Source organism: Oceanisphaera submarina, assembly GCF_046521305.1.
GTDB classification, from domain to species: domain Bacteria; phylum Pseudomonadota; class Gammaproteobacteria; order Enterobacterales; family Aeromonadaceae; genus Oceanimonas; species Oceanimonas submarina.
The window spans coordinates 115,343-161,369 of the sequence record NZ_JBKGFN010000010.1 but is presented as its reverse complement, the minus strand read 5'-3'; the positions used below and the strand labels follow the sequence as shown (position 1 = coordinate 161,369).

Genomic DNA, 46,027 nt, shown 5'->3' with positions numbered 1-46,027 from the left:
AGTTCAGGCCGAGAATCGGTCTAATTTATTGTCCGGGATTAGTTGACCACTACAATATATCAAAAGCACATAACAAGCCGCTGCACGCTGACACATACTGCTACGCCTTTTTTTGTGTCTTTCGCTACGTTCCATTTTTAAACGAAAACGCTCTCCATAGCATATGCAGGTGAGCGGGGTGTTAGATAAGCGGTCGCCGAGTCGTTCGTGGTTTGTTTTCTTACGAGTCGCGCTGGGGCGGATCAGACATGGTCTTCGGCACTCATACACGGCATAGTGTTGCACATCTCCGAATCGCGTTCTCGCATCGTTTGTTGGCCGCTGTTATGGATCGCACAGAAGCATGGAGCAGTTATGGAACACCGTGAATGAGCAGCTTTCAATGTTGCCCTGATGTCGGTTTGAGATATGGCCTGTTCCAGGCGCAAGCGAGAAACACGTGCGGAGGGTTGTTCATCATCGCCCCATCTAATAAAAATAATGAAATGGACGCCCTCCTATACTGCTAGTTGGTTGTCATCAGGTGGAGGATGAATCATGGAACGGGTATCAATGATCGGTTTGGACCTTGCCAAAAACATCTTTCAGGTGCATGCCGTCGATAAACGTGGGCATTGTATCTTAAGAAAGTCATTACGCAGGGCGCAAGTTTCAGCCTTCTTCGCACAGTTACCAGCTTGTATTGTGGGCATGGAAGCATGTAGCAGCTCACATTACTGGGGGCGCGTGATAGCTTCTTACGGACATGAAGTGAAGCTCATTCCTCCCCAATACGTAAAGCCTTATGTGAAAACCAACAAGAATGATGCGGCAGATGCAGAAGCTATTTGTGAGGCAACATCTCGGCCGCATATGCGCTTCGTGGAGCTGAAGAGCCCTGAACAACAGAGCATCCTGCTGATCCATCGAGAACGCGATGGCTTAATGAAAGACCGTACGGCATTGATTAACCGTTTGCGTGCAACCTTAGGTGAATTCGGAATAGCCGTACCTTCCGGCCCCGCACGGCTTAAACAATGGTTTTGTGATAGCTATGGCATTGATGAGGTACTGTTGCCGGTGCTGATGCAGCGCCACATACAGCGAATGAGAGCTCGATGGGCTGAACTGGAATCTTGTATCGCGGAACTAGACAACGAAATCGATGAGCACGTAAAGCAGAATGAAGCCTGCAAGCGTTTGCTGGAAGTGCCTGGTATAGGGCGTTTAACGGCTTCAGCACTGGTTGCTTCCGTAGGTAATGCACTCGCATTCAAAAATGGCCGTCAGCTCTCAGTCTGGTTAGGCTTGGTGCCAAAACAGCATTCCAGTGGCGGGAAGACGGTACTGAGAGGTATCAGTAAGCGTGGTGATGGGTATTTACGCAGGATGTTGATTCATGGTGCACGAGCAGTATTGAGACATATAGGTACGAAGAGAAATGCTGTCAGCAACTGGTTACATGAGTTATCGACACGTGCGAACAGGAATGTCGTCATTGTAGCCATGGCGAATAAATTAGCACGGATTGCATGGGCGTTGTTGAATAAAGGGCAGCGTTATATGGAACCAGCTATTGGATAAAATGATAGAAACGCTCTGTCGTTTGCGTAGGCAAGACTCAATGATGACAAACAGGTAGAACCGTGATCGGAGCACGCTGTTCCTAACATCGTTCGTGTAGAGAACGCTAAAATGATTAGCATCCGATCAGCGGAATTCATCAGGGATAGAGGTAGATACCTCGTAAAAATCCGGATAGATGGCTGCAATACCTTTATGTCACTCAGATTTTTGCTTGCACAAAGCGGGGCGTCCATAGATGTTAGGTGTCATAGGAAAGGATTAGTGCATGGAACACGTTGATTTATTCCCGCTCTTACACAATAGGATGAATAAAGAAGATCAATCAGTTCCCGAATATATCGGTGAATTCGATGGAGTAGCTTCGTTGCCCAAAGGAGATTATCCAGCCATTTACTTTTGGGTTGATCGTGAAAATTCAAATAGTGTCAGGCTCTCCTTTAATACGCCAAAGCTTGAACACTGGTGTATGGAAGAGGCTGTAGCCAACGGCTTTAACGCAGACACGATCGAACCAAATGTAAAGCGAGCTCTGGTTACGTTGCAACAAGTTAGTACACCAGCTTTTGAAGCTATGATTGCAGAAATGCTAAATTCTGAACCTGGCTCGCCAAAACTCGAAACTTCACAAGCAGCAGGACCATTTGAACCTAAAAAATGGTGGCAGTTTTGGTGAAAAAAACACCTAACAAAGCGTTCAAGAGGGACAGTCAACGCGTGGCGACTTTGGCTCAAATTTTGGCAGTTGTGTTTACGGTGGTAAATTGAAGTTTGGTGGTGGCGCGTTGCTGCCCCTTAACGCGGCGCTGGAGGATCCCCTCATAATTAGCTGATCCCCGCGTGATGAGCCAGGCGCATTAACTCCAGTCTGGCCCAGTACAGCATCTGCTCGGTGATACGATAGTTTGGCCGCCTTCGGATTTCTTTACCGAGCCGGACCGATGACAGCACGGCCCTGTGACGAATGGTGTTGGCTTGAAAGTGACGCTGCCAACCCGCCTGCTGAGCGGCAAGACCGAACCACCACAGGATGATTTCAGCCAGCAAGGCGATGAGCAGCAGGATATCGTAGCGCCGTGGACAGCGGGTTCGGCTGTGCCGAAGACCAAATCCGTACTGAGGACTTTTCAGATCCCGGAATGATTCTTCTATCTGCATCCGCCGGGCGTAAAACCTCACCACCTGTGCCGCACTGAACAGCGCTGACGGAAGGTTGGTCGCCAGCAGCCAGGGCTCTTTGCTGCCTTTGAGATATTCTCTTTGTGCCGTGTGCTTGTTGCCCGAGCGAGCAGTGCGCCGATCTTTACGCCCCTTGGCATCGCTTTTATACAAGTACAGGTCGCAGCGAATGGGAGATTTTCTGGCCAGCTTTGCTGGCCCGATATAACGGGGTGTTTGGTTGGCATCTGAATACAGGGTTTTGTTTGAGCGCCACTGCTCCTGATCGGCTGGAGTAAAAGCCACATCACCGCGCACTCGTCCCAGCCAGTACCAGCCGTAGGAAGCCACTTCGCGAAACCAGGTATTGCGATAGCCTGCGTCGGTGACCAGTAAAGGTGTGGCCCCCGAGGGCAGGATGCTGGCCAGCTCACGCAAAAAACGGTTGTGACTGCGCGGCGAGTTGTCATCTTCCCAGGCAAATGCGCGCTCATAGAGCGTGATGGAACGGCCTTTGAGTACGATGGCTGCCCTGAGCGTCATATGCCGGAGTTGCTCACGAACATCAGACCAATCGATAAGGATGACCGGCATGGGGTTGAGCCCGCACAGGTTTCTTGCATGCCAGCGATACAGCGCCAACCGTTCGCGGTGCAGATGAGGGTTTCCCAGCAGGCGGTCGATCCGCTTGATGGAATGTTTAGCTGATACGGCACCATTAATGCTGCGACCCAGTGCGGTCAGCGACAGTGTGTCTCCCTCCAGCAAGGCTGAGGTGGCCACCATGAGTGAGGTCAGTCGCTTTTTATGAATTTCAGGGCACTGTTGTGCCAGCAATTCTTGTAGGATATGAACATCGCGCATCCTGCACTCTCCTCATCGGGACGTTGAGAACTAATGTGTTTTTGGCGAAATTCATTAGATCAAACGGCAGGATGCGCGTCTACCTCTCTGATTCAGAAGAGAATTATGAGGGGATTCGCTAGTTGGCGGCGTTATGTGAAAAGAGCAACACTTGTAGCAATTAAGACATAAGTAATTTGGAGTAGTGTGTGAAATTTATTATCGAAGAAATCCAGCAAACAGATGATCAAGCTATTTGCCAAATAATAAAAGATGTCGGCGTCGAGTACGGTGCAATTGGTGAAGGTTTTGGTCCTTCAGACGATGAAGTTTTGACAATGAGTAAATTTTATAACAAACGCTCAAAAAGCATGTACTTTGTCGCGAAAATCGATGATGTCGTTGTAGGTGGCTGTGGTATTGCACCTTTCAACGATAGCTATGAAGTCTGTGAATTGAAAAAGTTATTTTTACTACCAGATAGCAGAGGCTTAGGTATTGGCCGAAAGTTAACAGAGAAATGCCTTGATTTTGCACAAAGTCAAGACTTTAAAAGTTGTTATCTTGATACACTTCAGGTTATGAATTCAGCTATTTTGTTGTACGAGTCTATTGGTTTTCAACATTTAGACAAGCCTCTTGCTGGAAGTGAACATGGTGGTTGTGATGTTTGGATGTTGAAGCATCTGTAAGTCTTTTCACATAACAAATTGTTCAAGAGGGATTTGGATCTCACCCGCTTTAACGGACACACCTCGATAACGTAGAAAGGTGAGCCATGCCAGCTTACAAAACAGGAAAGCGAACCCAGCAGTACAGCAACGACTTCAAGATAAAAGCCGTCCTCTGGAGCCATGAAGAACACCGGAGTGTGAAGGAAGTTGCCGAAGCACTGGACATCCATCCCTTCATGTTGTCTCGTTGGCGCAAGGAGTATCGAGAAGGAAAATTCGGCATGACCATACATCGTAAAACCCCGGTGCCCGAAGGGAAGCTGCAAGAGCAGGATGAGCTGAAGCGCCTGAAACGGCGGGTCGCCGAGCTTGAGATGGAGAACGATATTCTAAAAAAGTGGCAACGTTTCCAGGCGGAGGAACGGCGCAAAAGTACCGATTCATAAAGCATCATCAGGCATCATTGCCGGTCAGGCAGCTTTGCACCAGGCTCAAGGTGTCGCGCAGTGGGTACTATGACTGGCTCAAGCGACAGCCAAGCCAGCGGCAGCAACAGGATGATGCGCTATTGCTTGATATCCATCGTATTCACGCGGCCTCAAAGTCACGTTATGGCAGCCCCAAAGTTCACAGAGCCCTCCGCCAGGAAGGCATTCGTGTTGGGGGTAAGCGCGTGGCACGACTGATGCGGGAAGCCGGACTCAAGGCCAGAGTGGAATGTGTTTATCGACGCATGCACAAACGTCGGGCAGAGCTGAAGGTGCTGCCCAACTACCGATTGGAGGAAAGCAAACCGACGGGGCCCAATCAGCAATGGTCAAGTGACGTCACCTACATCCGTCTGGGCCGCCGCCATGTCTTTCTGGCGGTGATAGTTGATTTGTGGTCACGTAAAATCGTGGGCTGGGCACTGAGTGACAGACTTAACGCTCGATTGTCGACTACGGCGTTATATCGGGCGCTGAAACAGAGAAAACCACGACCTGGGTTACTGCTGCATACCGACCGGGGCATAGAGTTCCGCGCCTTGGTGATGCAGCGCTGGTTGACCAGATATGGCATTCGCCACAGTATGAACCGGCCAGGTAGATGTACCGATAATGCGGAAGTGGAATCGTTCTTCAAGACATTAAAAGCCGAGCTTATCCATGGCAGCTACTTCGGTTCACTCGAATCGTTGAGAAAGCAGGTGGATTATTACATCCGGCATTATTACAACAGGGTGCGGCTGCACAGTAGTCTCGATTATGTATCTCCGATACAGTACGAAAAAGCTGCTTAACAATAACGTGTCCGTTTTATCGGGTGAACATCAATTGTAGTTCCCCCGTTTTAGTAGACCCCTCGAACTAACAAAGTCGAGGGGTCATATGCCCTTTACTATTACGCTAGTCGTACAGCGAGCAGGGCATTTTTGTTGTGTGGAGTGGATCGCTGTTCTCGTCAATGCTTGCGCATTACCGAGAGGGGATGCTATTCAATTATTGAATTTCCAAAAGCTCTACTTCAAAAATCAGCAAGGAACCCGGTTTTATGGCCCCGGCCGGGCTGTTGCCGTAGGCCAGTTTGGAGGGGATGAAAAATTTGAACTTGTCACCCACTACCATCAGTTGTACTCCTTCGGTCCATCCTCTTATCACTCGGTTCAGAGGGAAGCTGATCGGCTCGCCACGATCCACAGAACTGTCGAATACGGTGCCGTCCAGTAAGGTGCCGTGATAATGTACTGTGACCGTGGAGCTGGCGCCGGGGTGAACCGTGCCTTCGCCTTTGGTTAATATCTGATACTGCAGGCCGGAGGCGGTTTCCTGTACATCATCGTTGGTTTTGTTTTGGGCTAAAAACTCGTTTGCTGCCGCGATGTTTTCAACCGCCGCCTTTTTATGATTTGAATTTCTGATGATGTAAAAGCCCACGACCAGAATGACGACCGCCAAAATGAAAAATTTCATTACTTATCCTGCTGATGTTGAGATGTTTGCATTCTATCACTCGATGCTTTTCGAGGTAACACCAATTCCATTAAGCATTTGATCATATTGACGATTCTTCTTGAACACCGACTCTCCCGCAGACGGCGCCAACAGGTCACGCCGGAACCTCAAGGAGGACAAAGGGATTGATATGGTAATCACAAAAAACGAATGTTCATGGGGCAGTATCAACTGCCCGGAAAACGGCATTCGATGCGGGCGCCGCGCCGGTCCGACTCGACGGTGATGCGGGCGCGGTGGTTGTCGAGTATCGCCTTGACCAGTGTCAACCCCAAACCATGGCCGGGGCTCTGCCGGCTGTTGTCGGCCCGGTACAGCCGTTCGAACACATGGGGCAGATCGGCCGGGTCGATGCCGATGCCCGAGTCGATAATCCGGACCCGAATATCGGCCCCTTGCCGCCGTGCCTGCAGCCGGATATTGCCCCCCGCCGGCGTGTATTTGAGTGCATTGTCGAGCAGGTTGGCGAAGGCCTGGCGCAGGGCCTGGGCATCGCCCCGCAGCCGAAGATCGCGGTCGATGTCGGTGGTCAGTTGTACGTTCTTGTCTTCGGCGGCCATGTCGTAGAGATCGACCGTATCCCGCAGAATGTCATCCAGTTCGCAGTCGCTTTCGTGGGCGGGATCCAGCCCCTGCTCGGCGGCGGTAATGGCCAGCAGATAGCCGAGCAGGGCCTCCATGCGCTGGTTTTCTTCGGCGCAGTCGAGCAGGCTTTCCCGCCACTGAGCGGTATCGTCGGTCGACAGCGCCTGCTCCAGGCTGAGCCGTTGGCGGGTGAGGGGAGTACGCAGGTCGTGGGCGGCACTGTCCAGCGCGTGGCGCAGGCCGCAAACCAGCCGATGAATCCGGCTCATCTGCTGGTTGAACAACAGGGTCAGCCGACCCAGCTCGCTGCGGGGAGAGGCGGTAAGCGGCACAGGCTGTTCCAGCCCGTCGCGCTGCAGGCCGGCCACGCGCAGGATCAGGCCCTGAATAGGCCGCAGTGTGCTGTGGGTCAGCCAGGCCACCAGCAGCAGGCTGAACAGCAGCATGGGCAGTATCAGTTGCAGCATGGTCAGCCGGTAGCGGGCCAGATCCTGCTGCCGTGGCCCGGCATCAAGTGCAATGTGCAGCCGGTGGTCGCCGATAACCATCTGTTGGCTCCAGCTGCCATCGTCCAGCAGCCCAACACGCTGTTCGGGCAGCGGCGAGCCCGCCACAAACAATCGGCGGCCGTCGGGGGCGTCGAAGCGCAGCCGATAGTGACTGAGCTGCAGAAACTCCCGATCCCGGTGCAATACATGCAGCAATTTGTCGGGGCCGGCGTCCTGTCCGACTCTGTGATAATTGTCCATCAGGGTGCTCACCAGCTGTTGGTCTTTCTCCAGCAGGCGCTTGCCCAGCAGCTGATCTCCGGCCAGCAGCAGGCCACCGGTAACCAGGGTCATCAGCAGCAGATACCAGAGGGTGAGGATCCAGCCGGTGGCGAAACGGGGTTCAGTCGATACGCAGGACATAGCCGACTCCTCGCAGGGTATGCAGCAGTTTTTGTGAGTGACCCTTGTCGATCTTGTTGCGCAAGCGGCAGATCAGCACATCGACAACGTTGGTCTGGGGATCGAAACGGTAGTCCCATACCTGCTCCAGGATCTGGCTGCGAGACAGCACCCGGCCCTGATGACGCAGCAACAATTCCAGCAACACATATTCCCGTGGTTGCAGCTGAAGCCGTTGGCCGGCACGGCTGGCCTGCTTGCCCAGCGGGTCCAGGGTCAGGTCGGCCAGTTGCAGGGGGTGTTCCGGTGGATGCGGGGGCGTGCTGCTGCGGCGCAGCAGCACCTCGACCCGGGCCAGCAGCTCGCTGAAGGCAAAGGGTTTGGTCAGGTAGTCGTCTCCCCCCAGGCGCAGTCCCTGTACCCGGTCATCTACCGAGCGGCGGGCACTCAGCATCAGGATGGGAAAGCTCATGCCCTGGCCGCGCCATTGCTGCACCAGGCTGAGGCCGTCCTGGCCGGGCAGCATGATATCGACGATGGCGAGGGCGGGGGCCTGCTCCCGAGCCGCCAGCGCCGCTTCTTCCGCCCGAATACAATGCCGTATCCGGTAGCCCTGCTCAGCCAGCCCGCGATGGATAAAATCGGCAATTTTGGCGTCGTCTTCCACCAGCAACAGTTCCATTGGTGCTTCTCGTCATTCATTGATAAGCCGATATTGTAACAGTGACGCGGGGGCCTGCCTGCCCCGCTTTCATTCTGTAATGAAACGGCAATGCAGCGGCACAGGGGAATGGCTATAGTGACCGGGACATTTACCACGGAGAGAAAAATGATGAAAAAATATCTGGCGTTACTGGCCCTGGCCAGCCTGGGGATTCAGGCGCAGACCGTCAACACCACTGTGCTCAGTACCGACACCGCCCAGCAGCTGGTGACCGAAGGCCTCAAGCAATGTGCCAAAGACGGTTACCACGTAACGGTGGCGGTGGTAGACCGTTCCGGCGTGCTCAAGGCGCTGGCTCGTGATGAGCTGGCGGGGCCGCACACCATAGAAAGTGCGCGCAAGAAAGCCTATACCGCTGCTTCTCTGGGCAAGTCTACCGCCGAATATGCTAACCTCATCGCCGAAAAACCGAACCTGGCCGGATTGCGGGATATGCATCCGGATATTTTGATGCTGGGCGGCGGGCTGCCGGTGCGTATCGGCGATCAGCTGGTGGGCGGTATCGGTATCGGTGGTGCCCCGGGCGGCCATCTGGATCAGGCCTGCGCCGAGGCGGCCATCAAGGCGGTGTTGAAGTAACAGCCGCCGGCACAAGATGAGGATAATCATAAGGGCTCCGGAGTGCTGATCAGCCTCAAGGGCCTTTGTTGTCATTCCCGCGGGGGCGGGGATCCGGTGCGACATGCCATGGATCTCCGCCTTCGCGGAGATGACAGCTGCTGAAGGGCGGTGTCGTTACTGCTCTGCCAGCCAGCGCAGTAACTCGGCTTCCGGCATGGGTCTGGCCCGCAGATACCCCTGATAGGCCGGGCAGTTCAGCTCGGCCAGGGTAGCCAGTTGCGATTCGGTTTCGACCCCTTCTGCCACCACGCTCATTTGCAGTGTGCGGGCCAGCTCCAGCAGACAGGCGATGATGGCCCTGTCTTGTGGTCGCTGATCTATGTATTGAATAAAAGCGCGATCCAGCTTCAGTTCATCTACCGGTAGCTCCCTGAGATAGGCGAAGGAAGAATAGCCGGTGCCGAAGTCGTCGATGGACAAGCCCACCCCCAGCGCCTTTATTTGTGCCATGCGGCTACGGCTTTCATGCAGGCTTTCCAGTATCACTCCTTCGGTCATTTCCAGTGTCAGCCGGTGGCGGCAGGCCGGAAACTGCTGCAACAAGAGTGATAGCCGGGAGACAAAATCCACGCTATGAAAGTGGCGGGCACTGATGTTGACCGAGACCCGGCCTGTCTGGTGTCCCTGCTCTTGCCAGTACTGAATGCGGTCACACGTCTGTTGCAACACCCAGTCACCGATATCGCAGATAAGCGAGGTTTCTTCCGCCACCGGGATAAATATACCGGGAGAGATGGGTTTCTTGCCCGGCGGCAGCCAGCGCAGCAGTACCTCGAGACCCTGCGGCCGATTGTCTTTTACCCGTTGCTGGGGTTGGAAATACAGCTCCAGTTCATGGTTGGTCAGCGCCTGTTGCAGGGCGTTTGAAATGCTTAACCGCTCCTGTACCTCGTCGGCCATTTCCTGGCTGAAAAACACATGACTGCCGGGGGCCACGTGCTTGGCGATATGATTAGCGGTGTCGGCCTGGCGCATATACTCTTCCAGCCCGAGCCCAGCTACCGGAAACAGGCTGATGCCGACACTGGCACTCAGATGCAGACGCAGGTTGGCGAGACGGAACGGCAGTAAAAACTGTTCGCGCAGGCCGCGGGCCAGCTGTTTGGCCTGGGTCTTCGCCTGGGTATAACCATGACCCAGATCCGGGCACAGCAAAACAAATTCGTCACTGGCAATTCGTGCCAGGCTGGCACCTTCCACTTGCCTGGCAAAGGCGGTTAGTCGCTCGGCCACCTGTTGCAGCAGGCTGTCACCGGTAGCATAACCGAGCGAATCGTTGATGTTCTTGAAATCATCGAGGTCGAGCAGCAGCAGGGCGCCCCGGCTGTCATTCTGCTCTGCCCGGGTGACGGTGTCGGCGATATGCTCCATCATGGAACGGCGATTGTGTAGCCCGGTCAGTTCATCAAAATAGGCCATTTTCTCGATGCGTTCCTTATCGGCCTTCTGCCCGGAGAGATCTTCTACACAGCACACATAATGCATGATGCCCAGGCCATCCCTTACCTGACTGATGCGGATACTGACAGGTATTTCCCGACCATCGGCACGCAGCAGACGCTGTTCCCCTTGCCATTGATGCTGCTGTCCCATGGCATGAAATATGGTTTCTACCGTGGGGCTATCAGGGTCTTCGACCCTCAGGCTCAGGGCCTGACGGCCGGTCAGCTGTTCGCATTCATAACCGCTGAGGTGGGAAAATGCCCGGTTGGCGCGCTGGATCTGCATTTGACTGTCGGTGATAAACAGCCCTTCCTGGGCATCGAAGGCCGCCGCCGCCACCATTAATGCTTCCTGATCCCGCCGGCGTAATAACTCGTCTCTTACTCTGTTTTCCAGTTGCTCCAGCAGGTTCTGCAGGGCGACGGCCTGGGTCTGCGGTTGTTTGAACAACAAGGCCAATATACCGATGGGATGCCGATCCGGGCCTTTTATCGACAAGCCGATATAGGCCTGTATGCCTTTTTCCTGCAGCATCAGATCGGCAGGAAACTGCTCGGCGACACGGTTGTGATAAACGCAGATTTTTCGCGTCGGCTCGATACTGAAATGACAGGGGCCACCGGCCAGCTGATAGCTGAACGGTGGCTGCAGCCGGTCGTCCATATAGCAGGACAGTACCCGTACCTTGTCCTGCCGGTAATGCTGCAGTCCCACCAGGGCGATATCGGCCCCGCACAGGGTGGCCAGCTGTTGCATCAGCTGGTTGAAAAAGTCTTGTCCGGTATGACGCGACAACACCGGGGTCAGGTGGCCGATATTGATCTCTGATACGGGCTCTGGCTCGGCGGGTGCGGAGATTAATGCAGCCAGGCGGGCGGCAATCACCGAGACAAACTGCATGTCCGACGGCGTGACCGGCGACCGCTGCCGACGGCATTCCAGGCTGAGCAGCCCTACTATCGTCTTGTCGATCATCAGGGGAATATCGAGCCGGTGCTGGATGCCGTCTTCTGACAGATAAGCAAAGGCGCCGAGCAGGGGTTGCTGGCTACAATGGCTGTAACTCAAGCCTCCTCGTTGTTGCAGGGTACGCAGGTAACGGCGTTCGGCCTTGACCGGCTGCAGCGAAAAGGGCAGCCCTTGACTGTACAAGGGGCGCAGCACTTCTTCTGTCGGATAGTAACGCCACAATATCACCCGGTCGGCCTCCTGCCGGCCGATAAGGATGTCCATCAGCATCGGCATCTGGGCCGCCAGTGACAAGGGCTCTTTATCCCAGCATTGCTGAAGCTGCCATTCCATCAGGCCCAGCCCATCGTCATGCCGGGTCTGACCCATCTCGGCACTGAGCAGCCAGTGGCTGTTTTCGATCGGGGCCAGATGGCATAGCCAGCGTCGGCCTTCTATGGTCAGACCAATACGGAAAGCACTTCCTGTTGCAGACTGCCGTTCCAGCTGGCGACGGTCGTTATCATCAATCTGGCTGAGCAGCGATCGCTTGGCATCGGGCAGGCGAATATCATCGGCGGGAAGTGCCGTCAGCGGCGTGAGATAAAACTGCGGATCCAGCCTGAAAAAACAAAGATGATGCCGTGGACGGCTTACTGCTGGCAACTGCATGGTGCTGATGTTCCTTGTGAGTACACGCTTGCCGAATGGCACTCATCTTGACGGCAGAGCAGGGCGATGTAAATAACGGAGCACAAATAGGTAACACCAAAATATTAGGCATTGCTAATGAATTGGTTTCTTATATCATTAGTAGTGTCTAATTTAAATGGAGTGGCCTGATGACCATAGTGAACGTCACCCCCTGGACGGCTTTGTCTGGAGGAGTGCTGATCGGCGCCGGTGCCCTGCTGTTACTGCTGGCCGGCGGCCGTACCGCCGGCATTAGCGGTATCGTGGCCGGTATCGGCGGTCAGCCGGATAAAGGCTGGCGCCTTGCCTTCGTGGCCGGGCTGGTACTGATGCCCTTTCTCTTGTTCGGATCGGATTGGGTGACGGCTCCGTCACTGGAGCGTTTTCCCGCTGCCAGGCTGATACTGGCCGGCTTGTTGGTCGGCATCGGTGCCCGGCTCGGTAACGGCTGCACCAGCGGCCATGGCATCTGCGGCATGGGCCGACTGTCGAGGCGGTCCCTGGTGGCGACGTTGATATTCATGGCCGCCGGTATCATGACCGTGACCCTGATGGGAGTGGGAGCATAAGCATGTTGATACTGATTGCGTTGATATCGGGTGGATTGTTTGGACTTGGGCTGGTGATTTCCGGCTTGATCGATCCGGCCAAGGTGCAGGGGTTTCTCAACCTGTTCGGCGACTGGGATCCCAGCCTGGCGCTGGTGATGGGCGGGGCGCTGGCGGTGTTTGCCCCCGGCTACTGGCTGTGGTGTCGGCAAGGTCGCAGCCAGTGCGCTCTGGGCACCAAGCTGCCCAGGGTGCCGGCGCCGCTCATCGACAAACGACTGGTAGTGGGGGCTCTACTGTTCGGTATCGGTTGGGGGCTGACGGGCATCTGCCCGGGGCCTGCCCTGGCGCTGGGTGCCAGCCTGCAATGGCAGGCCGGGCTTTTCATCGCCGCCATGCTGGCCGGTTTCTGGCTGGTGGGACGGTTCAACAAGCCGTCCTGACATAGACTGTTTCGCCGGGTTTAAAGAAGCAACAGGGTTGCCTCCTCCGACACGCTTCAAGTACATCCTTGTCATGTGCCGGTCGGTTGATTGGATGAGGTTGGAGATTAGCCGTTCAGGTAATCCATCACCACCCGATGGTGATCCTTGGTCTTGAACTTGTCGAACACCTTGGTTACGGTGCCGGACTCGTCAATCAGAAAGCTGATGCGATGAATGCCGTCGTATTCCTTGCCCATGAACTTCTTCAGACCCCAGACCCCGAAGGCGTCGGCCACGGCGTGATCTTCATCCGACAAGAGGGTAAAGTTCAGCGCGTCTTTTTCTTCAAATTTCTTCAGTCGGGCCACAGGGTCCGGGCTGATGCCCAGCACCACCACATTGCGTTCGGCAAGTTCGGCCCGGCTGTCGCGCAGGCCGCAGGCCTGTACCTTGCAGCCCGGCGTCATCGCCTTGGGATAAAAATACACCAGGACTTTCTTGCCGCTGAAGTCGGCCAGACTGACCGGCTTGTCGTTCTGATCGTGCAGGGTAAAAGAGGGGGCGGGGTTTCCAGCGGGTAAATAGGTCATCGACGGACTCCGTGAGATTATTTGCGTTTGAGACGAAGGCTGTGTCGCTCGCATTCCAGCTCGCGACATAAGCGAATGACGGTGTCTTCGGCTTCACCGTCGGTCAGTTGCTCGGGCAGATTAAGCTGAAAATGCGCCTGAAACTTGCCGGACTCTCTGCCGGCCAGGGTCTGGCTCTGCATGGCCTGAATATCCCAGCCGCAGTCGCTGAAAAACTGGGTGCAGCGATTGACGATGCCGGGCCGGTCGGTCACCACCAGTTCTACATCGGCGCTCAGGGCATAGCTCGGCTGGCTCAGCACCTGGGTGCGCTTCATCATGGTGATCAGCGCCTGGCTCTGGCCGAACAGTGGCAGTGTGGTCTCGAGCCGGGTTATCTGGTTCCAGCTGCCGGACAGCAACAGGATAAAGGTGAACTCGTTGCCGAAGATGCCGAGGCGGCTGTCGACGATATTGCAGCCGCAATCGGTGACCTGGCGTGCCACTTCGTTCACGATGCCGGCTCTGTTTTCACCGATGGCGGTGACCACAAGATGATGCGTCATCTGGCTATCCGAAAGGTCTGTTAAGAGGGGCGCCATAGTAGCACAAATTGCAAGGGGCTCCAGCGCCTCTCTTGTATTCCGAAGGGGCCGCCACTACCATAGCCGGACTTGATACTTAACGGAATTTACTATGTTCAGCGGTAGCATAGTGGCACTGATCACGCCAATGACGGTGGCGGGCGAAGTCGATATCGGCAGCCTGAAGCGGCTGGTCGATTATCATGTGGCCAGCGGTACGGCGGCAATTGCCGCCATGGGCACCACCGGCGAGTCGCCCACCCTGAGCACCGACGAGCATCTTGATGTGGTGCGGCGAGTGATTGAATATGCGGACGCTCGTATTCCGGTGATCGGCGGCTGTGGGTCCAACAACACCCGTCAGGCCATTCGTCTGAGCCAGGCGATGGCAGAGATGGGGGCGGCGGCGGGCCTGTCGGTCACGCCCTATTACAACAAACCCTCTCAGACCGGTCTGCTGGCCCACTACAGGGCCATCACCGATGCCTGCGATTTGCCGCAGCTCCTCTACAATGTGCCCGGCCGTACCGGCTGCGATTTGCTGCCGGAAACCGCAGGGCGACTGGCGGAGCTCGAGCCGGTTATCGGCATCAAGGATGCCAGCGGATGTCTCGATCGGGTCAGCGAACTCAAGCGTTGTTGCGGTGACGATTTTCTGTTGTTCAGTGGTGATGATCATCTGGCGCTCGACTTTGTCCGTCTGGGTGGCCATGGCGTTATCTCGGTGACCGCCAACGCGGCGGCCGCCGAGATGGCCGGGCTGTTTCGGGCGGCGCTGGCCGGCGACTGGGCGCAGGCAGAAGTGATCAACCGGCGCCTGTTGCCACTGCATCAGCATTTGTTTTGTGATACCAATCCCATACCGGTGAAGTGGGCTTGTGCCGAACTCGGGCTCATCGACACCTCAATGCCGCGTTTGCCCTTGATCCCCCTGGACGCTTCGGGGCAGGAACAGGTAAGGGAAGCGTTACTTAAAGCGGAGTTAACAGCGCGTGGATAAATCTTTGAATTCAAAAAAAATGATAATGGGCCTGCTGGCCATGAGTGTGCTGGCCGGCTGCAGTAATCCCGAAACCCGTGCGCAGGCTAATCGGGGCTTTGATTACGAAGACGCCAAACTGAGAACGACCCCATTGCTGATCCCGGCCGGGCTGGAAACACCGGATTTCAACAGCGAATACGTGATTCCGGCCCCCACAGAAGGGTCTATCGGTGGTGTGACCGGCAAGGCGGTGGATGTTCGTCCTCCCACCCAGGTACTGCCGCTGGTGCGCGGCACCGAAGCCATGGACAGCGGCAGCGGCCTCTGGTTTTACCAGCAACGGCTGGATCAGCCGCTGGAGCAGGAGCTGAGTCAGGCGCTGACGGCTTTCTTCGAGGGGCAAAAGGCCGAGTTCAGTCAGTCAGCTCAGGGCTGGCGCAGCGATGGCCGGGCCATCGGCAGCGAACAACAGCAATTCAGCTGGCAACTGGTGCCGGATGCGGTTCGCCGGGCGGTGGCGGTGCAGGTGAGCGTCGAGGGCGGTGAGACCCAGCTGACCCAGGACCGGCAACGGGCGGAAGCGGCCATGCTGAATGCCTTTTCGCTGTCTTATCAGCGTGAGTTGACCAAACAGCAGAACCTGCTCGACCGCAGCCCCATCACGCTGACCCTGGATCAGGTTGAAGGCCGCTTGCTGACCGACGAAGGCTACGACAGAAGTTGGAAACGACTGGTTACCCTGTTGCCGCAACTCGGCTTCGAGCTGACCAACCGCCAGCAGGCACTGGGCTATGCTGATGTGGAATTCGATGGCCTGAGCAAAGGCAAGTGGCACGATCTGGGCCTGCCGGCGCTGGATATTCCCGAACAGGAATATCGCATCCAGCTCGGCGACCTGGGCGAACAGAGCAGCATTACCCTGAGCGACAAGAACAAGGTGCCTGTGTCTGCCGAGATCCTGAGCCAGCTGGCGCGCACCCTGGGCGATGCCTTTCAGCGCACCGATCTGATCCGCTAAGCTCTGACAAGCTTTGCCCTACATGACAGGCCCCGTATTGACGGGGCCTTTTAGTATAATGCCGTCATGACCGACATCGAACAGGGTTTTATCCTGACCCGTCACAGCCGTGACCGGGACGGCAGTACCGACATCATCTACTGGCTCTGTACCGCACAGGGCCCGGTGCGCCTGCTGCTGTCCGGCGAGCGGCCGTTGCTGATGGTGCCTACCGAACGACGAGAGGCGGTGGCACAGTGTCTGGCACGCTCCGGTATCGGCCATCAGTGGGCCGAGCCCGGCCTGCAGACCCTGGAGCATCAGCCGGTGGCGGTACTCTATTTTACGACCATCGCCGATCACCGGGCGGCCGCCGAGTGCTTGCGTCGCGACGGCATCGGCGTGTTTGAAGACGATCTGCGCTTGCACGAACGTTTTCTGCTCAGTCGTTTTATCCGTGGCTCGGTGGACTTTATCGGACAGTCGAGGCCGGCCGCCGGTTATCGGCAGTTCAGGAGGGTCAGGCTCAAGCCCGGCGACTGGAGCCCGCGGTTTCGGGTGCTGTCTCTCGACATAGAATGTTCGGCACGGGGCGAGCTCTATTCCATCGGCCTCTATGGCGATGAGCTGGCGCGGGTCTTGATGATAGGCCAGCCGGAGCCGGCGGACACCGACATTCGCTGGGTAGCGGACGAGCCGGCGCTGCTGCAGGCACTGGAGCAGGAGCTGAACGGTCATGATCCCGATATCATCATCGGCTGGAACCTGGTCGGCTTCGACTTTAGATTGTTGCTGAAGCGGGCCGCGCTGCATGGCCTGCGCTTACGGCTGGGGCGGGGCGGTGAGTCGGCCTTTCTGCGGGAGTCGACCTACACCGGACAGGTGTTTCTGACCTTGCCGGGGCGGGTGGCGATAGACGGTATCGACGCGCTCAAGACCGCCTGTTACCAGTTCGACAGCTTCAGCCTGGAGTCGGTGTCTCGCCAGTTACTGGGCCGGGGCAAGCAGACCGAAGATGTGGAGCACCGACTGGCGGCCATCACCCGGGATTTTCGCCACAACAAACCGAAACTCGCCGCCTACAACCTGGAAGACTGCCGGCTGGTGTGGGACATTTTCGGGCACACCCGGTTGCTCGACTTTCTGCGACTGCGCAGTCAGCTCACCGGGCTGGAGCTGGACAGGGTTGGCGGCTCGGCGGCGGCCTTTACCCAGGTCTATCTGCCGCACCTGCATCGGGCCGGTTTTGTGGCACCCAACCTGCCCGCCGGTGGCGGCCTGGCCAGCCCCGGCGGCTACGTGATGGACTCGCGTCCCGGACTCTATCGCCATGTGCTGGTACTGGACTTCAAGAGCCTGTATCCGGCCATTATTCGCACCTTCAAGATAGACCCGCTGGGGCTGGTGTTGGGGCTGCAGGAAGAGGGTGCCATCCCCGGTTTTCGTGGTGCGCGTTTTTCCCGGCAACGGCATTTTCTGCCGGCCATCATAGAGCGGCTGTGGCAGGAGCGGGATCAGGCCAAGCGCGAACGGGATGCGGCCCGTTCCCAGGCAATCAAGATACTGATGAATTCCTTCTACGGCGTGCTCGGCTCCGGCGGCTGCCGCTTCTACGATACCCGATTGGCGTCCTCCATTACCCTGCGTGGCCACGAGATCATGCAGCAGACTGCTCGCTGGATCGAAGCCGAAAGCCACGAGGTGATCTATGGCGACACCGATTCTGTGTTTGTGCTGCTGAGCGGCGATTACGACGAAGAGACGGCCAGCCGGGAGGGGCAGCGTCTGGCCACCCTGATGACGGCGCAGTGGCGGCAACAGCTGGCGACGGAGCTGCAGCTGGAAAGCTTTCTTGAATTGCAGTTCGAACGCTATTTTGCCCGTTTTCTGATGCCGACCATTCGCGGACAGGAGCAGGGCTCGAAGAAGCGTTATGCGGGTTTGAGTGTCAGTAACGGCGTCAATGAGCTGGTGTTTAAGGGGCTGGAAACGGTGCGCTCCGACTGGACGCCACTGGCGCAACAGTTTCAGACCGAGCTGTACCGGCTGGTATTCGATGATCTGGATCCGAGCGATTTTATTCGTGAGACACTGGCGCAGACCCTGGCCGGGGAGCGGGATGCAGATCTGGTGTATCGCAAACGCTTGCGTCGCCCGCTGGCCCAGTATGTGAAGTCTCAGCCGCCGCAGGTACGGGCGGCACGCCTGGCGGACGAACACAATGCCCGGCGAGGCGTGCCGCTACGTTATCAGCAGAAGGGGGTGATCCGTTATCTGATCACGGTGAACGGGCCCGAGCCGCTGGAATACCGGCACTCGGCCATCGATTATCAGCATTATGTCGATCGCCAGCTCAAGCCGGTGGCCGACGCCATACTGCCCTTCGCAGGCCTGAGCTTCGACGCCCTGTGTGGACAGCAACTCGGTTTGTTTTGATTGGTTGTTGGCTAAGCAGATCCCTTTATCCTCCTTGGTGCTGCAGGGTTGCCTGTTGGCACCGCCTTCGGGCAACTCGGTGTTCAAGGAGAGGTAACAGAGCACGGCTCCCACGACCGTGACATGCCAGGGTGGCATGTCCGAGTTGACAGGGATGTACTCGTAGCGTGTCGTGGGAGGCGGCTGTGTTGCCTCTGAACATGGGGTTTGAAAAATGCTCAGATCTTTATTCAAACCGGTATTAATCTTTGTTCTTGTCGTCCCCTTTCTTTTCGTCGTCGGCATGGTATTCGCCGGGAGGCACGCCCCAGTTGTCTTTTTTGCCTTCTTCGGTATCCCAGTCTTTCAGGTTCATCTTGTCGCGGTTTTTCTTGACCGACCTTTCAATCTGCTTGGTGTCTTTGAGGGCGCCGACAAAGAGGCCGACGACAAACAATAACGGCAGGGCAATCCAGAGCCAGGTGCTCATGGCTTAATCCTCGGTGGTGGTGATATAACGGGCGAAAATCTCGTCCAGTAGTTTAAGGATATGCTCTTTTCCCGCTACTGGCTGTAGCCGCAGGGCATCGGCCACCAGAGGGCGGGTCAGCTGGCCGGCGCAATCTTTGGCCAGCGGCCGGTAACTCAGGTGCCAGGGCTCGACGGCGACGCCACCGCCGTCCTGCGTAAAGGGTAGATAAAAGCCGAAGTTGGCCATGTTGGCTGTCAGCCACCGGCTGAGCGGATAAAAATAACCGTCCGGCTCATATTCCCAGGGTTCGAGTTGCAGCTTTTTCCCCGGGGGCAGCAGGGTCGGATCGTAAATATCCAGATCCGTGCCCCAGTGGTGGCGGCTGGTGCCGGGCAGCGCGCTCCAGTGCAATATGGCGTGCACGCGTTCGGGTTCGCTCAGGGCCAGGGCATCCAGCGGCCGGCTGTCGGCATCCAGTAGTGGCCTGTTGCCCTCGAACTTGCCGTTCCAGATGGCCAGCTGGCGCTCGAAACTGCGAAAGCTGGAGGCCGGCATCAATTGAAAACCGGCCTCGGCCGCGGCCGCCTGCATGGCCACAAAGGCGTCTCTGGCCTCGGCCTGCAGCCGGTGTCCCGGCTCGTTCAGCGCCACCAGATGGGCGTCACTCAGGCCAAGCAGGCAGAGCGGGTTCATGCCAGCAGGCGCTCCAGAATGCCTTCATACATGTCGGTGAGCAGTTCCAGATCGGCAATTTTCACACATTCGTTGAGCTTGTGAATGGTGGCGTTAACCGGACCGAGCTCGATAACCTGGGCGCCGGTCTGGGCGATAAAACGACCGTCCGAGGTACCCCCCGTGGTCAGCAGGGCCGGTTCCTGATGCTTGACCGCCTTGATGGCGTCTACGGTCGCCTGTACCAGATCACCCTTGTCGGTCAGGAAGGGCTTGCCGTTGAGCAGCCAGTCGATGTGGTAGTGCAGGCCGTGGGCGTCGAGCAGGCTGTGTACGCGGGCCTTGATGGTGTCTTCGTTCAGCTCGGTGCTGAAGCGGAAGTTGAACTGTACCTTGAACTCGCCCGGAATCACGTTGGAAGCGCCGGTGCCGGCCTGCACGTTGGCAATCTGGAAGCTGGTAGGCGGGAAGAATTCGTTGCCGTGGTCCCATACCGTCTTGGCCAGCTCGGTCAGGGCCGGGGCCGCCTTGTGTACCGGGTTGTCGGCCAGGTGCGGGTAGGCTACGTGGCCCTGAATGCCTTTGACGGTGAGATCACCGGTAAGAGAGCCGCGGCGGCCGTTCTTGACCACGTCACCCACTTCATTGGTGGAGGAGGGCTCGCCCACCAGGCACCAGGTGATTTTTTCGTTGCGGGCTTCCAGGGTGTCGATTACCCGGGTGGTGCCGTTGATGAAGGGACCTTCTTCATCGCTGGTGATCAGGAAGGCGATGGAGCCCTTGTGATCCGGGTTCTGGGCAATAAAACGCTCGGTGGCGACGACCATGGCGGCCAGTGAGCCCTTCATGTCGGCCGCCCCCCGGCCGTGCAGGTAACCGTCGATATCGGTGGCCTCGAACGGCGGCGTGTGCCACTGGTCGAGCGGGCCTGGCGGCACTACGTCGGTATGGCCGGCAAAGCAGAACAGCGGACCTTCGCTGCCCCGACGGGCCCAGAGGTTGGTGGTGTCTTCAAACACCATGGTTTCCAGTTCGAAACCCAGTGCTTTGAGACGAGCGCCCATCAGCTCCTGACAGCCTTCGTCTTCGGGGGTCACGGAGGGGCGGTTGATCAGGTCCCGGGTCAGGGTCAGCACGGCAGAGTCAGTCATTCTAATCCTTGATTATTTATTGATTACTTATTAAATATGCGGGAATACAGTTCGGGTTTGAAGCCCAGGTGCAGTTCGTCGCCCAGGTCCAGCAGCGGCCGTTTGATCATCGCCGGGTGCGCCTGCAGCAGGGCGGCGGCGGTGTCCGGGCCCAGAGAAGCCTTGTCGGCATCCGGCAGGGCGCGATAGGTGGTGCCTCGCTTGTTGAGTACCTGCTCCCAGCCGAGCCGCTCCAGCCAGTGTTGCAGCTCGGTCGGATCCAGGCCGTCGCTCCTGTGATCGACGAAGCGGTAATCGATACCCTGTTGGTCCAGCCACTTGCGGGCTTTCTTGACGGTATCGCAGTTTTTGATGCCGTAGAGTCTGATGGTCAAGATGGAATCCTGTCAATGCGTGGGGGTGAATAGCTGTGGACAGAATTCTGTCACTTAAGCCCGGCACCTGCAACAGGCCGCCCGGAAACAACAAACCTCAGCCGGCTCAATGATTTTTACCCATCGGCAATATACACTGGCGCCCGGTACGGGCTTTGGGTACTGTTGACGCTTTTTGCGATTTCTGTCGCCGCCGTGATGCTGTTGCCGCACTGCCTTGACCGGCATGATCGGGGCGCGTTATTCAGTTTGCCGTTTAACTATTGCCGTTTAACAATCAAAAAAGGGGAATGGGTTGGAACTCAAGGAATACTGGAGCGATAGCTATCACTCTCGGGATTTTAAGCTCATCCGCATCGGTGTTGTCGCCGTTCGTTTTCGCTGGCTGGTGGCCTTGCTCATCATCGGCATCGCCGGCTGGATTGCCGTCGACTGGTGGGTACTGGATCCGGCGCATTTCAAGTTGCTGTGGAAGGTCCGGTTGATCACCGGCGTGATGCTGACCCCGTTGTTGCCGCTCAGTTATCTGTGCAAACTCGATCGCCGCTGGATGGTAATGTCACTCTATGCCCTGCTCGGCATTCTGCTGCTGTTCAACTTTGTCAGCCTGTGGAGCTTCCGGGACGGGGTGCCGATCCCGATAGGGTACCTGGCCTTCCCCTATTTTCTGCTGGCCTTGCTGGCGGTGCTGCCGCTGCCGATACGTTCCGGTCTGCGGGTGGCGGTGGTGATGATAGTGTCGATACTGGGCACCGATTACTGGCTGGACTCCCGTACCCTGGACAACGGCGAGTTGATCGACCGGGTCTGGCTGTTGTTGTGTTTCAGCCTGGCGATGATCTGGGTACAGGCCGGGCAGTTGCGCATGCTGCTGGACCTGTATCGGGAGTCGACCCGGGACCCTCTGACCCGGCTGCTGAACCGCCGGCTGTTCATGCGCCAGCTGGAGACGGTGCGCCACGCCAGCCGTACCGGACAGCCTTATACCCTGGTCCTGCTCGACCTCGATAAGTTCAAGCGCATCAATGACGATCATGGACACCTGATGGGCGACGAAGTACTGGTCAGCGTGGCCACCACCATCATGGATATCTTCGGTCAGGATGCCATCGTTGCCCGTTATGGTGGTGAAGAGTTCATGGTGTTGCTGCCCGAGACCCGGCTGGATCAGGCCGTGCGACAGGCCGAAACCCTGCGTCTGGCGGTGGAATCCCAGCCGGTGGACAACCCGCTGGATGAAAGTGAAGTCATGGTCACCCTCAGTGCCGGCGTGGTGGAAGGCCACCACGACAGCGCCCCCACCGACTTGCTGCGTCTGGCCGACGAGGCGTTATATGGAGCCAAAAGCCAGGGGCGTAATTGCGTGATGGCACATCGGTAGTTTATCGACGGTATAAGCACTCGCAGATGGTGGTTTGGGAAGGGGGCTTGGCTTATACTGGCCGGCGAGCCCCCTATTATTACTCAAATCATTACTTCCCTCCGGGACTATAACTTAAGCGAGATGTCTTATGCCCCAAGAGCATCATGAAAAACGTGCCCTCTATGTACCCTATGCAGGTCCGGCCCTGCTGGAAACCCCTCTGCTGAATAAAGGCGGTGCTTTCTCCAGAGAAGAGCGAATTTCGTTCAACCTTGAAGGGCTGCTGCCCCACAATATCGAGACCATCGAAGAACAAGCGTCCCGGGCATACAAACAGTACACCTCCTTTCAGAACGATCTCGACAAGCATATTTACCTGCGCAACATTCAGGATACCAACGAGACCCTGTTTTACCGCCTGGTGCAGAACCACCTGAGCAAGATGATGCCCATCATCTATACCCCGACCGTGGGCCAGGCCTGTGAAGAGTTTTCCAATATCTACCGCCGCGCACGGGGTCTGTTCATCTCTTACCCGGACCGTGACCGTATCGACGACATACTGCAGAACGCCACCAAACGTAACGTCAAGGTGATCGTGGTTACCGATGGCGAACGTATTCTGGGTCTGGGCGACCAGGGTATCGGCGGCATGGGCATTCCCATCGGCAAGCTGTCTCTGTATACCGCCTGTGGCGGTATTTCTCCGGCCTACACCCTGCCGGTAGTACTGGATGCGGGCACCAACAATCCGCAGTTGCTGAAAGATCCCATGTACATGGGCTGGCGGAACCCGCGGGTCACCGGCGAAGAATACGAAGAATTTGTAGATGCCTTTATTCAGGCGGTGAAGCGTCGCTGGCCCAACGTGCTGTTGCAGTTCGAAGACTTCGCACAGAAAAACGCCATGCCGGTGCTCAATCGTTACAAGGACGAGCTGTGCTGCTTCAACGATGACATTCAGGGCACCGCCGCCGTGACCCTGGGCTCCCTGATTGCAGCCTGTCAGGCCAGCGGCAGCAAGCTGTCCGAGAAAAAAGTGGCGTTCCTCGGCTCCGGCTCTGCCGGTTGTGGTATTGCCGAGCAAATCGTGGCGCAGATGAAGGCCGAAGGCCTGAGTGATGAAAAGGCACGCCAGCGGGTATTCATGGTCGACCGCTTTGGCCTGATCACCGACAACATGCCCAACCTGGTGGACTTCCAGCGTCCGCTGGCCCAGTCGCTAGAGCACATCAGTGACTGGCAGACCGCCGGCGAGAACATCTCGCTGCTGGAAGTGATGCAGAACGGCAAGCCCGATATCCTGATCGGCGTGTCCGGCCAGCCGGGTCTGTTCACCAAAGAGGTGATCCAGACCATGCACGCCCACTGCGAGCGGCCCATCGTGTTCCCGCTTTCCAACCCCACTTCACGAGTGGAAGCGACGCCGGAAGACATCATCAACTGGACCGACGGCCAGGCGCTGGTTGCTACCGGCAGCCCCTTCGCACCGGTGGAGCACAAGGGCAAGCTGTATGAAATTGCCCAGTGCAACAACTCCTATATCTTCCCCGGCATCGGTCTGGGCGTTCTGGCCTGTGGCGCCAAGCGGGTGACCGACGCCATGCTGATGTCCTCCAGCCGTGCCCTGGCTGCCTGTTCGCCGCTGGCGTTGAACGGAGAAGGTGCCCTGCTGCCGCCGCTGGAAGAAATCCAGGAGGTAAGCCGTCAAATAGCCAAGATGGTCGCCAAAACCGCCCAGTTGCAGGGCCAGGCGTTGCAGATTTCCGATGCGGCGCTGGATGAGGCGATAGAAGCCAACTTCTGGCAGCCGGAATACCGCAAGTATCGTCGCGTCTCTTTCTAAGTCATACGAACACCGAAGACAAGGCATGCTGCGGCATGCCTTTTTTTATCCTGTCGTGGAAGACAGCGCCATTTTGTGACGGGATTTTTATTGAAAAGCACGAGTTTGCCCCCATATTGCTTAACCTGAGCAGTAGCGACGCTCGACGCTGCAGGGATGCCCCGTTATAATGCCGCGTCTAATTTGCCGAGAAGGCGCTGTTTGTTTGCCGCGAAAGCACAATTTTGTTGTGAAAACACAGTTGTTGCGAAAATATTGTCGTCGCGAAGACAAGTGCCTTCACCAGGATTCAAGGAAGCAGCCCAGGCTGTTTTAAATCAATCACAGGGTCAGCACCAAGGTGCTGAAGAAAATTGAGGTAGAAGAATGCAAGTTTCAGTAGAAACGACTCAAGGCCTGGAGCGCCGCCTGACCATCACCGTACCCGCCGACAAGGTGGAAGGCGAAGTGAACAGCCGTCTGCGTCAGCTGGCCAAGACTCGCCGTATCGACGGCTTCCGTCCTGGCAAGGCGCCGATGACCGTTATCAAGAAAATGTTCGGTTCCTCCGTTGAAGCCGACGTGGCTGGCGAACTGATGCAGCGCAATTTCTTCGAAGCGGTGATCAGCGAGAAACTGAACCCGGCCGGCATGCCGACCATGGAGCCTTCCGCGCTGAAAGCCGGTGAAGACTTCACCTTTACCGCTATTTTCGAAGTGTATCCGGAAGTGGCCGTACAGGGTCTGGACGCCATCAGCGTCGAGAAGCCCCAGGCTGAAGTGAACGATGCCGATCTGGACAAGATGATCGAAACCCTGCGCAAGCAGCACGCCGATTGGGTTGCCGTTGAGCGCGAAGCCGGCACCGACGACCGCGTGACCATGAATTTCGTGGGTTCCGTTGACGGCGAAGAATTTGAAGGCGGCGCCGCCGAAGACTTCGTACTGGTACTGGGTTCCGGCCGCATGATCCCGGGCTTCGAAGAAGGCCTGATGGGCAAGAAAGTCGGTGACGACTTCACCCTGGAAGTGACCTTCCCCGAGGAATATCACGCCGAAAACCTGAAAGGCAAGCCGGCCCAGTTCGCCATTGCCGTGACCAAGGTTGAAGCCCAGCAACTGCCCGAGCTGACCGAAGAATTCGTACAGCGTTTCGGTATTGCCGACGGCAAGATTGACGGTCTGAAGGCCGAAGTACGCAAAAACATGGAACGCGAGCTGGCTCAGACCCTGAAAGCATCCGTGAAAGAGCAGGTTATCGACGGTCTGCTGGAGCAGAACCCGGTTGACGTTCCCAAGTCGCTGATCGACAACGAAATCGAAACCCTGCGCAAGCAGGCGCTGCAGCGCTTCGGTGGCATGGATCCCAATAACGCCCCGCAACTGCCGGCCGAGCTGTTCCAGGAACAGGCCGAGCGTCGCGTACGCGTGGGTCTGCTGCTGGGTGAAGTGATCAAAGCCAACGAGATCAAGGCCGACGACGCCAAGGTGCAGGAAATCATCGGCTCCATGTCTGCTGCCTACGAAGATCCGTCTGAAGTGGTTGCCTACTACAACGAGAACCCGGAGCTGCTGGAAAACGTGCGTAACCTGGCCATCGAAGATCAGGCTATCGAGTTCGTACTGAGCCAGGCCAAGGTGTCTGACAAGCAGGTCAGCTTTGACGACGTGATGAACAAGCCGGGCGTTGGCGCTTAAGAACCATTTGACTTAGGCATCAAGCTCTTGCGTATAATGGCCCCAGTGTGAGTGCACTTGGGCCATTTTGTTTTGGGGACAATATCTTATGTCAAATATCCATGATTCGATGACGAGCGGGCCCCTGGCTGCCCTTATTCCCATGGTGGTGGAGCAAACCGCCAAGGGTGAACGTTCCTACGATATCTATTCTCGCCTGCTGAAAGAGCGGGTGATCTTCCTGACCGGTCAGGTCGAAGACCATATGGCCAATCTTATCTGCGCCCAGCTGCTGTTTCTGGAGTCGGAAAATCCGGAGAAAGATATCTATCTGTATATCAACTCTCCGGGCGGTTCGGTGACGGCCGGCATGTCGATTTATGACACCATGCAGTTTATCAAGCCGAACGTCAGCACGGTTTGCATGGGCCAGGCCTGCTCCATGGGTGCCTTCCTGCTGGCCGGCGGTGCTGCCGGCAAGCGCTTTGTACTGCCCAACAGCCGGGTGATGATCCATCAGCCGCTGGGCGGCTTTCAGGGCCAGGCGTCGGACATCCAGATCCATGCCAAGGAAATTCTGTATATCAAAGAAAAGCTCAATCGTCTGCTGGCCGAACACACAGGTCAGGAGCTGTCGATTATCGAGCGCGATACCGACCGCGACAACTTCATGTCCGCCGAACAGGCCAAAGAATATGGTCTGGTCGACGAGGTACTGTTCAAGCGCGATTGAGCAAAGCGGGGTGGGGTGCTGTACACTCTTTAAACAAGAGGTAAGTAGGCACTCCTCAGCCTGTACGCATACGAGGTGAGTGAATGACTGACAAACGCAAGGGCGAAGGGGATGGCGGCAAGTTGCTGTACTGTTCTTTTTGCGGTAAAAGCCAACACGAAGTACGCAAGCTCATTGCCGGCCCTTCCGTCTACATTTGTGACGAATGTGTCGAGCTGTGCGAAGACATCATTCGGGAAGAGATCAAGGATATTTCGCCGAAGCGGGAAGGCGATGCCTTGCCGACGCCGCACGAAATCCGTGCCAACCTGGATGACTATGTTATCGGTCAGGATCATGCCAAGAAAGTGCTGGCGGTGGCGGTGTACAACCACTACAAGCGGTTGCACAACGTGGGCGCGACCGATGGCGTCGAGCTCGGCAAGTCCAATATTCTGCTGATCGGCCCTACCGGTTGCGGCAAGACCCTGCTGGCCGAAACCCTGGCTCGTTTGCTGGATGTGCCCTTTACCATGGCGGACGCCACCACCCTGACCGAAGCCGGTTACGTGGGGGAAGACGTCGAGAACATCATCCAGAAGCTGCTGCAGAAGTGCGACTACGATGTGGAAAAAGCCCAGCGAGGCATCGTCTATATCGATGAAATCGACAAGATTTCCCGCAAGTCCGACAATCCTTCCATCACCCGTGACGTGTCGGGTGAAGGGGTGCAGCAGGCCCTGCTGAAGCTGATTGAAGGCACTGTAGCATCGGTTCCGCCTCAGGGCGGGCGCAAGCACCCGCAGCAGGAATTTTTGCAGGTCGATACCTCCAAGATCCTGTTTATCTGTGGCGGCGCCTTTGCCGGCCTGGACAAGGTGATTGAGCAGCGTATGGACAAGGGCACCGGTATCGGTTTTGGTGCCGAGGTGAAAGCCAAGGACGATCGCTCTTCCCTGAGCGAAATCTTTACCCGGGTCGAGCCCGAGGACCTGGTCAAATACGGCCTGATCCCCGAGTTCATCGGTCGTCTGCCGGTGGTGGCCACCCTGACCGAGCTCGATGAAGATGCGCTGGTACAGATACTGTCCGAGCCCAAGAACGCGCTCACCAAGCAGTATGGCGCCCTGTTCGCGTTGGAAGACGTGGAGCTGGAGTTCCGTGATGATGCCCTGCGCGCCATTGCCAACAAGGCGATGGAACGTAAAACCGGTGCTCGTGGCCTGCGCTCCATCGTGGAAGCCGTGTTGCTCGATACCATGTACGATCTGCCGACTCAGAACGATGTCGCCAAGGTGGTGGTGGATGAAACCGTGATCAAGGGTGAATCCGCTCCGCTTCTGATTTATCAGAAAGGGGAGACTCAGGCGGCTTCCGGCGACTGAGTGCAGCATTTTTGACCGATTAAAAGGGGCTTTATGCCCCTTTTTCTGTTTTTGCGTGCCCGGTGATTGAATCTGATGATCTCGCCCCCATATACTGCCCAAGCGCTAATAATTGCATTCAAGCCGAGAGGACACTATGACCCTAGAGCGTTCCGAACGCATCGAAACCCCTGTTCTGCCTCTCCGTGACGTGGTGGTATACCCTCATATGGTGATTCCGCTGTTTGTGGGACGGGAAAAATCCATCCGCTGTCTTGAGGCAGCCATGGAGCAGGACAAGAAAGTACTGCTGATTGCACAGAAAGAGGCGGGCACCGACGATCCACAGGCCGATGACCTCTATCAGGTCGGTACCATCGCCAATGTACTGCAACTGCTGAAACTGCCCGACGGCACCGTCAAGGTGCTGGTGGAAGGCGGCCAGCGTGCCCGTATGGAGAATCTACGGGAGCAGGACGGTTACTTCGTGGCCGAGGCTCAGTACCTGGAGACCGCCGCTCTCGACGAGCGCGAGCAGGAAGTACTGGTCCGCTCGGCTATTACCCAGTTTGAAAGCTACATCAAACTCAACAAGAAGATTCCGCCCGAGGTGCTGACGTCGCTGTCTGCCATCGAAGATGCGGCGCGGCTGGCCGATACCATGGCCGCCCATATGCCGCTCAAGCTGGAAGACAAGCAGAAGGTGCTGGAAATCGCCGAGGTCGGCGAGCGACTCGAATACCTGATGGCGATGATGGAGTCGGAAATCGACGTGCTGCAGGTAGAGCGCCGCATTCGCGCCCGCGTCAAGAAGCAGATGGAAAAGAGCCAGCGCGAGTACTATCTCAACGAGCAGATGAAGGCGATTCAGAAAGAGCTGGGTGAGATGGACGAGGTGCCCGACGAATTCGAGGCGCTGCAGCAGAAAATCGAAGACGCCGGCATGACCGACGAGGCGCGGCAGAAAACCGACGCCGAGCTGGCCAAGCTAAAGATGATGTCGCCGATGTCGGCGGAAGCCACCGTGGTGCGCGGCTACATCGACTGGATGGTCGCCGTGCCCTGGAAGAAAAAATCCAAGGTGAAGAAGGATCTGGCCAAGGCGGAAGAGACCCTGAATGCGGATCACTATGGCCTGGAAAAGGTCAAGGAACGCATTATCGAGTATCTGGCGGTACAGAGCCGGACCAGCAAGCTCAAGGGACCCATTCTGTGTCTGGTAGGACCGCCCGGTGTGGGCAAGACCTCGCTCGGTCAGTCCATTGCCAAGGCCACCGGCCGTAAATACGTGCGTATGGCGCTCGGCGGCGTGCGGGACGAGGCGGAAATTCGCGGTCACCGCCGCACCTATATCGGTTCCATGCCCGGCAAGCTTATTCAGAAAATGGCCAAGGTGGGCGTACGCAATCCGCTGTTCCTGCTCGATGAAATCGACAAGATGGCGTCCGACATGCGTGGCGATCCGGCGTCGGCATTGCTGGAAGTGCTGGATCCGGAGCAGAACCACAGCTTCAACGATCACTATCTGGAAGTGGATTACGACTTGTCGGACGTGATGTTCGTGGCGACCTCCAACTCCATGCATATTCCGGGTCCGCTGCTGGATCGGATGGAAGTGATCCGGCTGTCGGGTTATACCGAAGACGAAAAACTGAACATTGCCAAGAACCACCTGCTGTCCAAGCAGATAAGTCGTAACGGTCTGAAAGAAAGCGAGATAGTGGTGGAAGATTCGGCGATTGTCGGCATCATTCGTTATTACAGCCGCGAGGCCGGGGTACGTAGCCTGGAACGGGAAATATCCAAGCTGTGCCGCAAGGCGGTGAAGGAAATACTGCTCAATAAAGACATCAAACAGGTCGTTATCCATCAGGATAATCTGAAAGATTACCTGGGCGTGCAGCGCTTCGACTACGGCAAGGCCGAAGAACACAATCAGATAGGCCAGGTGACCGGCCTGGCCTGGACCGAAGTGGGCGGCGAGCTGCTGACCATAGAGGTGGCCAATGTGCCCGGCAAGGGCAAGCTGGCCTATACCGGCTCCCTGGGCGACGTCATGAAAGAGTCGGTGCAGGCGGCGATGACGGTGGTGCGCTCCCGTGCGGACAAGTGGCGGATTAACAGCGACTTCCACGAGAAGCGCGATATTCATGTGCACGTGCCGGAAGGGGCGACCCCGAAAGACGGCCCGAGTGCGGGTGTGGCCATGTGTACCGCACTGGTATCCAGCCTGACCGGTAACCCGGTACGCGCCGATGTGGCCATGACCGGCGAGATTACCCTGCGTGGCGAAGTGCTGCCCATCGGTGGTCTTAAAGAGAAGCTGCTGGCGGCGCGCCGTGGTGGCATCAAGCGGGTACTGATCCCGAAAGAAAACGAACGGGATCTGGAAGAAATTCCGGCCAACGTCAAACAGGATCTGGAGATTCATCCGGTGCGCTGGATAGAGGAAGTACTGGAATTGGCGCTGGAACAGCCTCCGGAAGCCTTTTCTGTGGTCACAGCCTGAGCTTTTTCGCCGTAACTCATGGTTTCAGGCTTGTCAGCAGCCCTGACTCGAAGTAGCCTTGGATGAAATTATTTGGCTGGTCACCGACATGGACGATGCCGGCGGCCGGTAGAGCGGCGCTTGATAAGCCGATGAGCGCCGTTATCCAGCAATAACAATATCGAAGTTAAGCTTGTGTCAGCGGCTCACTGTCAGCTGACCAACGTAAAAACGACAAGGGGAATGACTGTGAATAAATCTCAACTGATCGACAAGATTGCCGACGGCGCTGACATCACCAAGGCTTCTGCCGGCCGTGCGCTGGACGCCTTTGTTGAGGCGGTGACCGAGTCACTGAAAGAAGGCGATCAGGTGTCTCTGGTTGGGTTTGGTACCTTTGCCGTGCGCGAGCGTGCTGCCCGTACCGGCCGTAACCCGCAAACCGGTGCTGCCATCGAAATTGCTGCCGCCAAGACACCTGCCTTCAAGGCCGGTAAAGCACTGAAAGACGCAGTCAACTAAGCGACGCTTTTATTGGACTTTTGGGTCCGGCAGGTCATGATCCGAAAGGCGCATCACAAGGTGCGCTTTTTTTTTCGGGTAAGGCGGCATTACCGTCTATCGGGAGTAACGACACCTTATGTTTTTTGACAAATTAAGAGCGGGTGCCCAGGGCACCGTTTCCAAGGTCATTCTGGTATTGATTATCTTATCTTTTGCTCTGGCCGGAGTAGGCAGCTATGTCACCCGGCCCACGGCGGAAGTGGCCGCCGTGGTGAACGGTGACGACATCAATGCCCAGGCACTGGAAAACGCCTACCGCAACGAGCGAACCCGGCTGGAAAATCAGCTGGGACCCCAGTTCAGCCAGCTGCTGGGCGACCCCCAGTATGTGGCCCAGATCCGTCGTTCGGTACTGGAACAAATGGTTGAACAGCGTCTGATCGATCAGAAGGTGCAGGAGCTGGGTCTCTATGCCAGCGACGAGCAGGTACGCAACGCCATCCGTGCCTTGCCGGAGTTTCAGCAGGACGGCCGCTTCGACAACGAACGTTACCTGCAACTGCTGGCTCGCAGCGGCATGAGTGCCGAACAGCTGCGCGACAGCGTACGCCAGGACTTGAGCCGCCAGCTGTTGCTGAATGCCCTGATTGGTTCTGGCTTCAGCCTGGAAGCAGAAGCCGGCTGGCTGGACCGGCTGAACCGTCAGCAGCGGGACGCCGAACTGGTGCGTCTGCCGCTGGCCGACTTCAGCGGCCGGGTCGAGCTGACCGATGACGAAGTTGAAGCCTACTATCAGCAACAGCCCCAGCAGTTTCAGCGTCCCGAGCAGGTGAAAGTGGACTACCTGCTGCTGGATGCCAATGCGGTTGACGCCTCCGATATCGACGAGCAGGCCATCGAGGCCGAGTACCAGGCCAACCTGACCAGTTATAGCCAGCCTGAACAGCGCAAAGTGGCTCACATCATGGTGAACAAGGGTGATGATGCCGAGCAGGAAATAAAGGCCATCAGCGAGCGTCTGGCTGCCGGCGAGTCTTTTGCGGAACTGGCCCAGGCGGAGTCGGATGACGTCTTCTCCGGTGCCCAGGGTGGCGAGCTGGAGTGGATGGAACCAGGCACTCTGGATCCGGCCTTCGACCAGGCGGCCTTTGCCCTGACCGAGGTGGGTGAGATATCCCCCGTGGTCGAGAGCGAGTTCGGCCTGCACCTGATCACCCTGCTGGATAAACGCGAGAGCAAGACCAAACCGCTGGCAGACGTGCGCGATACCATTGCCGAACGTTTGGCGCAGGAACAGGCGGCAAACGCCTTTTACGAGCAGGAACAGCGTCTGGCCGAGCTGGCCTTCGAGTTTCCCGACTCGCTGGACATGGCGGCACAGGAGCTGGGTCTGAGCACGATCTCGACCGATTATTTCTCCGCTGAGGATGCCCCGGCCGCGCTGAACGATCCGCGCGTGCTGACTCAGGCTTTCTCTGCCGATCTGCGTGAGCAGGGCATGAACTCGGAACTGATCGAGCTGGGCAGCAACAAGGCGCTGGTGATTCACGTGACCGATTACCGCCCGGCGGCGGTACGCGACTTTGACGAGGTACGCGAGCAGGCGCGGGAACTGACCCTGGCCACCAGGGCCCGCGAACTGACCGAGCAGGCTGCGGTTGAATTACAGCAGGCCTGGGCCGCCGGTGAGCAGCAAGCCTGGCTGGCACAGCATGAGCTGGCAGTGACCGAGCTGAAGGGCGTGACCCGCGAAAGCGAGCAGGATCCGGCGGTGCTGGACGCCCTGTTTGCTATGCCGGCCCCGCAAGACGAGCCGAGTCTGCACGGTTTGGCGTTGGCCGGTGGTGACCAGGTGGTGCTCAAGCTGAATGCGGTCAATACCCCGGAAGCACCCTCCGAGTTACTGGCACAAATCCGCCAGGGGCAGAGCGGTCTGCAGGGGCAGCGTGAATACCTGAGTCTGATCGGCGCGCTCAAGGCATCGGCCAAGATCGAGTATCGTCAGCCGACAATCCAGAACGACGACTTCTGATAACACTCCATATTACAAGGCGCTTCGGCGCCTTTTTCCTTTCATGCTCGCAGCATCTGTCCGGCACGCCCTTATTGCTAATATCTATTTGATTTGATAATAAAGATGGCAAATACAGATGATGGCGAATATTTTCTTTTCGTCGGCATCTTCGCTATGATGCCTAGCTTGGATAAAGTGTTATATGATAAGCATGTTAACGCAGTCGGAGAGCATCTTTTGATTAACGTATTCTTGGTTGATGACCATGAGTTAGTGCGCACAGGGATCCGACGCATATTAGAAGACGTCAAGGGAATGAAGGTGCTGGGCGAGGCCAAAAGCGGTGAAGACGCCGTGCAATGGTGTCGGGAACAGCATCCGGACGTCGTATTAATGGACATGAACATGCCGGGCATCGGCGGCCTGGAAGCCACCCGCAAGATATTGCGTTTCAACCCGGATGTTAAAATCATCGTCCTGACCATTCATACCGAAAACCCGTTTCCCACCAAGGTGATGCAGGCGGGTGCCAGCGGTTACCTGACCAAGGGGGCCGGGCCGGAAGAAATGATCAACGCCATACGCCTGGTGCACAGTGGTCAGCGTTACATTTCTCCGGAAATTGCCCAGCGCATGGCGTTGAGTCAGTTTTCCAACGAAGAAAACCCGTTCAAGCAGTTATCCGAACGAGAACTGCAGATCATGTTGATGATTACCAAGGGGCAGCGGGTCACCGATATATCCGAACAGCTTAATCTGAGCCCGAAAACAGTAAACAGTTACCGTTATCGATTGTTCAGCAAGCTGGATATTAACGGTGATGTGGAGCTGACCCATCTGGCTATCCGTTACGGCATGCTGGACGCAGAAAAGATTTAACGGCTGATGAGCCAGTCCTTTGATGCCAAGGCCTTCCTCAAGGCGGTAACGGAACACCCCGGCGTTTATCTGATGTTTGATGAAGCCGGGGTCATTATTTATGTCGGTAAAGCCAAGAATCTGAAAAAACGGCTGTCTTCCTATTTCCGCACCCATGTCAGCGGCGAGAAGACCCGATCTCTGGTGCGTCAGATCCATGATGTACAGGTTACGGTCACCCATACCGAAACCGAAGCGCTGATTCTTGAGCACAACCTGATCAAGCAGCATCTGCCTCGTTACAACGTACTGCTGCGCGATGATAAGTCCTACCCCTACATCATCATCACGGACCATCGCCATCCGCGCATCGGTCTGCACCGGGGGGCCCGCAAGAAAAAGGGTGAATACTTCGGGCCTTATCCCAACGGGGCGGCGGTACGTGAAAGCCTGCACCTGATGCAAAAACTGTTTCCGGTGCGCCAGTGTGAAGACAGCGTCTATGCCAACCGGTCTCGCCCCTGTCTGATGTATCAGCTCAAGCGCTGCGCCGGCCCCTGTGTCAGCGGCCTGGTCAGCGACGAAGAGTATGCGCACCAGCTGCAACTGGCGCGCCTGTTTCTGCAGGGCAAGAACCAGCAGGTGCTGACCAACCTGGCCGACAGCATGGAGCTGGCAAGCCAGGAGCTGCGCTTTGAAGAGGCGGCGCGGTTTCGGGATCAGCTGCAGGCGCTGCGCCGGGTACAGGAGCAGCAGTTTGTCAGTGGTAATGTGCTGGACGATCTCGATGTCATCGGACTGGCGGTATCTCGCAGCCAGGCCTGTGTGCAGGTGTTGTTTATTCGTCAGGGCAAGGTGTTGGGCAGTCGTAGTTATTTTCCCAAGATGCCGCCGGACACCGATGACGAAGAAATACTGCAGAGCTTTGTGCTGCAGTTTTATCTGGCCGGCATCGGTGGCCGGGAAGCCCCCGCCGAAATCCTGCTCGACCGCGGCCTGTCCGATGAAGAGATATTGGGCGAGACCCTGAGTCAGCATTATGGCCGCCGCATCAAATTGCGCAGTCGTACCCGTTCCGAGCGGGCACGTTTTATCAAGCTGGCCCGAACCAATGCCGAGACCGCACTGGCCAGCCGGCTGGCCCACAAAAGCACTCAGCGTCAGCGGCTGCTGCAACTGGAAGAGGTGCTGGCCTGTCCGCCAGTGACCCGCATGGAATGTTTCGATATCTCCCACACCATGGGCGAGAAAACCGTCGCCTCCTGCGTGGTGTTCAATCAGGAAGGGCCGCAGAAGAGCGAGTATCGCCGTTTCAACATCAACGGCATTACCCCCGGCGACGACTATGCCGCCATGGAGCAGGCCCTGAGCCGGCGCTTTCATCAGGCGGATATCGATAAACTGCCCGATATCCTGTTTATCGACGGCGGTCTGGGGCAACTGACCAGGGCCGAAGAGGTGATTGCCCGGGAGCTGGCCGACAGTCCGCGCCGACCGTTGTTGATAGGGGTAGCCAAGGGCGTGACCCGCAAGGCGGGGCTGGAGACGCTGATCATGGGCGGCAGCCACGACGAACGGCACCTGCCGGCAGACATGCCGGCATTGCACCTTATTCAGCATATTCGCGATGAATCACACCGTTTTGCCATTACCGGCCATCGCGCCCAGCGGGGCAAGGCACGCACCACCAGTACCCTGGAGACCATTCCCGGTGTTGGGGCCAAGCGACGACAGGCACTGCTGAAATATCTGGGCGGTATTCAGGAAGTCAAACGGGCCAGCGTGGATGAGCTGGCCAAGGTGCCGGGAATAAGCCAGGCCCTGGCAGAAAAAATTCACGATGCGTTGCATCACTGAGCCGCATCATGCACCATGTAGCGGCATGATCTTATGGCCTGAAAATAATGATAAATATTCCTAATTCTCTGACGTTTTTCCGACTGTTGCTGATCCCGGTATTCATAGTACTGTTTTATCTGCCGGTGGAAGGGGCTTACCTTTGGGCGGCAGTGGTATTTACCTTTGCCGCGATAACCGACTGGCTCGATGGTTTTCTGGCCCGCAAGCTGAAACAGAGCACCCCCTTTGGCGCCTTTCTCGACCCCGTTGCCGACAAGGTGATGGTGGCGGCCGCCCTGGTGATTATCGTCGAGGATTACAGCAGCCCGCTGGTGACCATTCCCGCCATGATCATGATAGGGCGGGAGATCATTATTTCGGCCCTGCGCGAGTGGATGGCGGAAATTGGTCAGCGCTCCCAGGTGGCGGTAAGCTGGATTGGCAAGTGGAAAACCACCATCCAGATGCTGGCGCTGATAGGCCTTATCTGGCAGCAGAGTCTGTACATGATCTGGGGCAGCTATGTACTCCTGTATATCGCCACCGGCCTGACCCTGTATTCGGCGTACGATTATCTTAAAGCCGCCTGGGGCGACCTGACCCGCTCCGCCTGAAGAGGCATTCTCTGCCCGAGCCCGAATGGGGCAGGGCAGAGAGAGATGAGAAGGCAGAATCTACGATAAAACAGGCATCTACGCATAAAAAATGTGCGAACGGAACAAAAAACACAGAATACAGTTGACTGAACGACGGCCATCATTAGAATGCAAAGTCATCTGAAAGACCCCTTTTATGGCGCGTTAGCAAAGCGGTTATGCAGCGGATTGCAAATCCGTTCAGTCCGGTTCGACTCCGGAACGCGCCTCCACTTCTTGTTCAAGAAGCATCCACTGCCCGGATGGTGAAATCGGTAGACACAAGGGATTTAAAATCCCTCGCTGGTAACAGCGTGCCGGTTCAAGTCCGGCTCCGGGCACCATATTCAACAAAAAGCCGTTCCAACAGCGAACGGCTTTTTTGTGCCCGACGTTCTTGTTGTCGGCCGATGCTCATTTTCTTTCAGAGTCAAAAAACTACCCCGCCATGCAGGCATCCAGTTGTTGGTATAACTGCCGTAATTCCCGGTATACCTGTTGGGTCGTCTGGCCGGCGGGTGCTATCGGGGTAAAGTCATGGTTGTTGAGACCCAGTGAATCTTTTCTGGCCACCCGGATCTGGCTAAAGCCGTAGGTGGTACCGTTCAGCTGGCCCAGTTCGGCCAACTGAAAACGTATCCGGTATTGGCTGGGCAGAATGCCCAGTTCTCTTTTTTCTGCCTCGATAGACCCCTGGGCGTTAAGCACGTCTGCGCCCACATAGTGAATATTATCGGGCTCTTGTGCGGGGGGCTGCATCAGCTTTCTGGCGCAGGGCTCGGCCTGGCCGGCGGCAAAGCGGGTCGAGGAGAAGAACGACAGGCTCTCCAGTCGGGATGGCTGCGCCCGGGTGACGGCCACGCCGGGTGTCTGGGCGGATACCCGTTCACCCTGGCCGAGATACGAATAAAGGGGTTCCATGCTGGTACAGCCCGTCAGCAATAGGGCCGACAGGGCGATGAAATGAGGGTTCATCCTGAACCTCCGATTGCTTCCGTCTTGTTTTAGTGTGGCGTCTGGCCTGTCGTAATACAACTTTTGGTCAGCACACCGCCGCCCCCGGAACGACATTATTTCATGGTAGCGGATTACAAGGCCCCCTGACTCGGGCTATTATTGAAATATCATTCCAGTTTGGGTTTATTATCACTTATGCGTCTTTTAACTGGATTCACTGTTTCAACCCTACTTTTGGCTACTTTAGTGAATTCAAACCCGGTCACCGCCAATGTTCACGGCACCATAGAGAATGTCGTGGCTTCTTACGGCTATCTGGCCGAGGTACGAATGAAACCTTATTTCATGCGTGCCGAGGTGACGTACCCCCCCAAAGACATAGTGTTGCTGGCCACCAAAGAAGAAAAGGCACTGGAGCTGTGGGCACGCAACGAGGGTGATTTTACCTTTATTCGCAGCTACCCCATCAGCAAGGCCAGCGGAGGCCCGGGGCCCAAGCTGCGGGAAGGGGACGAGCAGGTGCCGGAAGGCATTTATCGCATTACCCATCTTAACCCCAACAGCCTGTTTCATCTGTCGATGCGGCTGGACTACCCCAATTCCTATGATCTGATGCGGGCCGCCAAAGAAGGACGCACCAATCCGGGTGGCGACATCTACATTCATGGCAAGGCCCAGTCTACCGGCTGCCTGGCCATCGGCGATATTGCGGTAGAAGAGCTGTTTGTGCTGGTGAACACCATAGGTACCGAGCAGGCTTCGGTGGTGATAGCCCCGCATGATCCGCGTCGTCAGCCATTGGACGGTTTTGCCTCCAACCTGCCACGGTGGGCGGTGGAGCTGTATGCGGATATTTCCCGCGAGTTTGCCAAATATCCCAAAGGCGATATCTGAGTTCCCGGCCCGTCGTCATTCGCCCGGCGGCAAAGGCTTCAAGCACCCTTGAGGGCCTTGAGTCGGGCATAAATGGTGGTTCGGCTCAGGTTTAACTGTCGTGCGGCGGCGCTGACGTTGCCGTTGCAGTCCTTTAGCGTCCGCTCTATCAACCGATCGCCAAGGGATTTTAAATCCCCCGTGTTGTCGGGGACGGGGCAGTCCAGCCTCGGTAGCTCGGGTAAATGCTCCAGGCCTATCTTGTCCCCCTCGGCCAGTACCAGGGCCACCTCCAGCAGTTGCTTCAGCTGGCGGATATTGCCCGGCCAGTCGTATGCCTTCAGTGTCTGCAGTGCTGTTTCTTCCAGAACTGGCTCTCCCAGAACTGTACCGTCTTGCTGCAGCTCGTTCAGCAAGGTCTTGATCAGTCGGTTGAAATCGTCGGTGCTGTATTCTCGCAGCGGCGGCAAGGTCAGCTGAAATCCCTTGATTCGAAAGTACAGATCCTGGCGAAACCCACCTTGTTCGACCATGGCGACCAGGTCTCTGTGGCTGGCGGCAATCAGCTGAAAGTCCACCGCCTCCGGCACATGGCTGCCGAGCGGTGTCACGGTTTTTTCCTGCAATACCCTGAGCAAGCGCGTCTGAGCCGCCAGCGGCAGCTCGCCGATTTCATCCAGAAACAGGATGCCGCCATGGGCGGCACGAACATAACCGGGTCTGCCCTGTTTGTTGCCGCCGGTAAAGGCACCGGTGACATAACCGAACAGTTCGGCCTCCAGCAGTTCGGTGGGCAGGGCGCCGCAATTGACCGCCACCAGAGGGCCGTCGGCCCGTGCGCAGCTCTGGTGCAGGCGCCGCACCAGATGGTCTTTGCCGGTACCGGTTTCTCCCTGTACCAGCAGCGGTATCTGGCGGGCCATCAGCTTGAGTGCGGTCACTTCATGGGGGATGGGAGTCTCCGCCGGGGAGCAGGACGGGGTAGCTGCGATCTGCTGACGCCGGGATTGGCGGCTGAGCAACGCCATGCCCTGACCCAGCGGCGTCAGCTCCCCCTGTTTCAGCTCGCTCAACATGGAGGGAATGTCCAGCTCTTGCAGCCAGCTGCGAGCACTGCGATTGGCACCCAGCAGCTCACCATCTTCACGCAGGGCAATAATGCCGGACCAGGGTTGTTGCAGGCTGCCGGCGTCGGGGGCCAGGTTCAGGATCCAGTGGGTATCCTGCTGGTTCATCACCAGCGCATTTTCTACCGCCTGCGCCATCAGCCGGGCCGTCAGCAGCATGTCCTGGCAATGCTCGCCCTGGTCGCTGGAAATATCAATCACCCCCAGCAGCTCGCCATGGGGCGACAGCACCGGGCTGGCGCTGCAACTGATGCCATGATTGGCGGCCAGAAAATGCTGTTGCCCCAGTATGCTGATTTCCTTCCGTTCACTGAGGGCGGTGCCGATGGCATTGGTGCCCATGCTCTGTTCGTGCCAGCTGGCGCCGCTGGCCAGTGCCATTTTCTGGGCCTGGCTGCCGAAGTAAGGGTCGCCGGCGCTAAACAGTATGGTGCCCTCGGCATCGGCAAACAGCAGTCGGCAACGGCGGCCCTGCTGCAGTTGCTCGAATAACGGCAGGCTGCTGTTAAGGTAACGCAACAAGAGCGCATGCTGCTGCTTTCTTTGTCTAATATCCTGTCGGGGCAGGCAAAGGGGATCAAACCGGCTGTGTTGGCTCAAGCCATAATCCCGGCTTCGTTGCCATGAACGTTCCAGTAAATACTGATCCTGAGGCTGATGAAGCATCGTTGTCGTCGTGATCCTTGAGGTCATGGTCGCACCTGTTAAGAAACTGAACACCTGCACTGAACACCCTGTTCTCTGGATGAACATCCGGGCGACCAGCGCCACCCATGGTTGTCTCAGGTTAGCCTGCCGCTGCCGTTAATGTAACGGGTTTGTAATTTGATTTCCTTGATCTGCTACAACTGGCACCGGCCTTGCAATTTACATCTCGCAGACAAGCCCCGGGCAAGCAGTGCCCGGGGACAAGATCCGAGATCCCTTTATCAGCAAGGAGAGCCAGCATGATTTATCAGCAACCAGGCCAGGCCGGTGCCGTGGTCAACTTCAAGGCCCGCTATCAGAATTTTATTGGCGGGCAGTGGTGCGAGCCGGTGAATGGCCGCTATATGGAAAATGTGTCGCCGGTGAACGGCGCCGTATTCTGCGAGGTGCCGCGTTCCGATGCCAACGATGTGGACCTGGCGGTGCAGGCGGCGCAGAAGGCCTTTGCAACCTGGAGCAAAACCGCGGTGGCCGAGCGGGCCAATGTGATGCTGCGCATCGCCGACCGTATCGAGCAGAACATCGAGATGCTGGCGGTGGCCGAAACCTGGGATAACGGCAAGGCGGTGCGTGAAACCCTGGCCGCCGATATTCCGCTGGTGGTGGATCATTTTCGTTATTTTGCCGGTGCCATCCGGGCTCAGGAAGGCAGTGCCGCCGAGCTGAATGCCACCACCGCCGCCTACCATTTTCAGGAGCCGGTGGGCGTGGTCGGGCAGATCATTCCCTGGAATTTCCCGCTGTTGATGGCGGCCTGGAAGCTGGCGCCGGTACTGGCCTCGGGTTGCTGTACCGTGCTCAAACCGGCCGAACAGACGCCGGCCTCCATTCTGGTGCTGATGGAGCTGATCGGCGATCTGTTGCCGCCCGGGGTGATCAACGTGGTCAATGGGGTCGGCCAGGAGGCGGGGGAGGCGATACTGCGCCACCCGGGCATTGCCAAGCTGGCCTTTACCGGCTCGACCCCGGTGGGGCAGCACGTGCTGAAGGCGGCGGCGGAGCGGTTGATCCCGTCCACCGTCGAGCTGGGTGGCAAGTCGCCCAATATCTTCTTCGAAGACGTGTTGCGTTACGAGCCGGAGTTTGTCGACAAGTGCATAGAGGGCATGTTGCTCACCTTCTTCAACCAGGGGGAGGTCTGTACCTGTCCGTCCCGGGCCCTGGTGCAGGAAAGCATCTACGACGAGTTCATGGAGCGGGTACTGGTACGGGGCCGTCAGATAAAACAGGGCAACCCGCTGGACACCGAGACCCAGGTGGGTGCCCAGGCCTCTCGCGAACAGTTCGATAAGATCCTCAGCTACATGGACATTGGCCGCAACGAAGGCGCCAAAATGTTGTTGGGCGGTCAGGCCAACCCAATCAGCGGGCTGGAAAACGGTTACTACATTCAGCCGACCATTTTCCGGGGCGACAACAAGATGCGGGTCTTCCAGGAAGAAATCTTCGGCCCGGCGGTGGGGGTGACCACCTTCAGGGATGAAGCCGAGGCGCTGGCCATTGCCAACGACACCGAGTTTGGCCTGGGAGCCGGGCTCTGGACCCGGGATACCAATCGTGCCTATCGCATGGCCCGCGGCATTCAAGCCGGTCGTATCTGGATGAACTGCTATCACGCCTATCCGGCTCATGCCGCCTTCGGTGGTTACAAGAAGTCGGGTATCGGTCGCGAAACCCACAAGATGATGCTGGACCACTATCAGCTGACCAAGTGCATGCTGGTGAGTTACGACAGCAATCCGCTTGGTTTCTTCTGAATGGGGCCTGGCCATGATCCGGGATAAGTCTCCATCACCGTAAAACCGATACTCTGGCGTTCAGGCTCGGGAGTCCATCAAGATCGGGTCTGACGTTTGGATGCATATGGCACTGCCGGCAAGGTCGCTTGTTAGCAACGGTGCCTGATGATTTGTCTCTGAATTGACAAGAAGGAAGATAATAATGAGCACAGCAACTTTTTATATGCCCCCGGTCAACGTCATTGGCGCCGGTGCCGTCGATCAAGCGGTCACCGAGCTGAGTCAGTCGGGTTTTCGCCATGCCCTGATCGTCACCGACAAGCCGCTGGTAGAGCTGGGGTATGCCGGTCAGCTGCAACAGGCGCTGGCCAGATACGATATTCAGGCCAGCATCTTCGACCAGGTACAGGCCAACCCCACCACCGGTAACGTGGAAGCGGGACTGGCCCTGCTGCGACAGCAGGGCTGTGACCTGGTGATTTCATTGGGTGGCGGCTCGCCCCACGACTGTGCCAAGGGCATAGCGCTGGTGGCCAGCAACGGCGGCGATATTCGCGACTACGAGGGCGTTGACCGCTCTGCCAGGCCGCAGTTGCCGCTGGTGGCCATCAACACCACCGCCGGTACCGCCTCGGAAGTGACGCGTTTTTGCATCATCACCGACGAAAACACCCACATCAAGATGGCCATCGTCGACAAGCATGTGACGCCCATTATGTCGGTGAACGATCCCGAGCTGATGAAGAAAATGCCCAGATCACTGACCGCGGCTACCGGCATGGATGCGCTGACCCACGCGGTAGAAGCCTATGTTTCCACCGCCGCCAACCCCATTACCGACACCTGTGCCCTGAAGGCGGTGACGCTGATCAGCCAGTATCTGGCCCGGGCCGTAGCCGATGGCAATGACATGGAAGCCCGTAACCAGATGGCCTACGCCCAGTTGCTGGCGGGCATGGCCTTCAACAACGCCTCGCTCGGTTACGTGCATGCCATGGCGCACCAGCTGGGTGGTTTCTACGACTTGCCCCACGGTGTCTGTAACGCCATCCTGCTGCCGCATGTGCAGCGCTTCAACAGCAGCGTTGCCGGTGCCCGCTTGACCGATGTTGCCGCGGCCCTGGGGCAGGATGTGCAGGGACTGAGCGATGAACAGGGTGCCGCCCGTTGCATCGAGGCCATTGTGGCTCTGGCCGAGCAGGCGGGTATTCCTTCCGGCCTGGCCGGTCTGGGCGTAAAAGAAGAAGACTTCGAGACCCTGGCCCGCAACGCCATGAAGGACGCCTGTGGCCTGACCAACCCGATACAGCCAAGCTTTGAGGACGTGGTGGCCATCTTCAAGGCGGCGTATTAACGCCAGTCAGCCCCGCCATCCGGCGGGGCTTTTTCTTTCCCTTCCTCACTCCTCTGTCGGAATTTGCAAAATACCCGCGGTCTACCAGACTGAGTAACAGTCAATATTGTTATATTCTCTCGTCACTTAAGGAGTCGTAACATGTCAAACGAAGGCTACCATGAGCCCATTGACGAACTGAGCGATGAAACTCGCGATATGCACAGGGCCATTACCTCGCTGATGGAAGAGCTGGAAGCGGTAGACTGGTATAACCAAAGAGTCGATGCCTGCAAGGATCCCCAGCTGAAGGCGATTCTGGCCCACAACCGGGATGAAGAAAAAGAGCATGCCGCCATGGTACTGGAGTGGATACGGCGCCGGGATCGGGTGCTGGACAAGGAGCTGAAGGATTACCTGTTCAGTAAAGGCGATATTTGCGATCACTGAGCCGGATCAGTAAGGGATTAAACGAAAAGAGCGAGCCGGGAAACAAACATTTCCCGGCTCGCTCTTTTCGTTAATCGCACCTTTATTTCACGTTAATGCCCCAGAATCTGGCTTAAAAACAGCTTGGTGCGTTCCGATTCGGGATGATGGAAGAAGGTTTCGGGATCGTTTTCCTCGATGATTTGTCCCTCGTCCATAAAAATAACCCGGTCGGCCACGGTGCGGGCAAAGCCCATTTCGTGGGTCACACACATCATGGTCATGCCTTCTTCCGCCAGTTCGATCATCACGTCCAGCACTTCCTTGATCATCTCCGGATCCAGCGCCGAGGTAGGTTCGTCAAACAGCATGATTTCCGGATTCATGCACAGGCTGCGGGCAATGGCCACCCGTTGCTGCTGGCCACCGGACAGCTGGCCCGGATACTTCTTGGCCTGCTCCTGGATCTTGACCCGGGTCAGCAGTTTCATGGCCACTTCTTCCGCTTCTTTTTTTGGGGTTTTACGCACCCAAATCTGTGCCAGGGTACAGTTTTCCAGCACCGTCAGATGGGGGAACAGGTTGAAGTGCTGAAAGACCATGCCCACTTCCCGACGGATGGTTTCGATATGTTTGACGTCGTTGGTAAGCGGGGTGTCCCGTACTATGATGTCACCCTTCTGATGTTCTTCCAGCCGGTTTATGCAGCGGATAAGGGTCGACTTGCCCGAGCCCGAGGGGCCACAAATGACAATACGCTCACCCTTGGCAACGGTCAGATCGATATCGCGCAGCACATGAAAGTCGCCATACCATTTGTTGACGCCGCGCAGGGTGACCATGGCTTCCTTGTTTTGTGTTTCCATTCTTCCACTCCAATAACTAGCGTTTCTTGTGGCCGGTATGCAGCTTGCGCTCCAGGTGTTGGCTGTATTTGGACATGCCATAGCAGAATACCCAGAACACCAGTGCCGCAAACACATAGCCTTCGGTGGCATAACCCAGCCAGTTAGGATCGGCCAGACCGGCCTGTACGATGGCCAGCAGGTCGAACAGACCGATGATCAGCACCAGACTGGTGTCCTTGAACAGGGCGATAAAGGTGTTGACGATGCCCGGTATCATCATCTTGAGTGCCTGGGGCAGTACGATCAGCAGCATGGTCTTGCCGTAGTTCAGGCCCAGTGCCGAGGCCGCCTCGCTCTGGCCCTTGGGAATGGCCTGCAGACCGCCCCGTACCACTTCCGCCATATAGGCGGACTGAAAGAAGATAATGCCGATCATGGCCCGGATCAGCTTGTCGAGAGACAGCTCTTCGGGCACGAACAGTGGCAGCATGACCGACGACATGAACAGCACTGTGATCAGCGGTACCCCGCGCCAGAACTCGATAAAGACCACCGACAGGCTGCGTACAATGGGCATCTGCGAACGTCGTCCCAGGGCCAGCAGGGTGCCGATGGGCAGGGCCGCGATAATGCCGACGATGGCCAGGATCAGCGTCAGCGTGAGGCCGCCCCACTGATGAGTGGGCACCACCGTCAGCCCAAACCAGCCACCATAGAGCAGCATGTAGGCGATGAAGGGATACACCAGCACCATGAAGGGGGCCAGCCACATCTTGGCAGGCATGCGGGGCAGGGCCAGCCACAACAGCTGCAGCACGAACAGCACAAAGGTCAGGTTGATACGCCAGATTTCATCCGAGGGATAAAAGCCGTAGGTGAACTGTTGCAGCCGGTTGGCGATAAACACCCAGCAGGCACCGCCACTGACACAGGCATCCCGACTGCTGCCGACCCAGTCTGCCCTGATAAAGGCCCAGTCGATAATGGGCACCAGCAGCAGATATAGCCCATAAAGCCCGACCAGCGTGAATATGCTGTTGATTGGGCCGGAAAACAGCCGGGTGCGCAGCCAGCCGACCAGCCCGGTACTGGCCAGGGGGGCTGCTCGTTGCGGCGTGAGGGTATCTTTGAACATATTATCTCTCCACCAGCGCCATGCGGCTGTTGAACCAGTTCATGAAGAAGGACACCGTCAGACTGATGGTCAGGTACACCAGCATGGTGATGGCGATCACCTCTATGGCCTGGCCGGTCTGATTGAGGGTGGTGCCGGCGAACACCGAGACCAGATCCGGATAACCGATGGCGGTGGCCAGCGAGGAGTTCTTGGTCAGGTTGAGATACTGGCTGGTCAGCGGCGGAATGATCACCCGCATCGCCTGCGGAATCACCACCAGACGCAGGGTCAG

Annotated in this window: 42 protein-coding genes and 2 tRNA genes (1 of these 44 only partly in view); 28 read left to right on the top strand and 16 right to left on the bottom strand. The window is 57.1% G+C overall.

The genetic code is table 11. The features are described 5' to 3' along the window. Window positions 1–537: 537 nt before the first annotated feature. The gene (locus tag ACLEIV_RS11405) at window positions 538–1,563 is read left to right on the top strand and encodes an IS110 family RNA-guided transposase (protein ID WP_410456765.1); all 1,026 of its coding nucleotides are present in this window, start codon (window positions 538–540) and stop codon (window positions 1,561–1,563) included. A gap of 268 nt (window positions 1,564–1,831) precedes the next feature. Next, a complete protein-coding gene (locus ACLEIV_RS11400) occupies window positions 1,832–2,239 on the top strand; it encodes a hypothetical protein (protein ID WP_410456764.1) in 408 nt (135 codons plus the stop codon). Between the two features lie 149 nt (window positions 2,240–2,388). On the opposite strand, the gene ACLEIV_RS11395 is transcribed toward ACLEIV_RS11400, so the two are convergent. After that, entirely contained in the window at window positions 2,389–3,585 is a 1,197-nt protein-coding gene (locus ACLEIV_RS11395; RefSeq protein ID WP_410456763.1) for an IS4 family transposase, read from the bottom strand. 188 nt (window positions 3,586–3,773) lie between these two features. Between ACLEIV_RS11395 and ACLEIV_RS11390 the strand changes: the two genes are divergently transcribed. The 3 genes from ACLEIV_RS11390 (at window position 3,774) to ACLEIV_RS11380 (ending at window position 5,520) form a co-directional block, all read left to right on the top strand. Continuing rightward, window positions 3,774–4,256 carry a GNAT family N-acetyltransferase gene (locus ACLEIV_RS11390; RefSeq protein ID WP_410456762.1) on the top strand — a complete coding sequence of 161 codons (483 nt, stop codon included), beginning with the start codon at window positions 3,774–3,776 and terminating at the stop codon, window positions 4,254–4,256. An 86-nt stretch (window positions 4,257–4,342) separates the two neighbouring features. Further along, the gene (locus ACLEIV_RS11385; RefSeq protein ID WP_410456761.1) at window positions 4,343–4,684 is read left to right on the top strand and encodes a transposase; all 342 of its coding nucleotides are present in this window, start codon (window positions 4,343–4,345) and stop codon (window positions 4,682–4,684) included. After that, entirely contained in the window at window positions 4,636–5,520 is an 885-nt protein-coding gene (locus ACLEIV_RS11380) for an IS3 family transposase (RefSeq protein ID WP_410456760.1), read from the top strand. Before ACLEIV_RS11385 ends, ACLEIV_RS11380 begins: the two co-directional genes overlap by 49 nt. A 199-nt stretch (window positions 5,521–5,719) precedes the next feature. On the opposite strand, the gene ACLEIV_RS11375 is transcribed toward ACLEIV_RS11380, so the two are convergent. The 3 genes from ACLEIV_RS11375 to ACLEIV_RS11365 all read right to left on the bottom strand — a co-directional run bounded on the left by ACLEIV_RS11375 (window position 5,720) and on the right by ACLEIV_RS11365 (window position 8,389). After that, window positions 5,720–6,190, bottom strand: a complete 471-nt coding sequence (locus ACLEIV_RS11375; RefSeq protein ID WP_410456759.1) for a BamJ family beta-barrel-assembly machinery protein — start codon at window positions 6,188–6,190, stop codon at window positions 5,720–5,722. Between the two features lie 209 nt (window positions 6,191–6,399). Continuing rightward, a complete protein-coding gene (locus ACLEIV_RS11370; RefSeq protein WP_410456758.1) occupies window positions 6,400–7,728 on the bottom strand; it encodes a sensor histidine kinase in 1,329 nt (442 codons plus the stop codon). After that, window positions 7,709–8,389 carry a winged helix-turn-helix domain-containing protein gene (locus ACLEIV_RS11365; RefSeq protein WP_410456757.1) on the bottom strand — a complete coding sequence of 227 codons (681 nt, stop codon included), beginning with the start codon at window positions 8,387–8,389 and terminating at the stop codon, window positions 7,709–7,711. Before ACLEIV_RS11365 ends, ACLEIV_RS11370 begins: the two co-directional genes overlap by 20 nt. A gap of 147 nt (window positions 8,390–8,536) precedes the next feature. Between ACLEIV_RS11365 and ACLEIV_RS11360 the strand changes: the two genes are divergently transcribed. Next, window positions 8,537–9,010, top strand: a complete 474-nt coding sequence (locus ACLEIV_RS11360) for a GlcG/HbpS family heme-binding protein (protein ID WP_410456756.1) — start codon at window positions 8,537–8,539, stop codon at window positions 9,008–9,010. A gap of 156 nt (window positions 9,011–9,166) precedes the next feature. Here ACLEIV_RS11360 and ACLEIV_RS11355 read toward each other — a convergent pair whose 3' ends face one another. Further along, window positions 9,167–12,115, bottom strand: coding sequence for a bifunctional diguanylate cyclase/phosphodiesterase (locus tag ACLEIV_RS11355; protein WP_410456755.1), 2,949 nt, complete (start codon window positions 12,113–12,115; stop codon window positions 9,167–9,169). Between the two features lie 170 nt (window positions 12,116–12,285). Here ACLEIV_RS11355 and ACLEIV_RS11350 point away from each other — a divergent pair, with 170 nt between their 5' ends. Both ACLEIV_RS11350 and ACLEIV_RS11345 read left to right on the top strand, forming a co-directional pair. Continuing rightward, window positions 12,286–12,705: a YeeE/YedE family protein gene (locus tag ACLEIV_RS11350; protein ID WP_410456754.1), complete on the top strand. Its 420-nt coding sequence runs from the start codon at window positions 12,286–12,288 to the stop codon at window positions 12,703–12,705. A gap of 2 nt (window positions 12,706–12,707) precedes the next feature. Continuing rightward, window positions 12,708–13,127, top strand: coding sequence for a DUF6691 family protein (locus ACLEIV_RS11345; protein ID WP_410456753.1), 420 nt, complete (start codon window positions 12,708–12,710; stop codon window positions 13,125–13,127). 107 nt (window positions 13,128–13,234) lie between these two features. On the opposite strand, the gene bcp is transcribed toward ACLEIV_RS11345, so the two are convergent. Further along, window positions 13,235–13,699, bottom strand: a complete 465-nt coding sequence (bcp, locus tag ACLEIV_RS11340) for a thioredoxin-dependent thiol peroxidase (RefSeq protein WP_410456752.1) — start codon at window positions 13,697–13,699, stop codon at window positions 13,235–13,237. A gap of 17 nt (window positions 13,700–13,716) precedes the next feature. Then, the gene (locus ACLEIV_RS11335) at window positions 13,717–14,244 is read right to left on the bottom strand and encodes a glycine cleavage system transcriptional repressor (RefSeq protein WP_410456751.1); all 528 of its coding nucleotides are present in this window, start codon (window positions 14,242–14,244) and stop codon (window positions 13,717–13,719) included. Between the two features lie 130 nt (window positions 14,245–14,374). On the opposite strand from ACLEIV_RS11335, the gene dapA reads away from it, so the two are divergent. The 3 genes from dapA (at window position 14,375) to ACLEIV_RS11320 (ending at window position 18,677) form a co-directional block, all read left to right on the top strand. Further along, the gene (gene dapA / locus ACLEIV_RS11330) at window positions 14,375–15,262 is read left to right on the top strand and encodes a 4-hydroxy-tetrahydrodipicolinate synthase (RefSeq protein ID WP_410456750.1); all 888 of its coding nucleotides are present in this window, start codon (window positions 14,375–14,377) and stop codon (window positions 15,260–15,262) included. Between the two features lie 4 nt (window positions 15,263–15,266). Continuing rightward, complete coding sequence (gene bamC, locus ACLEIV_RS11325) at window positions 15,267–16,262, top strand: outer membrane protein assembly factor BamC (RefSeq protein WP_410456749.1); 996 nt, start codon at window positions 15,267–15,269, stop codon at window positions 16,260–16,262. Window positions 16,263–16,328: 66 nt separating this feature from the next. Continuing rightward, the gene (locus tag ACLEIV_RS11320) at window positions 16,329–18,677 is read left to right on the top strand and encodes a DNA polymerase II (RefSeq protein ID WP_410456748.1); all 2,349 of its coding nucleotides are present in this window, start codon (window positions 16,329–16,331) and stop codon (window positions 18,675–18,677) included. A 241-nt stretch (window positions 18,678–18,918) separates the two neighbouring features. Here the strand turns inward: ACLEIV_RS11320 and ACLEIV_RS11315 are convergent, their stop codons facing one another. The 4 genes from ACLEIV_RS11315 to ACLEIV_RS11300 are packed head-to-tail and all read right to left on the bottom strand — an operon-like array spanning window position 18,919 to window position 21,325. Next, on the bottom strand, window positions 18,919–19,146 hold the full coding sequence (locus tag ACLEIV_RS11315; RefSeq protein WP_410456747.1) for a hypothetical protein: 228 nt from the start codon (window positions 19,144–19,146) through the stop codon (window positions 18,919–18,921). A 3-nt stretch (window positions 19,147–19,149) separates the two neighbouring features. Continuing rightward, entirely contained in the window at window positions 19,150–19,821 is a 672-nt protein-coding gene (locus ACLEIV_RS11310; protein WP_410456746.1) for a M15 family metallopeptidase, read from the bottom strand. Next, the gene (dapE, locus tag ACLEIV_RS11305; RefSeq protein WP_410456745.1) at window positions 19,818–20,951 is read right to left on the bottom strand and encodes a succinyl-diaminopimelate desuccinylase; all 1,134 of its coding nucleotides are present in this window, start codon (window positions 20,949–20,951) and stop codon (window positions 19,818–19,820) included. Before dapE ends, ACLEIV_RS11310 begins: the two co-directional genes overlap by 4 nt. 23 nt (window positions 20,952–20,974) lie before the next feature. Further along, on the bottom strand, window positions 20,975–21,325 hold the full coding sequence (locus ACLEIV_RS11300; RefSeq protein WP_410456744.1) for an ArsC family reductase: 351 nt from the start codon (window positions 21,323–21,325) through the stop codon (window positions 20,975–20,977). Window positions 21,326–21,620: 295 nt separating this feature from the next. Here ACLEIV_RS11300 and ACLEIV_RS11295 point away from each other — a divergent pair, with 295 nt between their 5' ends. From ACLEIV_RS11295 to ACLEIV_RS11235, 13 genes are all read left to right on the top strand, one after another. Further along, entirely contained in the window at window positions 21,621–22,706 is a 1,086-nt protein-coding gene (locus ACLEIV_RS11295; RefSeq protein ID WP_410456743.1) for a GGDEF domain-containing protein, read from the top strand. Between the two features lie 130 nt (window positions 22,707–22,836). Then, window positions 22,837–24,534 carry an NAD-dependent malic enzyme gene (locus ACLEIV_RS11290; RefSeq protein ID WP_410456742.1) on the top strand — a complete coding sequence of 566 codons (1,698 nt, stop codon included), beginning with the start codon at window positions 22,837–22,839 and terminating at the stop codon, window positions 24,532–24,534. Window positions 24,535–24,900: 366 nt separating this feature from the next. Further along, window positions 24,901–26,211, top strand: coding sequence for a trigger factor (gene tig, locus ACLEIV_RS11285; protein ID WP_410456741.1), 1,311 nt, complete (start codon window positions 24,901–24,903; stop codon window positions 26,209–26,211). An 88-nt stretch (window positions 26,212–26,299) separates the two neighbouring features. Then, entirely contained in the window at window positions 26,300–26,923 is a 624-nt protein-coding gene (clpP, locus tag ACLEIV_RS11280) for an ATP-dependent Clp endopeptidase proteolytic subunit ClpP (RefSeq protein ID WP_410456740.1), read from the top strand. A gap of 83 nt (window positions 26,924–27,006) precedes the next feature. Next, a complete protein-coding gene (clpX, locus tag ACLEIV_RS11275; RefSeq protein WP_410456739.1) occupies window positions 27,007–28,287 on the top strand; it encodes an ATP-dependent protease ATP-binding subunit ClpX in 1,281 nt (426 codons plus the stop codon). Window positions 28,288–28,423: 136 nt separating this feature from the next. Beyond that, window positions 28,424–30,775 carry an endopeptidase La gene (gene lon, locus ACLEIV_RS11270; RefSeq protein ID WP_410456738.1) on the top strand — a complete coding sequence of 784 codons (2,352 nt, stop codon included), beginning with the start codon at window positions 28,424–28,426 and terminating at the stop codon, window positions 30,773–30,775. 195 nt (window positions 30,776–30,970) lie between these two features. Then, window positions 30,971–31,276: a nucleoid-associated protein HU-beta gene (gene hupB, locus ACLEIV_RS11265; RefSeq protein ID WP_268244985.1), complete on the top strand. Its 306-nt coding sequence runs from the start codon at window positions 30,971–30,973 to the stop codon at window positions 31,274–31,276. A 118-nt stretch (window positions 31,277–31,394) separates the two neighbouring features. Further along, window positions 31,395–33,290: a SurA N-terminal domain-containing protein gene (locus tag ACLEIV_RS11260; protein WP_410456737.1), complete on the top strand. Its 1,896-nt coding sequence runs from the start codon at window positions 31,395–31,397 to the stop codon at window positions 33,288–33,290. Between the two features lie 219 nt (window positions 33,291–33,509). Further along, complete coding sequence (gene uvrY / locus ACLEIV_RS11255) at window positions 33,510–34,151, top strand: UvrY/SirA/GacA family response regulator transcription factor (RefSeq protein ID WP_204794154.1); 642 nt, start codon at window positions 33,510–33,512, stop codon at window positions 34,149–34,151. A 6-nt stretch (window positions 34,152–34,157) separates the two neighbouring features. After that, window positions 34,158–35,987: an excinuclease ABC subunit UvrC gene (uvrC, locus tag ACLEIV_RS11250; RefSeq protein ID WP_410456736.1), complete on the top strand. Its 1,830-nt coding sequence runs from the start codon at window positions 34,158–34,160 to the stop codon at window positions 35,985–35,987. 47 nt (window positions 35,988–36,034) lie between these two features. Beyond that, on the top strand, window positions 36,035–36,583 hold the full coding sequence (gene pgsA, locus ACLEIV_RS11245) for a CDP-diacylglycerol--glycerol-3-phosphate 3-phosphatidyltransferase (protein ID WP_410456735.1): 549 nt from the start codon (window positions 36,035–36,037) through the stop codon (window positions 36,581–36,583). A gap of 180 nt (window positions 36,584–36,763) precedes the next feature. Continuing rightward, window positions 36,764–36,837, top strand: a tRNA-Cys gene (locus ACLEIV_RS11240). 24 nt (window positions 36,838–36,861) lie between these two features. Then, window positions 36,862–36,948 (top strand) — tRNA-Leu (locus ACLEIV_RS11235). Between the two features lie 94 nt (window positions 36,949–37,042). Here the strand turns inward: ACLEIV_RS11235 and ACLEIV_RS11230 are convergent. Continuing rightward, window positions 37,043–37,579 (bottom strand): hypothetical protein, encoded by a 537-nt coding sequence (locus ACLEIV_RS11230; RefSeq protein WP_410456734.1) that lies wholly within the window; start codon window positions 37,577–37,579, stop codon window positions 37,043–37,045. Window positions 37,580–37,807: 228 nt separating this feature from the next. Here ACLEIV_RS11230 and ACLEIV_RS11225 point away from each other — a divergent pair, with 228 nt between their 5' ends. Further along, the gene (locus ACLEIV_RS11225; RefSeq protein ID WP_410456733.1) at window positions 37,808–38,455 is read left to right on the top strand and encodes a L,D-transpeptidase family protein; all 648 of its coding nucleotides are present in this window, start codon (window positions 37,808–37,810) and stop codon (window positions 38,453–38,455) included. Window positions 38,456–38,493: 38 nt separating this feature from the next. Here the strand turns inward: ACLEIV_RS11225 and ACLEIV_RS11220 are convergent, their stop codons facing one another. Next, window positions 38,494–40,227: a sigma-54-dependent Fis family transcriptional regulator gene (locus ACLEIV_RS11220; RefSeq protein WP_410456770.1), complete on the bottom strand. Its 1,734-nt coding sequence runs from the start codon at window positions 40,225–40,227 to the stop codon at window positions 38,494–38,496. 281 nt (window positions 40,228–40,508) lie between these two features. Between ACLEIV_RS11220 and exaC the strand changes: the two genes are divergently transcribed. The 3 genes from exaC to ACLEIV_RS11205 all read left to right on the top strand — a co-directional run bounded on the left by exaC (window position 40,509) and on the right by ACLEIV_RS11205 (window position 43,791). Beyond that, window positions 40,509–42,026, top strand: a complete 1,518-nt coding sequence (gene exaC / locus ACLEIV_RS11215; protein ID WP_410456732.1) for an acetaldehyde dehydrogenase ExaC — start codon at window positions 40,509–40,511, stop codon at window positions 42,024–42,026. Window positions 42,027–42,210: 184 nt separating this feature from the next. Then, on the top strand, window positions 42,211–43,362 hold the full coding sequence (gene yiaY / locus ACLEIV_RS11210) for an L-threonine dehydrogenase (RefSeq protein WP_410456731.1): 1,152 nt from the start codon (window positions 42,211–42,213) through the stop codon (window positions 43,360–43,362). Between the two features lie 141 nt (window positions 43,363–43,503). Beyond that, a complete protein-coding gene (locus tag ACLEIV_RS11205) occupies window positions 43,504–43,791 on the top strand; it encodes an encapsulin-associated ferritin-like protein (protein WP_410456730.1) in 288 nt (95 codons plus the stop codon). Between the two features lie 92 nt (window positions 43,792–43,883). On the opposite strand, the gene ACLEIV_RS11200 is transcribed toward ACLEIV_RS11205, so the two are convergent. The 3 genes in view from ACLEIV_RS11200 to ACLEIV_RS11190 are tightly spaced (at most 16 nt apart) and all read right to left on the bottom strand, a layout consistent with a single transcriptional unit that may run on beyond the window. Next, window positions 43,884–44,636 (bottom strand): amino acid ABC transporter ATP-binding protein, encoded by a 753-nt coding sequence (locus ACLEIV_RS11200; RefSeq protein ID WP_477529388.1) that lies wholly within the window; start codon window positions 44,634–44,636, stop codon window positions 43,884–43,886. Window positions 44,637–44,652: 16 nt separating this feature from the next. Continuing rightward, the gene (locus ACLEIV_RS11195; protein ID WP_410456729.1) at window positions 44,653–45,753 is read right to left on the bottom strand and encodes an amino acid ABC transporter permease; all 1,101 of its coding nucleotides are present in this window, start codon (window positions 45,751–45,753) and stop codon (window positions 44,653–44,655) included. 1 nt (window position 45,754) lies between these two features. Then, window positions 45,755–46,027 carry the 3' portion of an amino acid ABC transporter permease gene (locus ACLEIV_RS11190; RefSeq protein ID WP_410456728.1) on the bottom strand. 903 nt of this gene lie beyond the right edge of the window, so 273 of the gene's 1,176 nt are visible here — the last part of the coding sequence; its start codon lies off the right edge, out of view — the gene reads right to left on this strand; it ends in the stop codon at window positions 45,755–45,757.

Excerpts from the sequence above, each read along its gene's own strand:
- ACLEIV_RS11405 (WP_410456765.1), top strand. The coding sequence starts at position 538 with ATGGAACGGGTATCAATGATCGGTTTGGACCTTGCCAAAAACATCTTT.
- ACLEIV_RS11400 (WP_410456764.1), top strand. The coding sequence starts at position 1,832 with ATGGAACACGTTGATTTATTCCCGCTCTTACACAATAGGATGAATAAA.
- ACLEIV_RS11395 (WP_410456763.1), bottom strand. The coding sequence starts at position 3,585 with ATGCGCGATGTTCATATCCTACAAGAATTGCTGGCACAACAGTGCCCT.
- ACLEIV_RS11385 (WP_410456761.1), top strand. The coding sequence starts at position 4,343 with ATGCCAGCTTACAAAACAGGAAAGCGAACCCAGCAGTACAGCAACGAC.
- ACLEIV_RS11375 (WP_410456759.1), bottom strand. The coding sequence starts at position 6,190 with ATGAAATTTTTCATTTTGGCGGTCGTCATTCTGGTCGTGGGCTTTTAC.
- ACLEIV_RS11370 (WP_410456758.1), bottom strand. The coding sequence starts at position 7,728 with ATGTCCTGCGTATCGACTGAACCCCGTTTCGCCACCGGCTGGATCCTC.
- ACLEIV_RS11365 (WP_410456757.1), bottom strand. The coding sequence starts at position 8,389 with ATGGAACTGTTGCTGGTGGAAGACGACGCCAAAATTGCCGATTTTATC.
- ACLEIV_RS11360 (WP_410456756.1), top strand. The coding sequence starts at position 8,537 with ATGATGAAAAAATATCTGGCGTTACTGGCCCTGGCCAGCCTGGGGATT.
- ACLEIV_RS11355 (WP_410456755.1), bottom strand. The coding sequence starts at position 12,115 with ATGCAGTTGCCAGCAGTAAGCCGTCCACGGCATCATCTTTGTTTTTTC.
- ACLEIV_RS11350 (WP_410456754.1), top strand. The coding sequence starts at position 12,286 with ATGACCATAGTGAACGTCACCCCCTGGACGGCTTTGTCTGGAGGAGTG.
- ACLEIV_RS11345 (WP_410456753.1), top strand. The coding sequence starts at position 12,708 with ATGTTGATACTGATTGCGTTGATATCGGGTGGATTGTTTGGACTTGGG.
- bcp (WP_410456752.1), bottom strand. The coding sequence starts at position 13,699 with ATGACCTATTTACCCGCTGGAAACCCCGCCCCCTCTTTTACCCTGCAC.
- ACLEIV_RS11335 (WP_410456751.1), bottom strand. The coding sequence starts at position 14,244 with ATGACGCATCATCTTGTGGTCACCGCCATCGGTGAAAACAGAGCCGGC.
- dapA (WP_410456750.1), top strand. The coding sequence starts at position 14,375 with ATGTTCAGCGGTAGCATAGTGGCACTGATCACGCCAATGACGGTGGCG.
- ACLEIV_RS11320 (WP_410456748.1), top strand. The coding sequence starts at position 16,329 with ATGACCGACATCGAACAGGGTTTTATCCTGACCCGTCACAGCCGTGAC.
- ACLEIV_RS11315 (WP_410456747.1), bottom strand. The coding sequence starts at position 19,146 with ATGAGCACCTGGCTCTGGATTGCCCTGCCGTTATTGTTTGTCGTCGGC.
- ACLEIV_RS11310 (WP_410456746.1), bottom strand. The coding sequence starts at position 19,821 with ATGAACCCGCTCTGCCTGCTTGGCCTGAGTGACGCCCATCTGGTGGCG.
- dapE (WP_410456745.1), bottom strand. The coding sequence starts at position 20,951 with ATGACTGACTCTGCCGTGCTGACCCTGACCCGGGACCTGATCAACCGC.
- ACLEIV_RS11290 (WP_410456742.1), top strand. The coding sequence starts at position 22,837 with ATGCCCCAAGAGCATCATGAAAAACGTGCCCTCTATGTACCCTATGCA.
- tig (WP_410456741.1), top strand. The coding sequence starts at position 24,901 with ATGCAAGTTTCAGTAGAAACGACTCAAGGCCTGGAGCGCCGCCTGACC.
- clpP (WP_410456740.1), top strand. The coding sequence starts at position 26,300 with ATGTCAAATATCCATGATTCGATGACGAGCGGGCCCCTGGCTGCCCTT.
- clpX (WP_410456739.1), top strand. The coding sequence starts at position 27,007 with ATGACTGACAAACGCAAGGGCGAAGGGGATGGCGGCAAGTTGCTGTAC.
- lon (WP_410456738.1), top strand. The coding sequence starts at position 28,424 with ATGACCCTAGAGCGTTCCGAACGCATCGAAACCCCTGTTCTGCCTCTC.
- ACLEIV_RS11260 (WP_410456737.1), top strand. The coding sequence starts at position 31,395 with ATGTTTTTTGACAAATTAAGAGCGGGTGCCCAGGGCACCGTTTCCAAG.
- uvrC (WP_410456736.1), top strand. The coding sequence starts at position 34,158 with ATGAGCCAGTCCTTTGATGCCAAGGCCTTCCTCAAGGCGGTAACGGAA.
- pgsA (WP_410456735.1), top strand. The coding sequence starts at position 36,035 with ATGATAAATATTCCTAATTCTCTGACGTTTTTCCGACTGTTGCTGATC.
- ACLEIV_RS11230 (WP_410456734.1), bottom strand. The coding sequence starts at position 37,579 with ATGAACCCTCATTTCATCGCCCTGTCGGCCCTATTGCTGACGGGCTGT.
- ACLEIV_RS11220 (WP_410456770.1), bottom strand. The coding sequence starts at position 40,227 with ATGCTTCATCAGCCTCAGGATCAGTATTTACTGGAACGTTCATGGCAA.
- exaC (WP_410456732.1), top strand. The coding sequence starts at position 40,509 with ATGATTTATCAGCAACCAGGCCAGGCCGGTGCCGTGGTCAACTTCAAG.
- yiaY (WP_410456731.1), top strand. The coding sequence starts at position 42,211 with ATGAGCACAGCAACTTTTTATATGCCCCCGGTCAACGTCATTGGCGCC.
- ACLEIV_RS11205 (WP_410456730.1), top strand. The coding sequence starts at position 43,504 with ATGTCAAACGAAGGCTACCATGAGCCCATTGACGAACTGAGCGATGAA.
- ACLEIV_RS11200 (WP_477529388.1), bottom strand. The coding sequence starts at position 44,636 with ATGGAAACACAAAACAAGGAAGCCATGGTCACCCTGCGCGGCGTCAAC.
- ACLEIV_RS11195 (WP_410456729.1), bottom strand. The coding sequence starts at position 45,753 with ATGTTCAAAGATACCCTCACGCCGCAACGAGCAGCCCCCCTGGCCAGT.